Genomic DNA, 57,671 nt, shown 5'->3' with positions numbered 1-57,671 from the left:
CAGATGCTTGTCCGGGTTGGAGGCAAGGTCGAGCGGGACCGGCTTCACGGCGAGCTGCTCATAGCCTTCCGTGTTGCCATGGGCGGCGTTGCGGTGGTTGCGGATGACGCGCAGCATGTGCTTGGCGTTGCGCTCATAGCCGGCGAAGGGACCGAGTTCGCCGGCGATCTCGGCGGAGGTCGTGTAGGCCACGCCGGTCATGATCGCAGAGAGCGCGCCACAGAGAGCCCGCCCCTCGTCGCTGTCATAGCTGTAGCCCATATTCATCAGCAGCCCGCCGATATTGGCGTAGCCAAGGCCGAGCGTGCGGAAGTCATAGGAGAGCTGGGCGATTTCCTTGGAGGGGAACTGCGCCATGGTCACCGAGATTTCCAGCGTCAGCGTCCACAGACGTGTGGCGTGCATGTAATCCTCGGCCTGGAACACGCCGTCCGTGTGGAAGGTCAGCAGGTTCATCGACGCGAGGTTACAGGCCGTATCGTCGAGGAACATATATTCCGAGCACGGGTTGGAGCCGCGAATGGCGCCATCTTCCGGGCAGGTATGCCAGGCATTGACCGTGTCGTGGAACTGGATGCCGGGATCGGCACAGGCCCAGGCGGCGTGGCCGATCTGTTCCCAGAGGTCACGCGCCTTGATGGTCTTGGCGACCGAACCGTCGATGCGGCGCAGCAATTCCCAATCGGCATCGTTCTTGACGGCCTGCAGGAAGGCGTCGGTGACGCGCACGGAGTTGTTCGAATTCTGGCCGGACACGGAGCTATAGGCTTCGCTGTCCCAATCGGTGTCATAGGTCGGGAACTCGATGCTGGCATAGCCCTGGCGAGCGTATTGCAGCACGCGATTGACATAGGTCTCGGGGATCGCAACCTGCTTGGCCGACCGGATCGCCTTTTTCAGCGAGGGGTTCTTCTTGGGGTCGGTGGCGTCGGCTTCGTCGCCATCCCACTGGCCGATGGCGTCGAAGATCTCGTTGAGCTTGGCTTCATGCATCTTGGAGCCGGCCACGATGGAGGCAACCTTCTGCTCCTCCTTGACCTTCCAGTTGATGAATTCCTCGATATCGGGGTGATCGGCGTCGCAGATCACCATCTTGGCGGCGCGGCGGGTGGTGCCGCCGGACTTGATGGCGCCCGCGGCGCGGTCGCCGATCTTCAGGAAGCCCATGAGACCGGAGGACTTGCCACCGCCCGAGAGCGGCTCGCCTTCGGCGCGCAGCGAAGAGAAGTTGGTGCCGGTGCCGGAGCCATACTTGAACAGGCGCGCCTCGCGGACCCAGAGATCCATGATGCCGCCCTCGTTCACCAGGTCGTCGGAGACGGACTGGATGAAGCAGGCATGCGGCTGCGGATGCTCATAGGCGGAGTTGGACTTGGTCAGCTTGCCGGTCTTGTAGTCGACATAATGGTGGCCCTGGCTGGGTCCGTCGATGCCGTAGGCCCAGTGCAGGCCAGTGTTGAACCATTGCGGCGAGTTCGGCGCGGCGCGCTGCGTGGCCAGCATATGGCGCATCTCGTCGAAATAGGCGCGCGCATCGGACTCGGCGGTGAAATAGCCACCCTTCCAGCCCCAATAGGCCCAGGCGCCGGCCATGCGGTCGAAGACCTGGCAAGCCGAGATCTCGCCGGTGAAACGCTCGTTCTCGGGCAGCGCCTCCAGCGCCTTCTCATCGGGAACCGAGCGCCAGAGAAACTCCGGAACGCCCTTTTCCTTGACCTTGCGCAGCTTGGCGGCAACGCCGGCCTTGCGGAAATATTTCTGTGCGATCACGTCCGAGGCGACCTGGCTCCACTCGGCCGGCACCTTGATGCCGTCCAGCGCGAAGACGGTCGTGCCGTCAGGATTGCGGATCTCTGATTTCGTGGTGGTGAAGGCCAGCCCGGCGTAGGCATCTTCTCCGGTCTTGGTAAACTTGCGATCAATCTTCATAGGTCGAGCCCCGTGCGTGTTCTTGCCGTCCGCCCCTGCCAGGCGGCTTTGAAAATGGATGACGCGCTCGGGCTGTTCCCCTGCCTTCACGCGGCCATGCGATCCGTGTTTTCGAATGCAAAAGAGAGACACGCCCCTCGCCGGGCATGGAAGATCGGGCCGCTGGCCCGTCATATCGGAGTGTCCGTCCCTTGCGACCCGCTGCCACTATATGTTGTGGTCTTGTCGTTTCGCTCGCACAAATTGGCGTGGTCGTCCCTACAGGTCAACGGGAAAGTTTTATAGAAATTGCAAATCTTTTACTTGACCATCGAGCGGTCTGCGGAGTCGCCTGATTCAATCGGTTAACGTTGTTTTCGCATCAGATTTGGTGCTGCACTGCGGAAAGCCCCGCATAATATGGGGTTAGGCTGTGGATATCATCCGATACCTTAAGTAACGAAAGTTAATGTGCCGCGCGCATCCCCCGATCGGGGCCGCAACCGATTTGCCACAGCAGGCACCACTAGATCTTGTGCCCTCATATCAGTGTTGCGTGACACGCAGACCAGCGAACGCCCCGCCTTGACGGGCGGGGCGTTCTGGTGGGGGCAGGCTATTGCCCGCTCAACGTTGCGCGTTTTGCCAGTCGGGATGGCGCCAAGGCTCATGATTTTCAGGCGCAAGCGGCGTGCGGCCAAGGATATGGTCGGCCGCTTTCTCGCCGACCATGATCGAGGGCGCGTTGAGATTACCATTGGGGATTCGCGGGAAGATCGAGCTGTCGGCCAGTCGCAGCCCCTCCACACCGATGACCCGGCACTCCGAATCAACCACGGATCTCAGGTCGTCGGCCCGACCCATCCGGCAGGTGCCGCAGGGGTGATAGGCGCTCTCGGCGTGATCGCGGATGAAGCCGTCGATCTCGTCGTCACTCTGCAGGTCGGAACCGGGTTGAATCTCGTGCTTCACAAATGGCTTGAACGCCTCCTGCGCGAAGATCTCTCGCGTGAGGCGGATACAGGTCCGGAACTCTTCCCAGTCCTGCTCCTCCGACATGTAGTTGAAGAAGATTCGCGGGGCCTCTTTCGGATCGCCCGACCGCAGCGTGACCTCGCCGCGGGAGGGAGAGCGCATCGGGCCGACATGGGCCTGGAAGCCATGGCCTTCAGCGGCTGCCTTGCCGTCATAGCGCACGGCGATGGGCAGGAAGTGATACTGGATGTCGGGGTAGTCGATGCCAGCGCGGGAGCGGATGAAGGCGGCGCTTTCGAACTGGTTGGAGGCGCCAAGCCCCTTGCCGGTGAAGAGCCATTGCGCGCCAATCAGCGCCTTGCTGACCAGATTCCAGTGTTTGTAGAGCGTGATCGGCTGCAGCGAGGCCATCTGGAGATAGACCTCCAGGTGGTCCTGAAGATTCTGGCCAACCCCCGGGCGGTCCGCCACCACATCGATGCCATGCTCGGCCAGATGCGCAGCCGGGCCGATCCCGGAATGCATCAGCAGCTTGGGCGAGTTGATGGAGCTGGCGGCGATGATGACCTCGCGTTCAGCCCCGATCACCTCAACCGTGCCGCCACGCTCGACCTCGACACCAACCGCACGCCCCTCCTCGATGACCACCTTGCGCGCCAGCGCCCGAACCAGCTTGCAATTGCCGCTCTTCATCGCCGGCCTGAGATAGGCGTTGGAGGTCGACCAGCGCCGCCCCTTCCAGACATTCTGCTCCATGGCACCGAAGCCTTCCTGCTTCTTGCCATTATAGTCGTCGGTGAGCTCGTACCCGGCCTGCTGCCCCGCCTCGACAAAGGCGGCATGGAGCGGGTTGGAGCGCGGGCCGCGGATCACGTGGAGCGGGCCGTCGTTGCCGCGCCAGGCCGGGTCGCCCCCATGCCCGCCATCGTGCCAATGCTCCATACGCTTGAAGTAGGGCAGCACGTCGCTGAAGGCCCAGCCTTCGGCACCCTCTTCGGCCCAATGGTCGAAATCGCCGGCATGGCCGCGCACATAGACCATGCCATTGACCGAGGAAGAGCCGCCAACGACCTTGCCGCGCGGCGTGGCCAACCGCCGTCCGCCGAGGCCAGGCTCCGGCTCGGATTTAAAGCCCCAGTCATAGAGCCCCATATTCATCGGGTAACTCAGCGCGGCCGGCATCTGGATGAAAGGCCCCCAATCGGGAATGCCATGTTCGATGACCAGCACCTTCCGGCCCGCTTCCGCGAGCCGATAGGCGATGGCGCAGCCGGCGCTGCCCGCGCCGATGACGACGTAATCTGCTTGCATCAGAAGGGCGCCTCGACATCGTTCATTGCGACATAGACCGACTTTACCTCGGAGTAGCTCTTGATGGCTTCCTTGGAGTTCTCGCGCCCGACGCCGGACCCTTTCACACCACCGAACGGCGCTTCGACCGGGGCGAGATTATAGGTGTTGATATAGCAGGTGCCGGCATCGACGGCGGCGATGACGCGGTGAGCACGGGTGAGGTCCTGCGTGAAGACGCCGCCGGCAAGGCCGAATTCCGTGTCATTCGCGCGCGCAATGACCTCGTCTTCATCGTCGAAATCGAGCACCGCCATGACCGGCCCGAAGATCTCCTCGCGGGCGATGGTCATGTCGTCTGTCACATCCGAGAAGATGGTCGGCTCGATATAGTTTCCCGGGCCTTCGATGGCCGCCCCGCCATAGGCGAGCCTCGCGCCCTCGTCCTTGCCCTTGGCGATATAGCCCAGCACGATGTCGAGTTGCGTCTTCGAGACCATCGGGCCGAAGCTGGTCGCCTCGTCCAGCGGGTCGCCGATCACCGCCCCATCGAGCCGTTCGGCCATGCGCTTGAGGAAGGCGTCCTTGATGCCCGTATGGACAAAAACGCGGGTGCCGTTGGAACAGACCTGGCCCGTGGAATAGAAATTGCCGAGGATGGCGCCGGAGACGGCGTTTTCGAGATCGGCATCGTCGAAGATGATCAGGGGGGACTTGCCGCCAAGCTCCATGGTGACATGCTTCATCTGCGCGGCGGCGGCGGCATAGACCTTGCGCCCCGTCGACACGGACCCAGTGAGCGAGACCTTGGCCACGCGCGGATCGGTGGTCAGCGCGGCACCGACATCGCCGTAGCCCTGCACGACATTGTAGACGCCGGGAGGCGCGCCCGCCTCGGTCAGGATCTCGGCGACCTTGAGGGCACAGAGCGGCGTGGTCTCGGAGGGCTTGAAGATCATCGTGTTGCCGCAGACGAGCGCGGGCGCGCCTTTCCAGCAAGAGATCTGCGTGGGATAATTCCATGCGCCGAGCCCGACGCAGACGCCGAGCGCCTGGCGGATCGTGTAGACGAAATCGCCACCCGGCTGCGGGATGTATTCACCCGTCAGGCTGCCCGCCAACCCGCCGAAATACTCCAGCGCGTCGGCAGCCGAGGTGGCGTCCACGTAGAGCGTCTCCTGTAGCGGCTTGCCAGTGTCATAGGTCTCGAGAATGGACAGCTCGCGGTTGCGCGCACGCATGATATCGGCGGCGCGACGCAGGATGCGGCCGCGCTCGGTGCCGGTCATCGCGGCCCAGGCGGCCTGCGCCTCGCTCGCGGATTTCAGCGCCTGCTCGACGATGGCGGGCGTGGCCGAATGGAGCTGCGCGATCTTCTCGCCGGTGGCGGCGTAGATCACATCAATGGGCGTGCCGCCGGTGTCTTCGACATATTGCCCGCCAATGTAGTGGCTGGCCGTGGGCTGGACGTTGGGCATTTCGGTCTCTCCGGTCTGTGAGGGTCACTCGCCGCGGGGGAAGCGGGCGATGTCCTCGACGGTGTTCAGGTCCATGTGGTTGCGCATGAAGCGTTCGGACGCTCTCTGCAAAGGCTGGTAATCCCAGGAGGAATAGGTCCCGTTGCGCAGCGCCTCGTAGACGACCCAGCGGCGCGCCTGGCTCTGGCGCACCTCGGCGTCGAATCGGTCGAGATCCCAGCGGGCATCGGCCTCGGCCCGCAACGCGGCCAGCGGGCCGGCATAGGCGGGATCGTCCACGAGGTTGGTCAGCTCGTGGGGATCGGCGGCGAGATCGAAGAGCTGCTCGGGATCAAGTGCGCAACGGGTGTATTTCAGGCTGCCCCGGCGCAGCGAGACGAGGGGCGCATAGGAGGCCTCGGCGGCATATTCCATCGCGACGGGCGCTTCGCGCGCCTCTCCCTGCCCCAGCTTCACGAGGCTTTCGCCATCGGTCCAGGGCAGAGCCTGGTCCTTCGCGATCCCGGCCAACTCGCAGAGCGTGGGACAGATATCGATTGTCGAGACCGGCGCCTCGACACGTCCCGGCGCCATCTGCGGCGACGAGATCATCAGCGGCACCCGCGATGAGCCTTCGAAGAAGGACATCTTGAACCAGAGCCCGCGTTCGCCGAGCATGTCGCCATGGTCGGAGAGGAAGAGAATACTCGCCTCCTGCCGCGTATTCTCCAGCGTGTCGAGGATCTCGCCGATCTTGTCGTCCAGATAGGAGATATTGGCGAAATAGGCGCGGCGGGAGCGGCGGATATCCTCTTCGGTGATGTCGTAGTTGCGCCAGTCATTCGCATCGAGAATGCGTTGCGAATGCGGGTCCTGCACGTCGTAGTCGATAGCGGGAATCTCCGGCAGCAGGTGCTCGCACTCTTCGTAGAGATCCCAATATTTTTTCCGGGCGACGTAAGGGTCATGCGGATGGGTGAAGCTGACGGTCAGGCACCAGGGGCGCTCGTCCTTGCCGCGGGCGAGATCGCGGATCTTGCACGTTGCGTGATAGGCGACCTCGTCGTCATATTCCATCTGGTTGGAAGTCTCCGCGACCCCCGCCCCGGTGACCGAGCCCATATTGTGATACCACCAGTCGATCCGCTCACCGGGCTTGCGGTAATCCGGCGTCCAGCCGAAATCGGCGGGGTAGATATCGGTCGTCAGCCGCTCCTCGAACCCGTGCAGCTGGTCCGGGCCCGCGAAATGCATCTTGCCCGAGAGGCAGGTCTGGTATCCGGCTCGGCGCAGGTGATGGGCGTAGGTCGGGATGTCGGCGGCAAGCTCCGCGGCATTGTCGTAAACCCCGGTGCGCGAGGGCATCGCGCCGGTCATGTAGCTCGCCCGCGACGGCGCGCAGAGAGGCGAGGCGGCATAGCTGGTGGCAAAACGCGTCGAGCGCGCGGCAAGGCGCTTGAGATTGGGCGCGTGCAGCCAGTCCGCCGGGCCGTCGGGAAAGAGGGTCCCGTTGAGTTGGTCCACCATCAGGATCAGGATATTGGGTTGGCTCACGCGGCGTCTCCGATCAAAAGGTCGAGATATCCGGACACCTGGGCGCAGGCGGCTCCGGGGGTCGGCGGAGCCTCGTGCAGGGCTTCGTGCAGATAGATCCCGTCGATCATCGCCGCGACGCATTCGGCGCCCGTTTCGGCTCTCGTTCGCTCACCCAGCAACGGCTTCAATTCGTGCAACAGGTTCGAGCGCATACGATGGCGATAGATCCGCAGGAGCCGCATTGCCTCGTCGGAGCGCTGCGCGAGAACGTAGAGGTTGAGCCAGGTCGCGATCGTGTCGCGGCAGAAATTCATTTCGGAAAAGCTTGCGCCGACAATGGCTTCCAGCCGCGCGCGATGCCCCTCCGCCCTCGACAACCGAGCGCGCACCTCGGCGCCATAAGCGCTCAGCGCATGGCGCATCGCGGCCAGCAGAAGCGTTTCCTTGCCGCCGAAATAATGATGCGCAAGTGCGGCAGAGACCCCTGCCCGCTTGGCGATCTGGCCGACCGTTACGTCAAGCGAGCCAAGCCGGCCGATCTCGGCGATAGTGGCCTCGACCAGCGCTGCCCGCCGGATAGGCTCCATGCCCAATCTTGGCATCTTGCGAACTGTCCTTAGAAGTTTCAGGTTGCCAAGAGAGAGTATGTTGTTCTTAATTGACTCGTCAATCAACAAAAAATCGAACCAACAGGGAAATCGTTGAAATGAAGCGAATTGCATTGACCGCCGCCCTCTTGCTGGGAAGTTCCGCCACTGCCATGGCTGCCTGCGATGAGGTCACCTTCTCCGATGTCGGCTGGACCGACATCACCGCCACAACCGCCACGGCCAGCGTCGTGCTCGGGGCGCTTGGCTACGAGACCGACATCAAGGTGCTCTCGGTGCCAGTGACCTATACCTCGATGGCCGAGGGCGACATCGACATCTTCCTGGGCAACTGGATGCCCACCATGGAGGCCGATATCGCCCCCTATCGCGAAGCGGGCACGGTCGACACAGTGCGCGAAAACCTTTCGGGCGCGAAATACACTTTGGCCGTGAACAAAGTGGCGATGGATCTCGGGATCGCCGATTTCGCGGATATCGCCAAGTTCGAAGAAGAGCTGGATGGCGAGATCTACGGCATCGAACCGGGCAATGACGGCAACCGGTTGATCCAGTCGATGATCGACGGCGACGCGTTCGGGCTCAAGGAGTTCAAGGTCAAGGAAAGCTCCGAGCAGGGCATGCTGGCGCAAGTCGCGCGGGCCAGCAAGAAGGACGACCCGATCGTCTTTCTTGGCTGGGAGCCGCACCCGATGAACGCCAATTTCGAGATGGGCTACCTGACCGGCGGCGACGATTTCTTCGGACCGAATCTGGGTGGGGCCTCGGTCTACACCAACACGCGGGCCGGCTATGTCGCGGAATGTCCGAATGTCGGCAAACTGCTGGGCAACCTCGTCTTCTCGCTGGAGATGGAAAACGAGATCATGGGCGCAATCCTCGACGGGGGCGAAGAGCCGGAGAAGGCCGCATCGGCCTGGCTTGGTGCCAATCCGGATGTCTGGATGGGCTGGCTCGACGGTGTGACCACCAAGGATGGCGGCGACCCGGCGGCGGCCGTGAAGGCGGCCCTGGAGATGTGATCCTGCCGTTCCTCGCGTAAAGCGCTCGGAAGGCGCCGGGGGGCGACCCCCCCGGCGCCACCGGGATATTCCCCGACAGACGAACAGATTTGGGGGCGTTGGTTTCGACGCTTTCCCGTGGAGGCCCGATGGAGTGGTTGACTGAGAACAAGATCCCGGTGGGATCGGCGGCGGAAGCCGTGTTCGATTGGTTGCAGGATCAAGGCGAGTGGTTCTTCGACGGGCTTTCGGAGTTGCTGGAGGCGATGATCGACGGAATCCTTTTCGTCTTGCAGGCGCCGCATCCGCTACTGGTCGTTCTGGCCTTTGTCGGGCTGAGTTGGTTGTTGCAGCGCAGCTGGAAAGTCTGCCTGTTTGTCGGGCTCGGATTCCTCTTCATCATCAACCAGGGTTACTGGGAGGAGACGACCGAGAGCCTGACGCTTGTGTTGTCGGCCTGCGTCGTCTGCATGTCGATCGGCGTGCCCATTGGAATCGCGGCAGCGCATCGGCCACGCCTCTATGTCGCGATGCGTCCTGTTCTGGATCTGATGCAGACCCTGCCGACATTCGTCTACCTCATTCCGGCGATCGTGTTTTTTGGCATCGGCATGGTGCCCGGCCTGATCGCAACGGTTGTCTTCGTGGTTCCTGCCCCGATCCGGCTGACATATCTCGGCGTGTCGACGACACCGGAAGCCTTGCTGGAGGCCGCGCGGGCGTTCGGGGCGACGCCGCGACAGGTGCTGACAAAGGTCGAGCTGCCTTACGCCTTCCCGCAGATCATGGCGGGGCTGAACCAGACCATCATGCTGTCTCTGTCGATGGTGGTTATCGCGGCACTTGTGGGCGCGGACGGGCTAGGCGTGCCGGTTGTGCGCGCGCTGAACCAGGTGAACACGGCGCTTGGCTTTGAATCCGGCTTCGTGATCGTCGTCGTTGCGATCATGCTGGACCGAATACTGCATGTAGGAGCGAAAAAATGAGTGTGGCTGTTCGCTTCGACACCGTCTCCATCGTTTTCGGAAGCCATCCGGAGCGGGCTTTGCCCCTGATGGACCAAGGCCAGAGCCGCGCCGAAATTCAGGAGGCAACGCAGCAAATCCTCGGTGTGCATGACTGCTCGCTGGACGTGGAGCACGGCGAGATCCTCGTGCTGATGGGGCTTTCTGGCTCCGGCAAGTCGACTCTCCTGCGCGCAGTGAACGGGCTCAACCCGGTCGTGCGCGGGTCCGTGCATGTCTCCGACGGCGAGGAGATGGTCGACATCTCGCACGCGGATAAATCCACCCTCCGGCGGATGCGGCTGAGCCGGATCGCAATGGTGTTCCAGCAATTCGGGCTGCTGCCCTGGCGGACGGTGCGGGACAATGTGGCGCTCGGGCTGGAGCTTGGTGGGATGAGCAAGAAGGAGCGCAACGAAAAGGCGGATGCACAGCTTGCGCTGGTCGGTCTGCAGGATTGGGGCCATTGCCGCATGTCCGAGCTCTCCGGCGGGATGCAGCAGCGCGTCGGGTTGGCCCGCGCTTTTGCCACCGAAGCGCCGATCCTGCTGATGGACGAACCCTTCTCGGCGCTGGACCCGTTGATCCGGGCAAAGCTTCAGGACGAACTTCTGGAGCTGCAGACCCGGCTGAACCGAACGATCATCTTTGTCAGCCACGATCTCGACGAGGCCTTCAAGATCGGGAACCGCATTGCTATTCTCGAAGGCGGGCGGATTGTGCAATGCGGCACGCCGCAGGAGATATTCTCGCAACCGGCTGATGACTACGTCGCCGATTTCGTGGCGCATATGAACCCGCTGGGCGTGTTACGCGCATCGGACGTGATGGAACCCGTGTCGGGCCCAGCGCCAGAGCGGATGATCGGAGCGGATGTGCCGGTCGAGGACGTGATGCGCCTCCTGCTTGACGAGGAGATTGCCATCGGCGTGCATCGCGGCGGCGCATTGGTCGGGCGGGTCACAAAAGCAACGGTGATGCATCGCCTTCTTGACCCACGCGCGGATCTCTAGGATCCATATCGTTCAAGGAAACCCACCCTCGATCGCATGAATCGCGCCGGGTCTACCGGAGGTCATTTGAGGGTGTACGACATCTCGGGCATCCTTCGATGGGAAAGCAATTGCTCGAAAGAAACAGAGACGAACGGGATTTCCTGCGACCTGTACGCAGGCCAGCCGAAATGACGATCTGGCGACGGGCGCACTAAACCAACTCGGATTGCGCGCCCAAATCATCTCGCAAACTCCGCTCCCCCAACGTCAGAACAGTTCTACCTCGGACCCAGAGGACTTGGCGGCGATCGGCGGGGCCACTTCCGGGATGTCAGAAACGTTCCTCAGGAATTGCTGTCGGGCCTTACCCGTCACCGGCCAGAATTGGATGCGTCTCCCGGTGTCTCCTCTCAAACTCGACGCAACACAGGGGATGCTTTCGCGACGACAAAACTCTTCAACGAATACAGAATTTGCTTCGCCGATATCGCTCAAGCCGGCGATCATGCGCGCGCCGCCAAAGAGCTTGGCCCGCAGCCTTTCGCGCTCTGCGCCGCGGCGAAGGAGCGCGTTGATCAACAACTCCATGGCATTTGTTCCGTGCGACTTGGAAATCAGGTCGCTGCCTCGCCCATCAGGCAAGAGGATATGATTCATACCTCCCAATCCAGACACGGGATCCCAGAAACAGCACGCCACACAGGAACCAAGAACAGTCGTGATCAAGGTTTCAGGGCAATCTGAAACTGCATTCTCGCCTTGAGTGATATGTAACACCCGTCCTCTTTTCACGATCTCTGCTCTCCGGATGGATTGGTGTGCCGCGTGTCAGTTCCTCTCAGAACAGCGGCAGCGATTTTCTCCAGTGGAAGGACGTCCCGCACGCCTCCAAGTTCAGCGGCGACTCTCGGCATTCCGTAGACTACGGAACTGGACTCGTCCTGTGCGATCGTCGTTGCGCCCGCCGTTCTCAGTTCCAGCATTCCCTGCGCTCCGTCACGTCCCATCCCCGTAAGCTGAACCGCCACGCAATGCCGACCGAAACCGACCGCAGACCGAAACAGCATGTCAACAGATGGCCGGTGACCCGAAGCCTTCTCTCCAGGCGCGATTCGACACGAATATCGATCCCTTCTTCTAACCACGCCCAAATGACTTTCACCTCCGGGCGCAATCCGCACCATTCCTGGCGACAATTCTTCACTGTCCCGGGCGAGCGCAACATTTGGCGCAACGTTTTTGGACAGGCGATCAGAAAAGCTCTCAAGAAAAGTGGCGGGCATATGTTGCGTTATCAGAGTCGGAGGACAGTTTTCGGGATACCCGGACAACAATCGTTCCAAGGCGTCGACACCACCCGTCGAGGCTCCAATCAGGACGACCCGGCCATTCCAACGAAAATCCACCGGCGGCTTGGAAACTGCTGTACTCCGCCCCTGAACACGAGCATTCGAGGCGATGAAGACGCGTTCCGCCAGTGATAGAATCGTGTCCGGAGCCGTTGCATTGGGTTTGCCAATGCAGTCGATCGCGCCGATCGACAACGCCTCGATCGCGGCGACGCTACCTTTGTGAGTCTCGGTGGAAAACATCACGACTGGCAGCGGCCGCAGGCGCATGATCTTCTCCAGGAATGAGAGCCCGTCCATCCGGGGCATCTCGACATCAAGTGTCAGGACGTCCGGATTGGTTCGTTTAATGACATCGCGGGCTTCAAATGGATCTGCCGCTTCACCAACGACGTTGAAGCGGCCATCATCGAGCAGATGCTTCCGGACCAATGCCCTCATTACTGCCGAGTCGTCTACAATCACCACGTTTTTCTTTGTCATATTTCGAATACCCTTGCCGTACCAAGCCCGTTTCAGGTTCCAACCAACTGAGCGGCCTCAAAAGACCAACCAGTCATCTTCGATCTTCGATTCATCTTGAGCATAGAATGAAGACGTCGAATTTTCCTTTACAGCAACGACGGAACGTCTCCTTGACTCCCTCTCCGGATACACCGCAAATTCCAGACGCGCGCTCAGGCTCTCAATCTTTCTAACCATATGAAATCGTATCACCATTTTGACAGAATGACCGTTTCCCGAGACAACACATGCTTTGCAAGGGAGGTTTCTTCATACGTGCCCCCATTTTGTCGAGTAGCCGGATCGAGTTGATCCACCGTTGTGTATTTCCCGGCCAATCCGGTTGATCTTTCGTTCGGGGACAAGGAGATTCCGGATACGATCTAGACGATGTCGCCAATGATCAGAGTGTGTGACCTCGTTGAAAAGCTGAGCTGATCCGCAGTGAACACCGCGGCCAAGAGCTTTGGCATTGGCCTCGCGGCAGGTCCCGACACGGGAGACCATAGGCTCGGCCCCGGCCGCGTGACCGGTCGCCAAGGTGCTTGTCATCACCTTGCCCTGATCCGTTTCGGACGTTCGATTGTCGGTCTGATCAAGCGAATTTTCGGTTGGGTCTCGAGAGAAACCTCTGACGAAAGGTGTCGTCTCTGCAACCGAATGACGGATGGCAAGACCAGGGCGCAATTCAGGGTCCTGCCGCATGTCCCAGAGTTGATGCTTAAACTCCATGACGTGTGTTTCGGACACACGTTCCTGTCTGACCTCGGCGTCCATGACAGAGATTGTCCGCATTTCCGTCCCGGCCGGAAACGCCGCTCTCGCCAGCGAAACCACACCGACAAACACAAGAAAGAGTGGCAGCCTCACCGACCAACGAAGATTGTTGAACACACCCATGATCCATCGGCCTTCCAAACCCCAGCAGCCGGATCCGGAGCGGGACCGGCCTCGCGAACCCTAAAACCCGAAGTCGTTCGCAATTTCCGCTCACCATTGCGCCGAGGCATGAATTTTCGCTTAAGTCGCACCGGCATTTTGACGCCAGGTCGCCATCGGTTGACATGGATCATGCCCCTTGCGCCAAGCCCGTCGGTAGGATTGGGTGGATCCGCGCAACTGCCCGCAGCCTATCGCGAACGCGGCACGGATGACCGCCAGGACTCGGAGCTGACATGAACCGGATTGAAGAACTGCTCGCCGATCATCCCGATTTTTACGCTTTCGACGATTTGGAACGGATGAAACTGGCACAACATGCCCGCGTGGAGCGCTTTCCAGCAGGCAGCACGATCTTCCAGGAGGAGGATGAGGCGGAAGATCTTGTCCTGCTGCTGTCAGGCGAGGTCGCCGTACAGAACACCTTGCCCGGGCGGGAACCGATCCAGATCGAAACGCTGAGCGGCGGCGACATCCTCGGCTGGGCCTGGCTGATGCCGCCCTTCCGGCGCATGTCCGACGCGATCGCGCTGAACGATGTCGAGGCCGTTGCGCTGGACGCCGCCGGTGTGCGCACATTGTGCAATGCGCATCCGGAGCTCGGATACCGGCTCTACCAGCGCTGGCTGCCGCACCTGGCTGATCGGTTTCGAGCGCAAAGGCTGCAGCTGCTCAGTGCCTTGAGCGGCGCCTGAGCTCACGCCTTGAGTTCGTCAGGCAAGGATGCCGAGGATCTCGGCGGCCAGCTGCTCCGGCATCGAGAGCTGCGGAAAGTGCCCGCTCTCCAGCTCGACAACCCGCCGACATGGGGTTTCTGTGCTCATCAGACGTTGCAGTTCGGGCGTCACGGTCCGATCCGCGCGACAGAGGATATAGTCCCGCCCGATACGACCGAAACGGGCGGTGCTGAGCCGGACCGGCTCCGTCTGCGCGGCATTGGCCTGCGGCCCGATGAGCGCCAGCGCGGCCTCCTGCTGCGCGGGGCCGAGGTCCTGGAACAGGACCTGGCGTGCAAGTTCAGGGTCGAGCTCGGTCGTTCCACGTTCAGCGCCGCGTCGGACGGCCGGGCCGATCGTCTCCGGCTCCCGGCGTTTGAGCGAGAGAAGGCTGTCGCCATCACGCGGCAGGAAGGCCGCGACATAGACCAGGCGGGCGATACTTTCCGGCGCAAGCTCCGCTGCGGCCGAGATCGCCATCCCGCCCATGGAATGACCGACAAGAACCGCTTTGGGGCCCGAACGCAGGCGGGTGGCCAGCGCCTCGGCATAAAGACCGAGCGTGACCGCGCCGGGCGGGGTCGGGTCTGCGCCATGGCCGGGCAGATCCACCGCCTCGACCTCATGCCCGGCCGCCGACAGCAGCTCAGGCACCACGCCCCAACCGGCTGCCTGCCCCCAGGCGCCATGCACCAGGATAATCCGCATGTCTCCCCCACTCATCGTCCTGACAAACCCGGCCTTCTGCCGACCCTGCCATTCGTGCTAGGGCTTGGCGAGATGCAAGACAAGCGGTGGACCCCATGAAACTGGCCCATATCCGATCCGAGACGCCCGGCGAGATCAACGAGACCCTGCGTGCGCTGGCCCGGCATATGAACGAGCGCGGAGCGCGGGTGGTGGGCGGCGTGCAGGTCAACCGCGCGGCGACATCTGCGGACGCGCCCAGCGACATGGATCTCGAATTGCTGCCGGACGGGAAGGTCATCCGCATTTCCCAGCGGCTTGGTCCCGGGTCGAGCGGCTGCCGCCTCGATCCCGCACAGCTCGAAACCGCGGTCGGCATCTGCAGCGGCCGGCTCGCGAACGGCGCCGATCTCCTGATCGTCAACAAGTTCGGCGCCCATGAGGCCGAGGGACGCGGCTTTCGCGACCTGATCGGCCAGGCATTGGCCGAGGACGTCCCGGTCGTGGTCGGGGTCGCGTCCGCGAAACTACCCGCCTTCCGCGATTTCGTGGGGGATCTGTCGCAGGAACTGCCCTGCGAGTTGGACGCGCTCCGGGCGTGGTGCCTTGAGGAAACGAACTCCGCCCAATAGTCAGGCAACTGCGCCCAGAACTTAGGCAGCCTGCCAAGTCACATGTCGCAGGACCGGTCCCGACCCGAGGCTCCGGTTGAATCCGACCCCGCACTGGCGGAGCGACAGGGGTAGCCAGCCGGAACGCCATGCCAGATCGTCTCTCCATCGTCATCGTTGAACAGGATCGCGAACGCGCGCTCCTGATCGTGGATTCCCTGCGCGCCTCGGGGGATCACGAAATCCATGTCATCTCCGAGCGTCACGGGCTCGCCCGACTGATCTCGGAACGCAATCCTGATGTGGTGCTGGTCGATGTCGCCTCGCCGTCGCGCGACATGCTGGAAGAGCTGACCCTCGCCTCCTCGCCGCTTGACCGCCCCGTCGCGATGTTCGTCGATCAATCCTCCGACAGCCTCACCCGCGCCGCCATCGAGGCCGGCGTCTCGGCCTATGTGGTCGATGGAATGGCGCCGGGCCGCATCAAGCCGGTGCTCGACGCCGCCATCACCCGGTTCCACATGTTCCAGTCCATGCGCGCCGAGCTTGCCGCCACCAAGCGCGCGCTGGAGGAACGCAAGATCATCGACCGCGCCAAGGGCGTGCTGATGAAGGCGCGTGGTCTCTCCGAGGACGAGGCCTACGCACTGCTGCGCAAGACGGCGATGGACCAGGGCAAGAAGATGGTCGATGTCGCCGAAGCGCTGGTTACGGCCGCGGGGCTGCTTTCATGAGCCTGACACCGCTGACCCTCGGCTATATCCCGCTCGTCGACGCCGCCCCGCTGATCATCGCCCGCGAACTTGGCTTTGCAGAACAGGAAGGGCTGGCGCTCTCCCTACGCGCGGCGCCCTCCTGGTCGACCCTGCGCGACCTCGTGGCGCTCGGCCAGATCGAGGGCGCGCATATGCTGGCGCCCGTGCCCGTCGCCACGGCGCTCGGCCTCGGCGGGCTGCCAACACGGCTCGACGCGCTCTGCGTCCTCTCCGTGGGCGGCAACACGGTCGGCGTCTCGACCGCACTGGCCGACCAGATGCGCAAGGCAGGTCACGGCTTCGACTTCGCGGATGCCACCGCCGCCGGCACCTCCCTGATCGCCGCCGCCGGCCAGACCCTGCGGATCGGCGTCCCCTTCCCTTTCTCGATGCATGCCGAGCTGCTCTATTACTGGCTCGGCGCGCTCGGGCTCGAAGCCCCGCAGGCGCTCGACGTGCGCACCCTGCCGCCGCCGCTGATGGCCGAAGCGCTCGCCGCCGGCGATATCGACGCCTTCTGCGTTGGCGCGCCCTGGGGTTCCATCGCGGTCGAGAACGGCTCCGGTGAGCTGCTGTTGCCGACCTCCGCCATCTGGTCCTTCGCGCCGGAAAAGGTGCTCGCCACGCGGCATGACTGGGCTGAAAGCGAGCCCGATCTCGCCGCCCGGCTGATCCGCACCATGTGGCGCGCCTGCCGCTGGCTGGCCGAGCCCTTCAACCGGATGACCGCCTCCGAAATCCTCGCCCGACCGGACTATCTAAACCTGCCCGCCGAAATGCTCGAACGCTCTCTGTCCGGCGCGCTGGTGATCTCTCCGCGTGGTGACCAGCGCATGACACCGCGGTTCCTGCATTTCCACGAGGGTGCCGCGACCTTCCCCTGGCGCAGCCAGGCCGGCTGGATCGCCGCTCGCCTCGCCGCACGCACCGGGCTGGACCGCGACGCCGCCCAACGCGCCGCCAAGCAGGTCTTTCGCAGCGATCTCTACCGCGACGCACTTGCAAGCACCGCCGCGCCCCTGCCTGGCGCCTCGGAAAAGCTCGAAGGTGCACTCGACGCGCCCACCGAGGTCACGACCCAATCCGGCTCCCTGATCTTGCAGCCCGACCGCTTCTTCGACGGGCAGGTCTTCGACCCGGCTGAGAAGTAGCGCCAGATCTGGACACGCACAGGCCTCAAGAGTGATGTTTCACGACGTCCCGTCGTCTCTCGGCCCGGCAAACGGCATTGATGGAACTCGCCAGCACCTTCAGCACCTTCCCTCCAAATGGCCGCACAGCAGCCGAGATCGGCGCGGCACCGCAGCACGATGATCGCAAACCGGTCGTTGAGCCGGGTCGAGTTGCCCCAAATCTGAACCGTTCGTTCGCCGCGCTGTCAACGAACGCGAAAGACGCGGACATCCCGGTCGTTCCTGCTTCAGCGCGCGTAGTCGGCTTGCCGTGCATTGCTGCCGCTCAAGAGGCTTGAGCGCTTCGCCAGTGCGGTGCAACCCGACCAAAAGGTTCGACCGAAAGCCCGTCTAACTCGGCCCGGGGGAGCCTGTGGCGAGGCGGGAACGGTCGGCTGTTGCCTGTTTGATTGGCGACGGCCAGCAGAAAAACTTGGTGAATTCATCCACCTTGGATAGCCTGATGCTTCAAGAGATACGTACTGACAAGCCATTTTGGGGGAATATTATGTCGATTGTTATCACGGAAATCATGCAGAATCCGAACGCTGTAAGCGACGGCGACGGCGAATGGTTCGAAATCTACAATGACGGATTGAGCGCGGTCGATCTCGAAAACTGGGTGATCTCGGATGACGGCTCGGACTTTTTCGATGTCCTGGGGTCGCTTCTGATCCAGCCCGGCGAGTATCTTGTCTTCGGCAATAATGGCGATAGCAGCACCAATGGCGGCGTGACTGTGGACTACGAATACTCCGGCATGTTCCTGTCCAACAGCGCTGACGAGCTTGTCCTGACCGATGCCGATGGCGGCGAACAGGATCGCGTCGAGTGGGATGGCGGCCCGGCATTCCCCGACCCGAACGGTGCTTCGATGCAGCTTCTGGATGTGTCAGCGGACAACAATCTCGGTGCGAATTGGACCACGGCGACCGATCCCTATGGGGCGGGCGATCTTGGAACGCCGGGCAGCGGTAGCGTTGCGAGTCCGTCGATCGTGATCACGGAGATCATGCAGAATCCGAGCGCAGTAAGCGACGGCGTCGGCGAATGGTTTGAAATCTACAATGACGGCTCGAGCGCGGTCGATCTCGAAAACTGGGTGATCTCGGATAACGACTCGGACTCTTTCAGTGTCTCGGGGTCGCTTCTGATCCAGCCCGGCGAGTATCTTGTCTTCGGCAATAATGGCGATAGCAGCACCAATGGCGGTGTGACTGTGGACTACGAATACTCCAGCATGTTCCTGTCCAACAGCGCTGACGAGCTTGTCCTGACCGATGCCGATGGCGGCGAACAGGATCGCGTCGAGTGGGATGGCGGCCCGGCATTCCCCGACCCGAACGGTGCTTCGATGCAGCTTCTGGATGTGTCAGCGGACAACAATCTCGGTGCGAACTGGACCACGGCGACCGATCCCTATGGGGCGGGCGATCTTGGAACGCCGGGCAGCGGTAGCGTTGCGAGTCCGTCGATCGTGATCACGGAGATCATGCAAAATCCGAACGCAGTGAGCGACGGCGTCGGCGAATGGTTTGAGATCTACAATGACGGCTCGAGCGCGGTCGATCTCGAAAACTGGGTGATCTCGGATAACGACTCGGACTCTTTCAGTGTCTCGGGGTCGCTTCTGATCCAGCCCGGCGAGTATCTTGTCTTCGGCAATAATGGCGATAGCAGCACCAATGGCGGTGTGACTGTGGACTACGAATACTCCGGCATGTTCCTGTCCAACAGCGCTGACGAGCTTGTCCTGACCGATGCCGATGGCGGCGAACAGGATCGCGTCGAGTGGGATGGCGGCCCGGCATTCCCCGACCCGAACGGCGCCTCGATGCAGCTTCTGGATGTCTCGGCGGATAACAATCTCGGTGCGAACTGGACCACGGCGACCACTGCTTTCGGCTTCGGGGATTTCGGCACACCGGGCGCGGAAAACGACGATACGCCGCCCGAACCGTTCGAAACCGTCATCAGCGCGGTCCAGGGCAGCGGTTCGAGCGTTGCAATCCCGGGGCTGGTCCGCGTCAGCGCGGTCATCACGGGCGTCTACAGCGACCTCGGCGGGTTCTTTCTCCAGGAGGAAGATTCGGACGCCGATGGCGACGTGGATACCTCCGAAGGGATCTTCGTGTTCGTCGGCGGAGATCTCTCGGCCTATGCCGAAGGCCAGATTGTTACGGTTGAAGGCATCGCCGAAGAGTTCTTCGGCATGTCCCAGATCGACGCGGCGGGTGGAAGCGTTGTGATCGATGATGCCGGGAACAACCTGGACCTTGTCTCGGCCGCGATCATCGATCTGCCCTCCTTTGGAGCCAACGATGCCGAGGGCAGCTTTGAATCCGTTGAAGGCATGCTCGTTACCTATGCCGACCCACTCGTGGTCAGCGAGTATTTCCAACTCGCGCGCTTCGGCCAGATCGTCGCCTATGAAGGCACCGAGCGGCCGCTGCAATACACCCAAACCAACACGCCTGATGCAGACGGCTACGCGACTTATCAGGAAGAGCTCGCCACTCGGCGGGTCATCATCGACGACACGAACAACTTCCAGAATTTCGACCCGGTCTATCATCCGGCCCCTGACGGATTCTCGGTCGACAACGTCATCCGCGGTGGCGATATCGCCTATGACGTAACCGGTGTGCTGCACTGGAGCTGGGCTGGCTCGGGCGGTACCGATGCCTGGCGCCTACGCCCGACAGAAAGCAATCCAATCGAGTTCACCGAGGGCACTGCGCGCACCGATGCACCAGCGGATGTCGGCGGTTCGCTGACTGTCGCCACGTTCAATGTGCTGAACTACTTCACCACTCTGGACGAGGGCGACAATCTGACGGCAACCGGTTTGGACCCACGGGGTGCGCACAGCGCAGCCGAGCTTCAACGCCAGACCGACAAGATCGTCTCCGCGCTGGTCGCAATGGACTCCGATGTCGTCGGGTTGATCGAAATCGAGAATGACGACGACACCACGATCGCTTATCTCGTCGAGGCGCTGAACACGGCCCTCGGCGCCGACAACTACGATTATGTCCCGACCGGCGTGATCGGCGGCGACGCAATCAAGGTAGGCTTCATCTACGACACAACGGCAGTGAAGATCGCCGACGGCACCAGCGTTGCCATCCTCGACGATCCGACCTTCCTCGACCCGCTGGGCGCCGGGCGCGATCTGAACCGGCCCGCCGTGGCCGTGACCTTCGAGGATCTCGAGACGGGCGGCGTGTTCACGGCGGTGAACAACCACTTCAAATCGAAGGGATCACCGACCGGTGTCGAGGGCGATGACCGTCCGGAAACCGGCGAAGGCAGTGCTGCAGGAACGAGAGAAGCTGCCGCCGAGATCCTGGCCGACTGGCTGGAGACCGACCCGACCGGATCCGGCGATAGCGATGTCATGATCCTCGGGGACCTCAATTCCTATGCGATGGAAGGTCCGATCACCGGGCTCGAGGCGGATGGTTACACCAATCTTCTGCCGGCCTACGGGGACGACGGTGCCTATTCCTATCTGTTCGACGGACAACTTGGCACGCTCGACTATGCGCTGGCCAACGACTCGCTTATGGGGCAGGTCACCGGAGCCACGGCCTGGAACATCAATGCGGACGAGGTGAACCTGCTCGACTACAATGATACGATCCAGGACGAGAACGAGCGCTCCTTCGAGACGAAACCCGGCACGACGGAGCTTTATGCGCCGGATCCGTATCGTTCGTCGGACCATGATCCCATCATCGTTGGCCTGCAGTTGGAACCGGAATTCATCTTCTTGTCCGGCACCGACAAACGGGATTTCATCGTCGGGACGGACGCGAACGAGATCATCGATACCGGCAAGAAGACCGACACCGTCACCACCGGCGGTGGGCGCGATATCCTCGACTTCACTCTGGAGGCCGGAAACGGGCGAACGGATGTCACCTTCGTCACCGATTTTGATGTGATGCTGGACAGGATTGCCGGATATACGAGGGACGATATCAAGCGGGAAAACAATCCCGACGGCAATACGCAGTTGACGTTCAACGATGGTGACAAGCTGTTCCTCGACGGAGTCTTCAGCAGCGACGAAATCGTGTTTGCAGATTATTATTGGGCGTGATCGCAACCAAAAGGCCAACACTCCGCGACGACGCGAAGTGTTGGCCGCTTGGTCTGTAACACGAACCGGGGGCGATATTCCGAAAACGGAGGTGCATGCTGGTAGTCAGCCTGCCTTATCCTCGTGGACGATGCCCCACTGATCCTGCTGCAAAAACACGGCCGGTCGATTCAGCAAGTCGATCATTGGTTGGCGTTACATGAACGCCTGCTTCCTTCTCAGTGCCTTCACCTTTCCTCGCCCGATTATCCGTGAACCCGGTACTGAAACGGTTACGAACGACGGAAAGGTCAGCAGATTTCCAATTCGCCCTGCGCCGCTGGAAGGCCGTTCCGAGCCCGAAACCGTACAAGCTGATTCAGACGCCTACAGCCACGCCAATGTGGCGGCCGCAAGAAGAATATATCTTGTTCCCTTGGCTATCGTGACCAGACCGAGAAACGAAATGAGAGGCTCCCTCATAAGGCCCGCAACAACGGTCAGTGGATCGCCGACAATGGGGAGCCAACACCCCAGAAGTGACCACCGACCATACCGGCCATACCAGTTCTGAGCGCGCTCAAGTTGGTGATCCGAGCTCGGAAACCAACGTTTTCCCCTGAATCTCAACAAGTATCGTCCGATGTACCAGTTGATGGCGGCCCCGAGTACGTTCCCTGCTGTCGCTACGATGATCAGGACAGATGCCGGATGGGACGCAGCCATCAGAAGTCCGACCAAAACCGCTTCTGATTGCATTGGGAGGATCGTGGCCGCCACGAGGGCAGAGCTGAAAAGGCCAAGGTATGCAATCATGGATTGATCATGGCCCGGCGCTCAGCGGCAACCATACTGGCAATAGTTCAGGACAATTCCAATGAGGGTATTGATCATGCAGCGCTCCTACATCGGCTCTGAATGGCGGTAAAGCCTGCAACTCGGTGATGAGCCCTCCACGCTTCGCTGCGAGGACAACGAATGGACGGCTTCTCGGCTGAGTAGCAGCTTCGCCCACAGAGCGGCCAAGGCGAACCGCTTGCTACATTCGCGAGAGTCGCGATTTCGAGCCGACCGCTCTGGGCTCAGCACCGCCGTCTGCGCCTCAACGCCTCGCGGATCGGCCAGCTCTCCATTGGATCTCGCCACGCGACGATAGGTGGAAACCGGCTGTAACCTTCCCGACGATTCCCGCCGCCTCCGCCCTATCGATGGGCAGATTTTCAACCTGACCGCAAAATGGCGCCCGCAATTTGTGCAGCCGCAGAATCCCCGCCGAAATCATCCTGAAAACACTATCTAGCCGCAACGCAGCATTGACCCGCCCTGCCCCACCCGCTCCAATACACCTGTCTCCGGGGCAAGGGCGTCCCACCATAGACACCGCCCCGATGATCCGGGGCTTCCCGAGCAAAGCCGCTTGAGCTTCCCGTTGCGCCTCCTCCTCCCGCGCGACTCGAATCTCATGCGGCTTTTTGATTTTCCGGCGCCCTCTCCTCCCGAAACGCGCCACCGAACACTGAGGTAGACATGAAAAAGACACTTGCCCTCGCCCTCGCCACCTCCACGGCCCTGACCGCCCCGGCCTTCGCCGAAATGCTGGACGTGGAGAAGGACGAACTGACCTTCGGTTTCATCAAGCTGACCGACATGGCCCCGCTCGCGATTGCCTATGAGAAGGGCTATTTCGAGGATGAGGGCCTGTTCGTCACGCTCGAAGCCCAGGCCAACTGGAAAGTGCTGCTCGACGGCGTGATCGGCGGTCAGCTCGACGGCGCCCACATGCTCGCCGGCCAGCCCCTCGCCGCCACCATCGGCTTCGGCACCGAAGCCCACATCATCACCCCCTTCTCGATGGACCTCAACGGCAATGGCATTACCGTTTCCAACGAGATCTGGGCGCAGATGAAAGAGCATGTCGAGCATGATTCCGACGGCAAGCCGGTCCACCCGATCCCGGCCACCGCGCTGAAGCCGGTCGTCGAGGCCTATGCTGACGAAGGCAAGCCTTTCAACATGGGCATGGTCTTCCCGGTCTCCACCCACAACTACGAGCTGCGCTACTGGCTCGCCGCCGGCGGCATCAAGCCGGGCTACTACTCTCCCGAGGACGTGACCGGCCAGATCGACGCCGAAGTGCTGCTCTCCGTGACGCCTCCGCCGCAGATGCCCGCCACCATGGAAGCCGGCACGATCTACGGCTACTGCGTCGGCGAGCCGTGGAACCAGCAGGCCGTGTTCAAGGGCATCGGCGTTCCGGTCATCACCGATTACGAGCTCTGGAAGAACAACCCGGAGAAGGTCTTCGGCATCTCCGCCGCCTTCCAGGAAGAGAACCCGAACACCACCATCGCCGTGACCAAGGCGCTGATCCGCGCCGCCATGTGGCTCGACGAGAACGACAACGCCAACCGTCCGGAAGCCGTGGAGATCCTCTCCCGCTCCGAATATGTCGGCGCCGACTATGACGTGATCGCCAACTCCATGACCGGCACGTTTGAATACGAAAAAGGCGACAAGCGCGACGTCCCCGATTTCAACGTGTTCTTCCGCTACAACGCGACCTACCCCTACTATTCCGACGCCATCTGGTACCTGACCCAGATGCGCCGCTGGGGCCAGATCGCCGAAGCCAAGCCGGATAGCTGGTACGACGAGGTCGCCAAGTCGGTCTACAAGCCGGCGATCTACCTCGCCGCCGCCGAAAGCCTGATCGATGACGGCTATGCCACCAAGGACATGTTCGACTTCGACACCGATGGCTACAAGGCCCCGACCCCGGCCGAGGATGTCATCGACGGCATCGGTTATGACGGCAAGGCCCCGAACGCCTATCTCGACAGCCTGCCGATCGGCCTGAAAGGCGACCAGAAAGTCGTCGGCAACGCCGTCGAAGGCTGATCCCCACCAGACCATCCCCGGCCCCAAGACTCCCAGGGGCCGGATCCGGGATGGCGGGCGGGGCGATGTTCCGCAGGAACCAGCGACCGACCCGCCATCCAGACCGCAGACAGACCGACCAAAACCAAGCCATTCCCGAGCCCGCCCGTCGCCCTCCCGGCCAGACGCCGGCTCCCCGCCAGATCGAGGACCCGCAAGATGACCGCCATCGACCCAGATACCCTGAGCGCCGACGAGGCTCGCGAAGCCCGCAAGGCGAAGCTCTTCACACGCATCAACAAGGCCGATTCCTGGTTCAAGGTGCTCGGCCTCTCTTTCGTGACTCCGCTGCTGAAAGCCGCCGCCGGCGACAATCCCAAGGCGCAGGTCAAGGAAATCTGGCTGCTGCTCGGCGTCCCGCTGCTCTCCATCGCCTGCTTCCTGCTGCTCTGGGGCAATCTCGCACCGAAGGTCCAGACCTCGCTCGGCGCCGTCCCCGGCCCGGCCCAGGTCTGGGAGCAGGTCGGAAACCTGCATGAGGACGCCAAGCGCGAATGGCAGAAGGAAGAGGATTTCTACATCCGCCAGGACGAGCGCAACGCCAAGCTCGAAGCCGCCGGAAAATCAGACAAGGTCAAGCAGCGCGCCTATACCGGCAAGCCGACCTATTACGACCAGATCTGGACCTCGATCAAAACCGTGTTCTTCGGCTTCCTGCTCGCCTCCGCCGTCGCCATCCCGCTCGGCATCGTCGCCGGCCTCTCCCGTGCAGGCGAAGCGGCTCTCAACCCGGTCATCCAGATCTTCAAACCGGTCTCGCCGCTGGCCTGGCTGCCCATCGTGACCATGATCGTCTCGGCCACCTACACGACCAATGACGGCATGTTCACCAAGTCCTTCCTGATCTCGGCCATCACCGTGACGCTCTGCTCGCTTTGGCCGACGCTGATCAACACCTCGCTCGGCGTCGCCTCCATCGACAAGGATCTCGTCAACGTCTCCAAGGTGTTGAAGATGAACACCCGGACCAAGATCACCAAGCTGGTGCTGCCCTCCGCCCTGCCGCTGATCTTCACCGGCCTGCGCCTCTCGCTCGGTGTCGGCTGGATGGTGCTGATCGCCGCCGAAATGCTGGCCCAGAACCCGGGTCTCGGCAAATTCGTCTGGGACGAGTTCCAGAACGGCTCCAGCCAGTCGCTCGCCAAGATCATGGTCGCGGTCTTCACCATCGGCATTATCGGCTTCCTGCTCGATCGCCTGATGTTCGCGCTCCAGTCGCTCTTCACCTTCTCCAACAACCGGTGACCCAGATGAGCATCCTCAAGTTCGAAAATGTTTCCAAGAGCTTCGGTGAAGGCACCGCCAAGACCGATGTGCTCAAGAACATCAACCTCGAAGTGGAGGAAGGCGAGTTCCTCGTCCTCCTCGGCTTCTCCGGCACCGGCAAGACCACGCTGATCAACCTCATGGCCGGGCTCGAATTCCCGACCAAGGGCGCGGTCACCTTCAAGGGCGCCCCCATCACCGGCCCCGGCCGCGAGCGCGGCGTGATCTTCCAGAACTACTCGCTGATGCCCTGGCTCACGGTTGCCGGCAATGTGCGCCTCGCGGTGGACACGGTCTTCCCCAAGATGCACGGCACCGAGAAGGAAGAGTTGGTCGACAAATACGTCAAGATGGTCGGCCTCTCCCACGCTACCGCCCGCCGCCCCGCCGAGCTGTCCGGCGGCATGCGCCAGCGGGTGAACGTGGCCCGTGCACTGGCCATGTCCCCGGAGTTGCTGCTGCTCGACGAGCCGCTCTCCGCGCTGGACGCGCTGACCCGCGCCAATCTCGCCGACGAGATCGAGCATATCTGGGAAGCCGACAAGAAGACCTGCGTGCTCATCACCAATGATGTCGACGAGGCCATCATCCTCGCCGACCGCATCATCGCCCTGAACCCGGACGGGACGCTGGGCGAGGAGTTCCGCGTCAACATCCCCCGCCCGCGCGACCGTGGCGAGATGAACCATGACGAGGAGTTTAAGCGCCTGCGCGGTGTCGTCACCAAATACTTGATGGAAGCCGGCATCGAGGCCAAGGCGGAGGAAACCCGCGAGCTTCCCAATGTCACCGCCATCCATAACGAGCTGCCCCCTGCCGCGCTTAAAGCGGCCCAGGCCGGCGGCAGGATCGACAAATACCTGGAGTTCTCCCAGCTCCACAAGATCTACCCCACGCCGAAAGGCCCGCTCACCGTCGTCGAAGATTTCAACCTCAAGATGAACAAAGGCGAGTTCATCTCCCTGATCGGCCATTCCGGCTGCGGCAAGTCCACCGTCCTGACCATGGCCGCCGGGCTCAACGACATCTCCAAGGGCGTCATCAATCTCGACGGCCGTGGCGTTGTCGGCGCCGATCCGGAGCGCGCGGTGGTCTTCCAATCGCCCTCGCTCTTCCCCTGGCTCACCGCCAAGGAAAACGTCGCCGTCGGCGTGGAAAAGGTCTATCCCCGCGCCTCCCGTGCCGAGCGGCAGGACATCATCGAATATTACCTCGAACGCGTCGGCCTCGGCGACAGCATGGACAAGGCGGCCGTGGATCTCTCCAACGGCATGAAACAGCGCGTCGGCATCGCCCGCGCCTTCGCCCTCTCGCCGAAACTGCTGCTGCTCGACGAGCCCTTCGGTATGCTCGACAGCCTCACCCGCTGGGAACTGCAGGAAGTCCTGATGGAAGTCTGGTCCCGCACCAAAGTCACCGCGATCTGCGTCACCCATGACGTGGACGAGGCGATCCTGCTGGCCGACCGCGTCGTCATGATGACCAACGGCCCGCAGGCCACGATCGGCCGCATCGTCGATGTCGACCTGCCCCGCCCCCGCACCCGCAAGGCGCTGCTGGAGCATCCCGATTACTATCTCTACCGCGAGCAGGTTCTCTCCTTCCTCGAGGAATACGAGCACGGCGCCACCCCCAAACCCGCACCTGCGGTTGAAACCGCCAAACCGAAAACCGAGGAGGCCGCCTGATGGATCTCACACTCGACGCCCCGACCCGCACCTTCATCGAAGTCGCCGAGGTCTGGATCCCCGAAAACGGCAATCTGGTGCTGGCCGCCGGAAACTATGGCAGCCTCGAAAACTTTGCCTCGATCTCCGGCAATGAAAGCTTCGCCAAGGGCGAGGGCCTGCCCGGCAAGGCATGGGCCGAGGCTCGCCCGGTCGTTCTCAAGGAATTCAAGGGCTCCTATTTCAAGCGGACCGAGGCTGCGCATGAAGCCGGACTGACCAGCGCCGTGGCGATCCCGGTCTTCAATGGCGAGACGCTCAATGCCGTTCTGGTCGTGCTCTGCGCCGATGACAGCGAGCGCACCGGTGCCATCGAGGTCTGGCACGACAAGGACGACGCATTGATGCTGGAGGATGGCTATTACGGCGCCGCCAAACATTTCGAATGGGTGTCCAAGCACACGCATTTCCCGCGCGGCCAGGGCCTGCCGGGTGCGGTCTGGGCCTCCAGCACACCGATCCTGATGCGCGACCTCGGCTCGGGCTACAAGTTCATCCGCTCCGAGAGCGCCGGCAAGGCGGGGCTGACCACCGGCCTCGGCCTGCCCGTCCCGACACCGGGCGATGCGGATTACGTGCTGACCCTGCTATCGGCCCGTGGCACGCCCATCGCGCGCCGCTTCGAGATCTGGGACGCCCGCGCCGCCAAGGTCGGCAAGGCGAATGAAGCGGTGCTGATCGATGGCATCTGCGCCCGCGAAGGTGCGCTCTGGAGCGAGGAGACCGAGCGCCGCGCCACCGCGTGGCAGGGCCTGATCGGTCGCGTTCTGGGCAGCGGCATTCCGGTTGTCGAGAGCAAGGTTCCGGGCCTGACCGCCGGATACGAGTCCATGGTCGCCTTGCCGATCCACCAGAACGGCGAGTTGTCCCATATCGTCGCCTGGTACGTGTGAGAGGTCTGATCCCATGAACGAACCCCAGATCACCCTGATCCAGGAAAGCTTCGCGAAGGTCGTGCCGATCAAGCAGCAGGCCGGCGAGATCTTCTACAGCAAACTCTTCGAGATCGCCCCGGAGGTCCGCCCGCTCTTCAAGGAAGACGTGACCGAGCAGGCCGGCAAGCTGATGACCATGCTGGGCACGGTCGTGAACGGATTGCGCGAACTCGACAAGATCGTGCCCGTCGCCCGGAAGATGGCCGTAGAACATGCCGATTTTGGCGTGAAACCCTCCCACTACCAGCCCGTCGGCACCGCACTTATCGCCACTCTGGAAGCCGGTCTGGGCGAAGATTTCACCCTCGAGACCCGCGAAGCCTGGGTCGAAGCCTACACTGTGCTCTCCACTGTAATGATCGACGCCGCCGAAGGCCAAGGAGCCCTCCAATGAGCAAGAAAAAACTCGTCGTCATCGGCGCAGGCATGGCCTCCGGCCGGGCGCTGGAACAGCTCTTCGACGCAGATCCCGACGGTTGGGACGTGACCCTCTTCAACGCCGAACCGCGCGGCAACTACAACCGCATCATGCTGTCGCCGGTTCTGTCGGGCGAAAAAACCTACGAGGAAATCGTCACCCATGACGATGCATGGTATGAAGAACATGGCGTAACATGCCGTTTTGGAGAGAAAATTACCAAGATCGACCGGGACGCCAAGACCGTGACCGGCGAGGATGGCACCCCGCTTGCCTATGACAAGCTGCTCGTCGCCACCGGCTCCAACCCCTTCATCATCCCGCTGCCGGGCCATGATCTCGACGGCGTCATCGCCTATCGCGATCTCGAAGACACCAACGCGATGATCGACATCGCCGGAACGCCGGGCGCACGGGCTGTGGTCATCGGTGGCGGCCTGCTCGGTCTGGAAGCCGCAGCTGGCTTGCGGATGCGCGGCATGGACGTGACCGTTGTCCACATCATGGGCCATCTAATGGAGCGCCAGCTCGACGAGGCCGCTGGCTATCTGCTGCGCAAGGCGCTGGTGGATCGGGGCATCAATGTCATGTGTTCTGCAAATTCCAAAGAAATCATGGGCGTAGACGGCAAAGTTAAAGCTCTTATGCTCGATGATGGCACCGAGCTGCCCTGCGACATCCTTGTCATGGCCGTCGGCATCCGCCCCAATACCGGCCTCGGCGCCGAGGCTGGCCTTGCCACCGGTCGCGGCATCCATGTTGACGATCACATGCTCACCTCGGACGAGAATGTCCTCGCCGTCGGCGAATGCGTCGAGCATAACGGCGCCGTTTTTGGCCTCGTTGCCCCGCTCTACGATCAGGCCAAGGTCGTGGCGAAAACGCTGGTCGGAGAAGCCGCGTATTTTGTGCCCAAGGAGGTCTCGACCAAGCTCAAGGTCACTGGCTGCGACCTCTTCTCGGCGGGCGATTTCGCCGATGGCGACGACCGCGAGGACATCGTTTTCCGCGATCCGGGCCGCGGCGTCTACAAACGCCTTGTAATCAAGGAAAACAAGATCATCGGCGCCGTCATGTATGGCGACACCGCTGACAGTAGCTGGTTCTTCGGCCTGATGAAGGACGAGGAGGACATCTCGGAGATGCGCGAGACGCTCATCTTCGGCCCCGCCTATCAGGGGGGTGACCCGCTGGACCCTATGGCGGCCGTTGCAGCCTTGCCGGCTGACGCAGAAATCTGTGGTTGCAACGGCGTTTCCAAGGGCGACATCGTCGCTGCCATCGAAGGGGGGGCTATCGACCTCGCCGCCGTGCGCGCCACGACCAAGGCGTCCGGCTCCTGCGGCACTTGCACCGGGCTTGTCGAACAGGTTCTCGGCGTGACTCTGGGCGATGATTTCGTCATTCCCGCCGCGCAAAGCATCTGTGGCTGCACCGAGCACAGCCATGAAGATGTGCGCCGCCTGATCAAGAGCCAGGAACTCAAGAGCCAGGCCGCTGTCTGGCAGGAACTTGGCTGGAAATCGAAAGACGGCTGCCATGTCTGCCGCCCGGCAGTGAACTACTACCTTCTCGCCGACTGGCCGGTCGAATATCAGGACGACCCGCAAAGCCGCTTCATCAACGAGCGCAAGCACGCGAATATCCAGAAGGACGGGACCTTCTCCGTCGTCCCGCGCATGTTCGGCGGCATGACCACGCCGGACGAACTGCGCGCCATCGCCGATGCGGCGGACAAATACGATGTCCCCACCGTGCATGTAACGGGTGGCCAGCGCATCGACCTTCTCGGCGTGAAAGGCGAGGACCTGCCGGCGATCTGGGCCGACCTGAACAAGGCCGGAATGGTCTCGGGCCACGCCTATTCCAAGGGCCTGCGCACGGTGAAGACCTGTGTCGGCACCAATCACTGCCGCTTCGGCACGCAGGACAGCACCGGCCTCGGGATCAAGCTGGAACAGAAGCTCTGGGGCGCCTGGTCGCCGCACAAGTTCAAGCTCGCCGTCTCCGGCTGCCCGCGCAACTGCGCCGAAGCCACCTGCAAGGATCTGGGCGTGATTTGTGTCGATAGCGGCTACCAGGTCGGCGTCGGTGGCGCGGCGGGCATGGATCTGCGCGAGACCGACCCGCTGGCGCAGGTTCCCACCGAACAGGAGGCCATCGACGTCACGGTCGCCTTCTACCAGCTCTATCGCGAACACGCCAAATACCTCGATCGGCCCTATAAATGGATCGCCAAGGTCGGGCTGGACTGGGTCAAGGAACGCGTCATCGACGATCTGGACAACCGCAAGGCCCTGATCGAGCGCTTCGAGCTGTCGCAGTCCATCTACCAGAAGGACCCCTGGGCCGAGCATATCGAGGAACGCGCCGAGACCTACCAGCCACTCGCCGATCTCTTCCAGCAGGCCGCCGAATAGGCTCTTTTTATCCGGAAATATCTCGGGGAGGTCGCGGCCAGCCGCGACGGGGGCCGCGGCCCCACCCCCGCCTCAACACAGGAACCGAACCATGACCACCTGGATCGACATCGGCGCCCTCGAAGACATCCCCACCCGCGGTGCCCGCGTGGTGAAGACCGCCCTTGGCTGCGTCGCCATCTTCCGCACCGGCGAAGAAGAGGTCTTCGCCCTCGAAGATCGTTGCCCCCACAAGGGCGGCCCGCTCTCCGAAGGCATCGTGCACGGCGCCTCGGTGACCTGCCCTTTGCATAACTGGGTGTTCAGCCTCGAAACAGGCGAAGCCACGGGCGCTGACGAGGGAATGGTCCCGACCTATCCCGCCCGCGTCGAAGCTGGCCGCATCCTGCTCGATGCCACGCGCCTCGAGAACCGGAGCGCTGCCTGATGATGGATGGCGCCACCCGCCCCGCAAAGCTGCTGCAGGTCGAGGGCCGACTGGCCACCTGCACGACCTGCCCCTATTGCGGCGTCGGCTGTGGCGTCAATGCCGTCCCGGACGGCCTTGGCGGGCTGACCATCTCTGCCGACAAGACCCACCCGGCAAATGAAGGCCGGCTCTGCTCCAAGGGGACGGCGCTTGGCGAGACAACCTCGCTCGACGACCGCCTGCTTGCGCCGCAGATCAAGGGCCGCGAGGCCAACTGGTCCGATGCGCTCGATCTCGTGGCAACGAAATTCCGCAAGGCCATCGAACTGCATGGCCCCGACAGCGTCGCCTTCTACGTCTCCGGCCAGCTCCTGACCGAAGACTACTACGTCGCCAACAAGCTGATGAAAGGCTTTATCGGCTCGGCCAATATCGACACCAATTCCCGCCTCTGCATGGCCTCCTCGGTCGCCGGCCACCGCCGCGCCTTCGGGACGGACACCGTGCCCGGCCTCTACGAGGATTTCGATCAGGCCGAGTTGGTCGTACTCACCGGGTCCAACCTCGCCTGGTGCCACCCGGTCCTGTTCCAGCGCCTCGTGGCCGCCAAGAAGGCCAATCCGAAGCTCAAGGTGGTCAATATCGACCCCCGCCGGACTGCGACCTCCGATCTCGCCGACCTCCATCTGGCCATCGCCCCGGGCGGCGATGTGGCGCTCTACAACGCGCTGCTGGCCTATCTCGCGGACGCGAATCGGCTCGACACCGATTATATCAGCGCCAATGTGAACGGCTTCGAAGAGGCGCTCACCGCCGCCCGCGCCGACGACCCCGCAGCCACCGGCCTGACAGACGAGGAGATCGCGGGGTTCCTCGCCCTCTGGGCCGGCAGCGAAAAGGTCGTCACGATCTATTCGCAAGGCGTCAACCAGTCCACCGCCGGGACGGACAAAGTCAACGCGATCCTCAATTGCCATCTGGCCACGGGCCGCATCGGCAAACCCGGCATGGGCCCATTCTCGGTCACCGGCCAGCCCAACGCCATGGGCGGGCGCGAGGTTGGCGGTCTGGCCAATATGCTCGCCTGCCATCTCGATATCGAGAATGCCGAACACCGCGCCGCGGTGAAGGAGTTCTGGGACGCCCCGCGGATGCCGGACGGCCCTGGCCTCAAGGCGGTGGACATGTTCCGCGCCGTCGAGCGCGGCGAGATCAAGGCGCTCTGGATCATGTGCACCAACCCGGCCGTCTCCATGCCGGATGCAGACCGCGTCGCCGCCGCGATCGAAGCCTGCGACTTCACAGTCGTCTCCGATCTCACCGCCGAGACCGACACCGCGCGCCTCGCCGATGTGCTCCTGCCCGCCACGGGCTGGGCGGAGAAGGACGGCACGGTCACCAATTCGGAGCGCTGCATCTCGCGCCAGCGCACTATCCTGCCGCCGCCCGGATCTGCCCGCCATGACTGGCAGATCATCTGCGATGTCGCCGAGCGCATGGGACACGGCGCGGCATTTGACTTCGCCTCCCCCGCCGAGATCTTCCGGGAATACGCAGCGCTGTCCGGCCTCGCCGGCAAGCTTGGTCGTGATTTCGACATCTCCGACCTCGCCGATCTCTCCGACCGCGATTTCGACGCATTGGAACCCTTCCACTGGCCTTGCGCCGGCGCCCGCCAAGGCGGCCGCTTCTTTGCCGAGGGTGGCTTCTACCATGCCGATGGCAAGGCGAAGATGCTGGCCGTCACGCACCGCGCCCCGGCTTCCGTCCCGAGCGCGGCCTACCCGTTCCGCTTCAATACCGGCCGCGTCCGCGACCACTGGCACACGATGACACGCACGGCAAAATCCGCGCGCCTGAGCCAGCACATCGCCGAGCCCTTCCTCGAAATCCATCCGCAAGACGCCGCATCGCTCGGCCTCGCCCCGGCCTCCCTTGCCGAGGTGACGAGCCCGCAGGGCCGCGCTCTGCTCCGCGTGCTGATCTCGGATCGTATCCAGACAGGACAGGTCTTCGCCCCCATGCACTGGACCGGCGAGACCGCGCCCGCAGGCCGCATCGACGCGCTTGTCGCGGCCAATACGGACCCCTTCTCTGGCCAGCCCGAGAGCAAGGCCAGCGTGGTGGCCATCCGCCCCTTCGCCGCCGCTTGGTACGGCTTCGCGCTGTCCACCAAGGAATTCCGCCCCGACACCGACTACTGGGCGCGCGCGCGGACCCGCGACGGCTGGCGCGCTGAACTCGCCTGCTCCCGCGACCCGTCCGACTGGGAGGACGAGGCCCGCGCCCTCTTCGGCCTCGGCGCGGAGGCGCAGGCACTGACCATGATCGACCCCATGCGCGGCGCGGCCCGCCTCGCCTTCCTCGAAGAGGGCCGCCTCGTAGCCGCGCTCTATGCCGGCCCCGAGCCGGTTGGTGTGTCGCGCAGTTTTCTCGCCGGGCAGATCGGCGCGGAGACGGATGGGGCCATCCTTTCCGGCCGCCCCGGCGCCGAGCGCCCCGATCCCGGCGCGACTGTCTGCGCCTGTTTCGATGTCGGGCAGAACACGATCCTCGAGGCGATCCGCTCCCAAAGCCTCCTCTCTGTCGAGCAGATCGGAACAGCACTTCAGGCCGGGTCCAATTGCGGCTCCTGCAAGCCGGAGCTTCAGGCGCTTCTCGACGCGGCAACCACGCCTGTGGCCGCGGAATGACGAGATCTGCGGGCCTCGCGCAACAATGCCGGGCACGGCCCTCCTGGGCGGGCTCCGTTGCGCTGCCCGGCGTGCCACCCTGCGGGAAAACTGAACAATTCCCTCCCCGAGCAACCGTTCCACATATCGCGCGCGTATCGGCTATGCTTGCTGTCACCCAGACCGACAGCCCCAAGCCGGAGACCGCACGATGAGCCTGAAAGACTATGTCCGAGCCATGGGCCGTGGCCCTTCCCGCGGCCGCTCCCTGACCGAGGCGGAAGCGCTGGATGCGATGACGCAGATCCTCGCCGGCACAGCTGCGCCGGAAGCCGTCGGCGCACTCCTCATGCTCATGCGCTATCGCGGCGAGACCCCGGAGGAGCTGGCCGGTTTCACCAGGGCTCTGCAGGCGTCCTTGCCCGCCTGGAACGGCCCTGCCCCGGCGCTCGACTGGCCCAGCTTCGCCGCTGGGCGCACACGCGGCCTGCCCTGGTTCCTGCTCTCCGCCCGCCTTCTGGCCGAGGCTGGATACCCTGTCCTGCTCCATGGTTGGAACTCACATCAGGGCGTCACCGCCTCGGTCACCGCCGCCCTGCCCCATGCCGGCATCGCCCAGGCCCGCAGCATGGAAGAGGCCGCGACCCGGATCGCCGGGACCGGCATCGCCTATATCTCGCTCGCAGACTACGCCCCGCGCGCTCTGGAGTTGCTGCAATTGCGTGACATCCTCGGCCTGCGTTCGGCCATCAACACCGTGCTGCGCCTGACCAATCCCGCCGGGGCCTCCGCCGCCGTGCAGGGGGTCTTCCACCCGCCATATCTGGCGTTGCAATCCGAGGCTGCACTGCTGCTGGATCTCGAAGCTTCCTGCGTCATCAAGGGTGGCGGCGGCGAGTTCGAACGCAACCCGGCCAAGGCGGCCCCGCTCTCTGGCATCGAGGCTGGCGCCCTGCGCGAGGGCACCGCCCCTGCACTGCTGCCCGAAACCCATGCCCGCCTCGCCGACGGCCCCGAGACCGCTGACAGTCCTGAAGCCCTGACCTCCCTCTGGACAGGCGCGTCGCAAGATCCCTTCGCCACCGCCATCGTCACCGGCACTTCCGCGCTGGCCCTTCTCACCATGGGAAAGGCCGAAACCCCAGAGGCCGCCGACCGCCTCGCGCAAACTCTCTGGGTCAATCGTGATCCCGCCCCCCTCCAAAACGACCGCTCTCCGCAAAGGAAGACCGCATGAAGACCTTCCCGATGTTCCTCAAGATGAAAAACCGCCGTGTTGTGATTGCAGGCGGAGGAGAACAGGCCGCACAAAAAGCGCGCCTGGTCCTGAAGACCGAGGCCGAGATTGTTTTTCTCGCCCCCGAGCTGGACGAGGAACTGACAGATATGGTCGCCGCCGGCCAGGCTCGGCAGGACAGAACTGCTCCCTCCGTCGAGAGCTTCGCCGGCGCCGCACTGGTCTTCATCGCCACAGGCTGCGTCGGGCTCGACACCGCCCTGCAGATACTCGCCAAGGAGGCCGGCGCCGTGGTCAACGTGGTTGACCAGCCCGAGCTCTGCGATGCCTACACACCCTCCATCGTCGATCGCGACCCGGTTGTCGTCGCCATCGGCACCGAGGGCAACGCGCCGGTGCTCGGGCGGATGATCAAGACCCAGGTCGAAGAGATGCTGGAGCCGCGCCTGGGTGATTTCGCCCGCCTTGCCGGGCGTCTGCGCGACTCGGTGGCCGCCCATGTTCCTGCCGAGGCCCGGCGCGGATTCTGGCGCTGGATGTTCGGCGCCGAGCCTCGCCAGCTCCATGCGCGTGGCTCGGATCATCGCGCCGCGCGGCTGCTCAAATCCGCCATCGCCGCAGGCGGCGCGCCCGACGCACGCGACGGAGGCGCAATCTCCCTGATCGGAGCCGGGCCCGGCGCGGCTGACCTGCTCACCCTGCGCGCCGTGCAGCGCCTTCAGGAAGCGGATGTGATTTTCTCCGCGCCCGGGGTCGATCCGGCCGTGCTGGAACTGGCCCGCCGCGATGCCGAACGGGTCACGGAAAACACGCCAGCGTCCGCACTTGCATGGCCCTCTGTCGGGCTCGACAGCCGTATCACCGCCGAAGCCCGCCGCGGCCGCAGCGTTGTGCGCCTTCTGCCCGGTTCGGTCACAAGGGCCGAGGGCGCCGCATTCGAAGCGTTGTCCCGCGAGGGCATAGAGATCGAAATCGTTCCCGGCGTCGCCGACATGGAGGCGAAACAGTCGATCCCCTGCAAGGACCGCGCGGCGTTTTGACCCGCGCCCTTTCCGTGCTACCGTTACGTCACGCACGAACAGGGAGACACTCCATGCGACCAACTGCCATTGCAGCCGCCCTCATGCTCACCCTCTTGCCTGCCGCCGCACTGGCGGAAGGCTGTTCCTGGGAGCATCGCAACCAGAGCGTGAGCCAATGCCCGGACGGGCATGTTCAGGACGCCACGACCGGGGCCTGTGTAAAACAGACGACGAGCTGATCCGAACAGGACGCCGGTAACGCTGCCTTAAGCCAGATGCGTCTAACCTGCCGTCGAGACAGACGTGCAGGAGATGGATGTGGCCAACGACCTGACCCCGATTCCCGTAGCGATTCCCATGGCCACGCCGATGGCCATGGGTTCACTCGCGGAGCCTTCCCCGGACCGTGCGCCTGCAAAGGCGCGCATGCATCTGACACGGCAGCAGAAGGCGGCCGTGATCGTGCATCTTCTTGCCTCCGAGGGTGCCGAACTGCCCCTGGCAGAGCTGCCAGAGGAGTGTCAGGCCGATATCACGACAATCCTCGGACAGATGCGCACGATCGACCGGGACACATTGCAGGCCGTGGTTGAAGAATTCGTCAGCGAGATGGACGGGATCGGCCTGACCTTTCCAGGCGGGATTGAAGGCGCGCTCGGACTTCTTGAAAACCATATGAGCCCGTCGACCTCTGCCCGGCTGAGGCGCGAGGCAGGCGTTGCGGCTCGCGGGGACCCCTGGGACAGGATCTCCGGCCTTGCGCCGGAGCGTCTGGTTGCGGTGCTCGCGGAAGAGAGCACGGAAGTTGGCGCTGTCATGCTGTCGAAGCTTTCGGTGGCGCAGTCGGCAACGCTCCTGAGCATGCTGCCGGGCCAGCGGGCGCGCGAGCTCTCCTACGCTATCTCCCGGACGGGCCATGTCCAACCCGAGACGGTGCAGCGAATCGGCCTCTCCCTTGCCGCGCAGCTTGATGCCGAGCCGGTCAGCGCCTTCGCGGATGGCCCCGTGCAGCGCGTTGGCGCAATTCTCAACTACAGCCGGGCAGCCACCAGGGACGACGTACTCGAAGGGCTCGACGAGACGGATGCAGAATTCGCCGCGGAGGTCCGTCGCGCAATTTTCACCTTCGCCAATATCCCCGGCCGCATTACGGAACGCGACATTCCCCGCGTCGTGCGCGGGATCGATCAGGCTGTTCTGGTCAAGGCGCTCGGCTTTTGCGAAGGCGATGCCGCCATGGAGGCGGCCCGGGATTACATCCTCGAGAACATGTCCAAGCGCATGGCCGAAGCGCTACGCGAAGAGATGGCAGATTCCGGCAAGGTCCCCGATGCCGATGGCGAAGAGGCGATGAATTCTGTCGTCGGCGAGATCCGCCGGCTCGTCGAGGAAGGCGAATTGCTGCTTGTCGCGGAGGATGGCTGACCCCAAAGCGCAGGACCCTCGTGGTCCAAACCGAACATGTTAGTGCTCATGTTCGGAGCCAGAAAGCGGGTCTGTGCGCGATCAGCGCGGCCAAAGCGTCAAGCAAAGCTCATGCCGTCGGAGAGCTTGAGGCTCATCGGATCATGCGGGGACCAGATCATGCCATTGACAGGACGGGCGCGCGCCACCTTCAACGTCCCCTGATAGACGCAGGTTTTCCGGCGGTGACGGCAGTCCGGGCTTCGCACCACGCCACTGACCAAACAGGCCAGTCCAAAGCGACCTCCGGTGCAGCTGACCTGCCGGACGCAATGGTGGGCTTGAGATCGGGCGCAGGCTTGCCTATGTCTGCTCGTCGCGAGAGGATCCAATGGCATCGACTTCCAAATCCAATTCGGACCTGACCGGAACGCGGTCGCAATGGCTCCAGGACCGTGCACTCCGGTCCGCGCTCTGGGTCGCGCGACGCTTGCCTTATGAACAGCGCGTGCCCTTGTTCGGCGCTCTGGCACGGGCTGCAGCCGGCCCGGGTTCCGTTTTTCGCAAACGCATGCTGGACAATCTCGACCACGTCTGGCCCGACCGTCCGATCGAAGACCGGCAAGCCATTGCCCGCGCGGCGGCGGACAATGCCGGCCGCACGCTGATCGAGCATTACTCGATGCAGGAACTCGCCGAACGGTCCGCCAGCATCACGCCGGAAGGCCCCGGCTGGGATGTCCTTCAGGCAGCACAGGCGGCCGGCCGACCGACCATTCTCATCACCGGCCATTATGGCAATCACGAGATGGCTTTCATCTGCCTCTCCGGGCGCGGCATGTCTGCGGGCGGGCTCTACCGGCCGATGCAGAACCCTTACGTGAACCAGCATTACGTCGACGCCGTGGACTCGCTCGGACGCGGCCCGCTCTTCGAGCAGGGGCGCGCCGGGATGGGGCGTCTCCTTCGCCATCTTCGCGGCGGCGGCACGGCGATCATTCTCAACGATCTCTATGTGGGCGGCGGAGTCGAGATGGATTTTCTCGGCAGGCCGGCCCGCACCGCACTTTCCAGCGCCGAATTCGCGCTGAAGCTGAACGCGCCGCTGATCCCCTTTTACGGTATCCGCCAGGCCGACGGTCTCAACTTTCGCTTCGTCCTCGAGGAACCGATTCCGTCCGGAACGCCCGAGGAGATGACCGCCGGTTTCAACCGCTCTCTGGAAGCCCGGATCCTGGAAGATCCCGGGCAATGGTTCTGGCTGCACCGTCGCTGGAAACGAAAATGGCAGGGCGGCGCGGGCATGGTCCCCGGGCTGCATCCGGCGGAGCTTCCGCGGCAGAAATCACGCTGAGGTCAGGGCAGTTGCACGGCACCGACGATCGGGCCGAACCCATCTTCCTGAACTATCACCACCGCCTGCTCCGGGCCCGAGAGGACCAGGTCAAGCGCGAGCGGCGCAGCGCCGGTCCAGGCGCTCAGGGTTTCCCAATCCGTGACGATATTTGTGTAACGCAACGTCTTTCCGGCGTTCTCTCCGCGCGTGATCTTGACCTTTCGCTCCTTGACGAAGCGCACGAGATCGACCCTGTAGCGCCCGGCATCCGCAAGCGCTGGCGCGGTCACAATGATCGTTTCGTTTGCGCGCTGCGCTGTGAGCCGAACCGGCTGTCCAGCACTCTGGTGGCGCATCAAGGCATCGGCCAGTTCCATCGGCCGCGTGCCGACGATCTGCTCGGTGCCCGCGACCACCATCTGCGGCGTGTAGATCGTGCGCGAGCCGGCAACATGCGCATAGGCTTTCTGCCGCGCGGTGTGTTCGGGGCGGGCAAAATCATCGGCCCAGCCGATGTAATCCCAGTAATCGACATGCAGCGCGAGTGGCAGGATGTCATGGCGTTCGGTCAACTCGTTCAGGAGCGCATCCGCCGGCGGACAGGAGGAACAGCCCTGCGACGTGAACAGCTCGACCACGATCAGCCCGGCCCCCTCGGCCCGCGCTGACAGCGCCTGGCCCAGAAGCAGCCCTGCTGCGACAAATCCTGCTAGAACGCTCTTCACTCTCATCCGCGCCTCTTTTCGTCTCGCTGACGGAACTCTTAACCGTCGCCGCTTTCAACAGCCAATCAAGAACCCGTGGGCGCTCCGTAACAGAGGCGCCGGATCAGTCCTGTTCGGGATGGTAGATGTGGCGATAGGGATCGGGGATGCCGCCAACGCCGTATTTGTCGTTCCAGTCCTTCGGAATCCCCCCCGAGGCGCGCAGGTAGCTCTCGGGCGGGATCGCCTCCATCAGCGGTGCCACGAGCTTGCGAATCTCGGACCTGCGTCCCGCCCTCAGCTTGGCAATGACCGAATCGACCCATTCCGCCACACGCGGCTCCTCGACATCGAGGCAGACCGAGATCTCGTGATTGGAGCGGTTGTCCAACAACATCTGAAGCGCGACATGCTCGGCCGACGACATGGTGTGCAGCGCCGCCACAAGCCGCGGCGGCAAGCCGGCCGCGATATCGCCCAATGCATCATACAGGCCGAGCATCCGGTCCACCTTCTGCTCGATCCGGTCCAGCTGTTCCTTCAGCGAAGTCTCTTCCGCCGCGTCGCGATCCGACATGTCTCTCTCCCGTCAAGCCCAGCGACTCACCCGCACGCCCCTGCGTACCGGCACGCCCTGCCTGCCCGTCTTTTTGTGACAGAGCGTGCGGGCGTGCAATCCCCCGCCGTGGATCTGCGTGAATCGGTCCTCCCCGTCGCACGAAAACGGCCGCCGACCAGACGCCGGCGGCCGCAAGCCATGTCTTGTGTCACCCGTCAGAAGTGAGCGGATTTGGTCGTCGTCGGGATCTCCAGCGGCGGAGCGAACTTGGTGAGGTCGATCCCGTCCACGGCGGTCTTGTACTCTTCGACGCTCGGCGTACGGCCGAGAATTGCGGAGAGAACGACGACCGGGGTCGAGGCGAGCAGCGATTCACCCTTCTTTTCGGTCGAGTCGGCCACGACGCGGCCCTGGAAGAGACGGGTCGAGGTGGCCAGCACCGTGTCGCCCTTGGCGGCTTTCTCCTGGTTGCCCATGCAGAGGTTACAGCCCGGGCGCTCGAGATAGAGAATGTTCTCGTATTCGGTCCGCGCCTCGGTCTTGGGCATGAAATCGTCGAACTCGAAGCCCGAGTATTTCTGCAGGATCTCCCAGTCGCCTTCTTCCTTCAGCTCGTCGATGATGTTGTAGGTCGGCGCGGCAACCACGAGCGGCGCCTTGAACTCGACCTTACCGGTCTCCTTTTCGAGATTCTTGAGCATCTGGGCCACGATCTTCACGTCGCCCTTATGCACCATGCAGGAGCCGACAAAGCCCAGGTCGACCTTCTTCTCGGCGCCGTAATAGGAGACCGGACGGATGGTGTCGTGGGTGTAGCGCTTGGAGACATCGGCGTTGTTGACATCCGGGTCGGCGATCATCGGCTCGACGATCTGGTCCAGATCGACCACGACCTCGGCGAAGTATTTCGCGTTCTCGTCCGGGGTCAGCGCCGGCGTCTTGCCGGAGCGGATCTCGGCGATGCGCGCATCCGCCTTGTCGATCAGGCCCTGCAGCATGCCGACGCCGTTATCCATGCCCTTCCCGATCATGATGCCGATGCGGTGCTTGGCCAGTTCCAGCGAGCCAATCAGCGTCTCGTCATTGGAGATACAGATCGAGGCCTTTGCCTTCATCTCCGCGGTCCAGTCGGTGAAGGTGAAGGCCTGGTCGGCCAGAAGCGTGCCGATATGCACCTCGATGACGCGACCCTGGAAGACGTTGTCGCCACATTGCTGGAGCATCTGCTGCTGGGTGGCATGCACCACGTCGCGGAAGTCCATGTGATCGGCCATCTTGCCCTTGAAAGTCACCTTGACGGATTCCGGAACCGGCATGGACGCCTCACCGGTTGCCAGCGCCAGCGCAACGGTGCCGGAATCGGCCCCGAAGGCCACGCCCTTGGACATCCGGGTGTGGCTGTCGCCGCCGATGATGATGTCCCAGTCCGATACGGTGACATCGTTCAGGACCTTGTGGATCACGTCGGTCATGGCGTGATATTCGCCTTTCGGATCCCGACCGGTGATCAGGCCGAAATTGCTCATGAACTTCATGAGCTTGGGCGTGTTTGCCTGCGCCTTCAAATCCCAGACGGAGGCGGTGTGGCAGCCGGACTGATAGGCGCCGTCCACCTTCGGCGAGATCACCGTGGCGGCCATAGCTTCCAGCTCCTGGCTGGTCATCAGGCCGGTCGTGTCCTGGGACCCGACGATATTGACCGTCACCCGCGCATCGGATCCGGCATGCATGACCTTGCCGGCGGGCACGCCCACGGCATTGCGGTTGAAGATCTTCTCCACGGCGGTCAGGCCCTGGCCGTCATTGGTCACGATCTTGGACGGCGCGAAGACCGGCGTCGGCTCGACACCGAGCGCCTCGGCGGCGAATGTCTGCAACTTCTTGCCGAAGACGATGGCATAAGAGCCGCCAGCCTTCATGAATTCGAGCTTCTGGGGCGTGAAGGAGCCGGCCATGTCGACAAGTTCCTCGGAACCGGCGTCGTTGTAGAGCTTCTTCTTCTTGGTGTTGATGGTCAGAACGGTGCCGGTCTCAACGGAGTATTTCTGCTCCAGCACCGGGTTGCCGTCATTGTTGAGGATCGGCTTGCCGTCCGCGTCCACCTTCTTGACCCAGTTCTTCAGGTTGAGGCCGATACCGCCGGTAACGTCGACGGTGGTCAGGAAGATCGGCGAAATCCCGTTGGTGCCGGCGACAACCGGGGCGAAATTCACAAACGGCACGTAAGGCGAGGCCTGCTTGCCGGTCCAGAGCGCCACGTTGTTGACGCCGGACATGCGCGAGGAGCCAACCCCCATCGTGCCCTTCTCGGCGATCAGCATCACCTGCTTGCCGGGATGCTGGATCTTCAGCGCCTCGATTTCCTTTTGCGCCGCCTCCGAGATCATGCACTTGCCGTGCAGCTCGCGGTCGGAGCGCGAATGGGCCTGGTTGCCGGGCGAGAGCAGATCGGTGGAGATATCGCCCTCGGCGGCGATATAGGTGACGACCTTCACCTCCTCGTCGATATCGGGAAGCTTGGTGAAGAATTCCGCCTTCGCGTAGCTTTCGAGAATACCCTCGGCGATCTTGTTTCCGGCCTTGTAGGCGGCGTCGAGCCGTTCGGTATCCGCGTCATAGAGGAAGACCTGCGTCTTGAGCACGTCGGCGGCCTGCTGCGCTATTGCCGCGTCTTCGCCCAGCGCCAGATCGAGAAGAACCTCGACCGAGGGGCCGCCCTTCATGTGGGACAGCAGCTCGAAAGCGAATTCAGGCGTGATTTCCTCGACGACGGCCTCACCGAGGATGATTTCCTTGAGGAACTTCGCCTTCACGCCCGCCGCGCTCGTGGTGCCCGGCAGGGTGTTGTAGATGAAGTATTTCAGGGAGTCGGCGCGATGTGCGTTCCCGGTATCCTTGATCTGTTCGATCAGCTCGCTGACAAGTGCGCTGTCATCGATGGGTTTGGGGTGCAGACCCTGTGCCTTGCGGGTGCTGATTTCGTCCAGGTAGTCAGTATACAAGCTCATGTCTTTTCTCGCCGTTCTGATCTCAGGTTGCAGCTTGAACGCCGGCGTTCAGAATCATCTGGCGGTGCCGACACAAGCTTGTTGTATGCAACGGTATACTAAAACGATGGGATCTTCAACAGGAACGACGCGACAGGTTGTCACAAACCTTTCGCAGCGCCCTCCTCCCGCGTTGGAATGCCGCTTGAACACGCTCTTACATCCAAAACACGACGGCCTCAAAGCGCGAAGACTTCGAAAGCGGTTCGACGGGGTCCAGACGCCCGGGAGATTGCAAGAGCACGCGGATCGGGCGGGGCCGTGCGCAAATCGAGCGATCGCGGCCGGCAAGGGGTGGCTTGAAACTGCCCCTTCCTAGGCCCAATCTTGATTGGAGCGCGCAACTCAGACAGATCCATGTTCAGCGACCCCATGGACCGCATCAGGGAGGCCAACACATGCCGATCAAGACAGGCACCGATACCGTCAGGACCCGCAAGGATCTTTCCGTTGGCGGCAAGACCTACTCCTACTACTCCATTCCCGCCGCTCAGGAGGCCGGCCTTGGCGATTTTTCCAGGTTGCCAGCCGTGCTCAAGGTGGTGTTGGAAAACATGCTGCGCTTCGAAGACGGCGGTTTCACCGTCTCCGTCGACGACATCAAGGCCTTCGCCGGATGGGGCGCGAATGGCGGTCAGAACCCGCGCGAAATCGCCTATCGCCCGGCCCGCGTGTTGATGCAGGATTTCACCGGCGTCCCGGCCGTTGTCGACCTTGCCGCCATGCGGGACGGCATCGTTGCACTCGGCGGCAATGCCCAGCAGATCAACCCGCTGAACCCGGTCGATCTCGTGATCGACCACTCGGTCATGATTGACGAATTCGGCAACCCGCGCGCGTTCCAGATGAACGTGGACCGCGAATACGAGCGGAACCTGGAGCGCTACACCTTCCTCAAATGGGGCCAGAACGCGTTCAACAATTTCCGCGTCGTGCCGCCGGGGACCGGCATCTGCCATCAGGTCAACCTGGAATACCTGTCCCAAACCGTTTGGACCGACACTGACCAGACCGGCAAGGAAGTGGCCTATCCCGACACGCTTGTCGGCACCGACAGCCACACCACCATGGTCAACGGCGCCGCCGTGCTTGGCTGGGGCGTGGGCGGCATCGAGGCAGAGGCCGCGATGCTCGGCCAACCGATCTCGATGCTGATCCCCGAGGTTATTGGCTTCAAACTGACCGGTGCAATGGTCGAGGGCACCACGGGCACCGACCTCGTGCTGAAGGTCGTCGAAATGCTGCGCGCCAAGGGCGTGGTCGGCAAGTTCGTGGAATTCTACGGCGAGGGGCTCGACACCCTGCCACTGGCCGACCGCGCGACCATTGCCAACATGGCACCCGAGTACGGCGCCACCTGCGGCTTCTTCCCCGTGGACGGCGAAACCCTGCGCTACCTGCGCCAGACGGGCCGCGACGAGGACCGCATCGCACTGGTCGAGGCGTATGCCAGGAAGAACGGCTTCTGGCGCGGCGCCGATTACGCACCGATCTACACCGACACGCTGGAACTCGACATGGGCACGATCATCCCGGCGATTTCCGGCCCGAAACGCCCGCAAGACTATGTACCGCTGTCCAATGCCAAGGCCGCCTTTGGCAAGGAGATGGCCGAGACCTTCAAGCGTCCGGTGGACAAGGACGTGGCGGTCGAGGGCGAAGACTATACCCTCTCCTCGGGCAAGGTCGTGATCGCCTCGATCACCTCCTGCACCAACACCTCGAACCCATACGTGATGATCGGCGCCGGGCTCGTTGCCCGCAAGGCGCGTGCGCTTGGCCTGAACCGCAAGCCCTGGGTGAAAACCTCCCTCGCGCCGGGGTCACAGGTGGTGACCGAGTATCTGGAGGCCGCCGGCTTGCAGGAAGATCTCGACGCGGTTGGCTTCAACCTGGTCGGCTATGGCTGCACCACCTGCATCGGCAATTCGGGTCCGCTCCAGCCGGAGATCTCGAAGGCGATCAGCGAGGGCGACCTCGTGGCCACCGCCGTGCTCTCGGGCAACCGGAACTTCGAGGGCCGCATCAGCCCGGATGTGCGCGCCAACTACCTGGCCTCGCCGCCGCTGGTTGTCGCCTATGCGCTGGCCGGTGACATGAATATCGACCTGGCAACCGAGCCGCTCGGCCAGGACACGGACGGCAATGACGTGTTCCTCAAGGATATCTGGCCGACCAACAAGGAGATCGCCGATCTGGTCCACAAGACCGTCACCCGCGAGGCCTTCCTCAAGAAATACTCGGACGTGTTCAAGGGCGACGAGAAGTGGCGGGGTGTGGAAATCACCGACGCCGAAACCTATGACTGGCCGTCCAACTCGACCTATATCCAGAAACCGCCCTATTTCCGCGGAATGGGCATGGAGCCGGGCGTGATCACGAATATCGAGAATGCCAGGGTGCTGGCAGTTCTCGGCGACATGATCACCACCGACCACATCTCGCCCGCTGGCTCCTTCAAGCAGGACACGCCCGCCGGCCGGTATCTCACCGAGCGTCAGGTCGCCCCGCGGGAGTTCAACTCCTACGGCTCGCGCCGCGGCAATCACGAAATCATGATGCGCGGCACTTTCGCCAATATCCGCATCCGGAACGAGATGCTGGACGGGATCGAAGGTGGCTACACCAAGGGCCCCGATGGCGAGACCACGTCGATCTATGACGCGTCCATGGCCTATCAGGAGGCCGGGACGCCGCTGGTGATCTTCGGCGGCGAGCAATATGGTGCCGGGTCCTCGCGGGACTGGGCGGCCAAAGGCACCAACCTGCTGGGGGTCAAGGCGGTCATCGCCGAGAGCTTCGAGCGCATCCACCGTTCGAACCTTGTCGGCATGGGCGTCATCCCCTTCGAGTTCACCGGCGCCGACACCCGCAAGACGCTCGGTCTGACTGGCGACGAGACGGTCTCTATCTCTGGCCTGGACAGCATCCAGCCCTTGCAGGACGTGCCCTGCACCATCACTTCACCGGATGGCTCGGTGAAGCAAATCACGCTGAAATGCCGGATCGATACCGCGGTGGAGATCGAATACGTCGAGAACGGCGGCGTGCTCCATTACGTGCTGCGCAACCTTGCCAAGGCCGCAGGCTGATCCGCGACCGGACCAGTGCGGGGCGGGCTTTCCGTCCCCGCTCTATTTCGAAGTAAAAGACGCCGCGCCAATACCTTGGCGCGGCGTCTTCATGTGGTGTTGTCGTATTCTTCTCAGCAGACGCCGATCGGGTCAGCCGGTACGCGACAGGAACCCGTCCATCCGCTCGAGCGCGCGGGAGATATTCTCGGCCGAATTGGCATAGCTCAGCCGGATATAGCCTTCGCCGAGGATGCCGAAATCAGGCCCGCCGATTGTCGCCACGCCCATCTCCTCCAGCAGCGCCGAGGCGAGCGGTTTTGCCTTCCAGCCAGTCTCGCTGACATTGGGGAAGGCATAGAACGCGCCCTTGGGGGTGATGCAGCTCACGCCGGGAAGCGCGTTCAGCCCATCGACCACGAGACGGCGGCGGATGTCGAACTCGGCCAGCATCTCGCCCACTGCGTCCTGCGGACCGGTCAGCGCTTCGAGAGCGGCGAATTGCGCCGGCGCGTTGACGCAGGACCAGGCATTGACCGCCAGCTTGCGCACCTTGTCATAGAGCCCGTCCGGCCAGACCGAATAGCCCAGCCGCCAGCCGGTCATGGCATAGGTCTTGGACCAGCCATTGAGCAGGATCAGCCGGTCGCGGATCTCCGGATAGTCCAGCAGGGTGACATGTTTCTCGCCGTCATAGAGCATCTGGTCATAGATCTCGTCCGACAGGATGGCGACATGCGGGTGCGCGGCGAGGCCGGCAACGAGCTTGTCTACCTCTGCCTTCGGCGTGACACCGCCACAGGGATTGGCCGGCGAGTTGACGATCAGCAGGCGGGTTTCCGGCGTGATCAGCGAGAGGGTCTCCTCTGCCGAGAAACCGAACCCGTTCTCCTCGCGGATCGGCACCGGGACGGGCCGCGCGCCGGTGAACTCGATCATCGAGCGATAGATCGGGAAGCCGGGATCGGGATAGAGGATATCCGCGCCGGGTTCACCGAACATGAGGATGGCGGAGAACATCGTCACCTTGCCGCCCGGCACGACGATCACATTGTCCGGATTGACCTCCGCATTGAAACGACGGTGCAGGTCGGCGGCGACAGCCTCGCGCAGAGGCAGGATACCGGTGGCCGGCGTGTAGCCGTGTTGGCCGTCGCGCAGCGCCTTGATCGCGGCCTCGACGATATTGGGTGGGGTCGGGAAATCCGGCTGACCAATGCCGAGATTGATGATGTCCTTGCCAGTGGCGGCAAGTTCCCCGGCACGGGCGAGCACGGCGAAGGCGTTTTCTTCGCCGATACGGTCGAAGCCTGCGATTGTCTTCATAAGCTTGTCCTTTCGGCGGGGTTCAGGCGCCCCAGGCTTTCACCTGCTGGCGTTGCTCGCCGAGCCCGGCAATGCCGAGATGCATCTCGTCGCCGTCGCGGAGGAATTTCTGCGGTTTCATGCCCATGCCGACGCCCGGGGGCGTGCCGGTGGAGATCACGTCGCCCGGTTGCAGGGTGATGAATTCGCTCAGATGGCTGATGATCTCGGCGACCGTGAAGATCATCTTCGACGTGTTGCCGGTCTGGCAGCGCGCGCCATTCACATCGAGGAACATGTCGAGATCCTGCGGATCCGGCACCTCGTTGGCTGTGACGAGCCAGGGACCGACCGGGCCGAAACCGTCGCTGGACTTGCCCTTGACCCACTGCCCGCCACGCTCGATCTGGAAAGCACGCTCGGACAGGTCATTGACGACGCAATAGCCGGCGACGCTGTCCAACGCCTCTTCAACCGAGACATGCTGCGTCCTCTTGCCGATCACCACGCCAAGCTCGACCTCCCAGTCGGATTTCTCCGAACCCTTGGGCAGGGTGACGGGGTCGTTGGCGCCGGTGGGCGGGCAGACCTTCATGAAGAGGATCGGCTGCTCCGGCGCGTCGAGCCCGGCCTCGGCGGCGTGGTCGGAATAGTTCAACCCGATACAGAAGATGCGGCCGATATCGCCGAGGATCGGGGCGTAATCCGGGCTCTCCAGCGCGGGCAGTGTGGACGGGTCCAGCGCGGCGAGCGCGTCGAGTTCGGCGAGGCTGGCGGCGGTCAGGTCCTCGAGCTTGCCGTCGAGGCTGCGCGGGTTGCCTTCAGCGTCGATCATGGCCGGGATCGTGCCCGACGCGGTGCGGATGCGACAGAGTTTCATGCGTTTCTCCTCCCGGGCGGATCAGCCGCCCTTGCGTATGCGGAATTCCAGATGCGCCCCGTTCTCCGACTGGTCCAGCAGCGTGTGGCCGGCCTCGGTGCAGAAATGCGGGACATCGATCACGGCGGCCGGGTCGTCGGCCAAAACCAGCAGCTCGGCCCCCTCCGGCAAGGGTTTCAACGCCTTGCGGGCCTTGAGAACGGGCAGCGGGCAGAGCAGGCCACGCGCGTCGAGCTGGGTCGGATCGGTCATATCCCGATCTCTAGGCGTAGATTTGCGCGGCGTCCACAGGACATCTCGGCAACGGCCACGCCAATGTGACCCCGTTCCCCCGTGACGCGCGCGCGTCAAGCCGATAGAGCAGATCGGAGAGGAGATCCAATGTTCGGATTTGAAATCATCGACGCCGCGCTTCTGCCGGCCATGGCCATCGCGCTTGTCGCGGGGTTGATCTCGTTTCTGAGCCCCTGCGTGCTGCCCATCGTGCCGCCCTATCTGGCCTATATGGGCGGGATCTCGATGACGGATATGTCGGAAGGGCGCACGGGCCGGCAGCGGGTCATCCTGACAGCGCTGTTCTTCGTGATGGGCCTGTCGACGGTGTTCCTGTTCCTCGGGTTCACAGCTTCCGCCTTTGGCGCCTTCTTTCTACAAAACCAACAGGTTTTCAACAGCCTGGCCGGCGTTCTTGTCATGGTTTTCGGGCTGCATTTCCTTGGCATCATTCGCATCCCCTTCCTCGAACGCGAGGCCCGGCTCGATGCTGGCGACCGCGGCGGCTCGGCCTTTGGCGCCTATATTCTCGGGCTGGCTTTCGCCTTCGGCTGGACGCCCTGTATCGGCCCGCAGCTCGGCGCCATCCTGTCGCTGGCCGCCTCCGAGGCCAGCATCGCCCGCGGCACGCTGCTGCTGGCGGTCTATGCCGCCGGACTTGGCATTCCCTTCCTGTTGGTCGCTGCGTTTTTCCCCTCTTTGAGTGGGCTGATGGGCTGGATGAAGCGGCATATGGCGCAGATCGAACGGGTGATGGGGCTGCTCCTCTGGACCATCGGCCTGCTGATGCTCACCGGCGGCTTCAGCCAGTTCTCCTATTGGTTGCTGGAGACCTTCCCAGCGCTCGCCATGCTCGGCTGAGGCCCTCGGGTGGGACAACCCGCCCATTGCCTCTCTCCCTGCCCTCGCCTAGCTCTCACACCGTCTGGTGCCCGGGACCCTTCCGGGAGAATCGGGAAGGCGGTGCGATTCCGCCACGTGCCCAACGCTGTGAGGTGGACGGGGCGGCAATGGCCACTGGCGCGCGCCGGGAAGGCGCCGCTCCGGGAGAAACCAAGTCAGAAGACCGGCCAGACGAGATGGACCCTTTCCGCGCGGACGGCGGACGGGTCGCCAATTTGCCGCGACAGGGGATTTGTCATGCAGCAAGAGTCCACGCTCGGGCCCGCCGGGCCCTTTTCCGACGAAGAACGCGCCGCCGTCTATCGGGCGATCTATTCGCGTCGCGACGTGCGCAGCCAGTTCACGCCGGCGCCGATCGACGATGCCGTGCTGGAACGACTGTTGACGGCCGCGCATCACGCGCCGTCGGTCGGCTTCATGCAACCATGGAATTTCCTCGTGATCCGCTCCGAGACGGTCAAGGCGCGCATCAGCGCCGGTTTCGAGCGGGCCAATGCGGAGGCGCGGGAAATGTTCCCGGAGGAGAAGCGCAACCTCTACTCAGCGCTCAAGTTGCAGGGGATCGTCGAGGCGCCGGTCAATCTCTGCATCACCTGCGACCGCTCGCGCGGTGGTCGGGTCGTGCTCGGGCGCACGCATGACCTGAACATGGATCTCTATTCCTCCGTCTGCGCGGTGCAGAATCTCTGGCTGGCGGCACGGGCCGAGGGGATCGGAGTCGGCTGGGTGAGCATCATCGAGACGGACGAACTGCGCGAGATCCTCGGACTTCCGGAGAGCGTCGTACCGGTGGCCTATCTCTGCCTCGGGCATGTGACGGAGCTGCATGAGCGCCCGGAGCTGGAGAGCATCGGCTGGCAGAAGCGGCTGCCGCTTGAGGAGCTTGTCTTCGCGGATCGCTGGGGCAACCGGGCCTGACGCCGCCGCACGTGCTGCGCCCCTTCCCGACCCAGCACCCGTGACAATGTCGGTCCCGGAGCACCGCAGACGCGGCCTCCGGGTTCGGCTCTACCGGATGTCCACGGTCACGCTTTCCACAGTGCCGGTGAAGCGCGAAACTTCTTCCGCGCCGATCTCCTCGACCACCGGCGTGGCCAGGTCGATGCCGACATCAGCGGTTTCCTCAGCGGAGAAAATCATCGGCTGGGTGCGCTCGATCCGGCCAGTGGCGACCGTCTCACCGTTCACGATAAGCGTGGCGTCCCCACCCTTGCCCAGACCGCCCCCGTCATAGTCGAACTCGAAGCGGATCTCATGTGTCCCTCCGGGCAGCGGGTCCGTCGCGGCAACCGTATAGGTCGTCAGGCCAAGGAAATTGTACGTGTAGGCCGGCACCCCGTCCTTCACGTAGAGCGACCACCCGCCGAAACGACCGGCCTGGGCGATGATCGTGCCATGACCTCCATCCGCGGGCACCTCGACCGAGGCGGTGATCGTCTTGGACCGGTTCTTGACGTTCAGGAAGACATTCTCGGTCATCCCGGTCATGCCCTCGGCCAGCGTGAGCGAGGTTCGCCCCGCCATCAGGTCCGGCCGTCCGGCAATGGCCGGGTTCATGCGCTCAAGGACACGATCGTCGATCGGCAGCACGTGGTTGCGTCCGGCTTCGATCATGAAGATGGTCTTGAGCTCCGCGAGCTTCTCGGGATGCGCCTCGGACAGGTCCTGCGAGAGGCTGAAATCACTCTTCGTATCGAAGAGTTCCCAAGCGTCGTCCGTCAGCGCGGCGCGCGGTTTTGCCTCCCAAGGCGCCTTGTGGATCGTGCGGGCCAGCCAGCCATCGCGATAGATCGCGCGGTTGGCGAACATCTCGAAATACTGCGTGGTGTGGCGCTCCGGCACGTCGGCATCGTCAAAGGCATAGATCATGCTGGTGCCCTGGATCGGAACTTGCGGCACACCGTTCACCATGCGCGGCTCCGGAAGGCCAATCGCTTCGAGGACGGTCGGAACCACGTCGATCACATGGGTGAACTGATCACGCAGCTCGCCCCGCGCCGCGAAGCCCTCGGGCCAGTGGACAGCCATCCCGACCTTGGTTCCGCCGAAATCCGAGCCGACCTGCTTGACCCATTTGTAAGGTGTGTCGAAAGCCACGGCCCAACCGGCGGCCATGTGGTTGAAGGTCTCCGGACCGCCCCAGACGTCGTGATATTCCAGCATGTCCTGGACACTCAGCTCGGCGCCGTTGAAATAGGTCATCTCGTTGAAAAGACCGTTGCGCCCGCCTTCGGCGCTCGTGCCATTGTCGCCAAAGACGAAGAATATCAGCGTATTGTCGAGTTGACCCGTTTCCTCGACCGCATCGATCACCCGGCCGATCTCACGATCCGTCATCTCGATAAAGGCCGCGAATACCTCCACCTGCCGCGTGAAGAGCGTCTTCTCATCCTCGCTCAGGCTGTCCCAGTCGGGGATGGCCTCGGGCTTTGGCGGAAGCACGGTGCCTTCGGGGGCAATCCCCGTGGCAACCTGACGGGAGAGGATCTCCTCGCGCAACGTGTCCCAGCCCTGGTCGAACCGCCCCTTCCATTGCGCGCTCAGATCCTGCGGTACGTGATGCGGTGCATGGGTCGCGCCGGGCGCGAAATAGACGAAGAAGGGCTTGTCCGGGGTCAGCGCTTTCTGGAACTTGATCCAGTCAACCGCCTTGTCGGTCATGTCGGGAAGGAAATGATAGTCCGGGTCGGCGGGCAACGTGACCGGGCTCACCCCGTCATAGATCGACGGCGCCCATTGGTTGGTCTGTCCACCGATGAAACCATAGAACTTGTCGAAACCCTGCCGGGTTGGCCAGCGGTCATGCGGCCCCGCGACGCTGACCTCCCAGGCCGCTGTTTCATGCCATTTGCCAAAGGCGGCTGTGCTGTAGCCGTTGAGGCGGAGGATCTCGGCCAGTGGCGCCACCGTGTCCGGGATCATCCCGGTATCGCCGGGAAAGGAGGTCGCGCTCTCGGTCACACCGGCCATGTTGTTGACGTGATGGTTTCGCCCGCTTTTCAGAGCGGCGCGGGTCGGAGAGCAGACGGAGGTGGTGTGGAAATTGGTGAAGGCCACCCCCTCGGCGGCAAGCGCGTCGAATTCCGGCGTCGGGACGGGCCCGCCAAACGCGGACGTGCCGGCAAAGCCGAGATCATCCACCAGGACAATGACCACATTGGGGGCGTTTTCCGGCGCGGAGACGCGAAAGAGCGGCGGCGCCTCGACATTTCGCGCATCAAGCGCATCGAAGGACTGCACCGGCGGCGCTGCGATCGGAAGAACCGAGCGATCTATTTCCGGCTCCGCAGCCGCGGTCATGGCGCAGAGGCACGCCGCCGCCGTGGCTATCGACATCCCGCGAAATACTGGCGAAATCATTTCTTTCTCCCTTTTCCGGTCAGAACCGGCGTTTTCAGAGCAGGGCCTGTCCTCTGCCTGCGCAGGTCACGTGTTCTTAACCCATTGGAAGCTTTCATGTTTGCCTTTTGGTGCCAGATCCTGTTTCGTGGATGAACACGACGTCGCACCATCGGAAGGTTGAGTGGCACGCAATGGGAGGGACGATTCCACTTATCCGCGCTTCGGCGTTGATACCGATGCTGAAATGGATGTCCAGGCGCGGACGGGACACCGACGCCGCGCTGGCCGCTGTCGATCTGGCCTGGTACCCTTGGACAGACCCGATGGTGCCGATCCCACTCCTGAATACGGTGGAATTCCTGCGCAATCTCGGGCGCAGCGAGGGTCCGGACATCCCGTTTCGCGTCGTTGGCGATACCGGCCTGTTCGACCTCGCGATGCTGGCACGTGTGGCGCTTGGCACCAGAACGCCGCGATCGGCGCTCGACCGGATCGCCGCAGCGATGCCCTATCACTGCTCGCATGAGGTGTTCCGGATCGTGGAGGATCAGGGCGATTGTGTCATTTCCGACGCGTGGCCGATCCGTTTCGATGCCGAAGCGCGCCACCTGATCGATCAATACCTAACCGCGATGCTGGGCGTGATGTTCGGCCTGACCCGGGCTGGCCCCGCGATCCGCGCGAAAGTCTCGATGGTTCCGCATCCGCAGCACGGTTTCAGGCATCTCGCGCCCTATGAAGACCGTTTCGTCTTCCGCGAGACAGCGGGCCCCGTGGAGATTCGGATCGCGCTCCGCGACGCCAATGCCGGGTTTCGCGCCGTCGCCCGGGACCGGATGCGCGGCATCGATGTCACCAACTGGGCACCGCTGGCGGGTGATGGCAGCCTGTCCCACTCGGTCCAGGTCGTGCTGCCGGGACTGCTTGCCCATGGAGCGCCCGGCATCGACCGGATCGCTGGATATGCCGGGATGAGCCGCCGCAGTTTCCAACGTCGCCTGGTTGGGGAGGGCGCCCGGTATTCCGATCTGCTCGATGCGCTGCGCATGGAGATGTTGCAACGCCTCTCGGAGGAGCCGGACCTGTCACTTGGCGAAATATCCGCAAGGCTGGGCTATGCGCGCCAATCCACGCTCTCACGGGCGGCGCGGCGATGCATCGGGCAAACCCCGAGCGAAGCCCGTTTGCGCTCAAAGCCGGTTTCTGGACCCTCCGCGCGGTGACTCGCGGGTTCGAGTGTCGGGACACGCGCTGTCCGGTCCACTGTCCCGCAAGCCTGTCTCGATGGAGCAATCCCCTCCCGCGTCCTTGGCTCGCCTCACCGCGCCAGCACAAGCTCCACCTTCAGCCCGCCCATCTCCGCGCTTTCGCCGAGCCGCAAGTTGCCGCCATGGCGCCGCGCAATGTCATGCGCAATCGCCAACCCCAACCCGACCCCTGAACCGCGATCCTGATTGCGCGCCGGGTCGAGCCGCGAAAACGGTTTCATCGCCTCGTCCCGGAGGTCCTCCGGGATGCCCGGCCCGTCATCCTCGACACAGAAGATCACCTGCCGCTCCCGCATCTCGACCGAAACCAGCGCCCGGTCCGCATAGCGCTGCGCGTTGCCCACCAGATTGCCGAGCGCACGCTCTATCGCCGCCCGGCGCAGGATCACCGTCTCCTCCGCCGCGGGCGTCTGCCACAAGGTGACATCGCCCCCATGGCGCGCCGCCTTCTCCACCACCTCCCGCGCAAGGGCCACGGGCTCAACCGGTTCGGGATCCTCCAACTGGTCCGACCGCGCGAAATCAAGGAAGGCACCGATCAACTGTTCCATTTCCTCGACATCGCGGCGCAGTTCATCGGCTTCCGCCTCGTCCGAGAGCATCGACAGGGTCAGTTTCATCCGCGTCAGCGGCGTGCGCAGATCGTGGCTCACCCCAGACAGCATCAGGGTGCGCTGCTCGATCTGCCGCAGGATACGCCCGCGCATATCCAGAAAGGCCCGCCCCGCGGAGCGAACCTCCAGAGCGCCGGACGGCTTGTAGTGAACCACCCTGCCCTTGCCGAAAGCTTCCGCCGCATCTGCCATCCGGGTGATCGGCCGCAGCTGGTTGCGCAAGTAAAGGAAGGCGATTCCGGTCATGAACATGCCGATCGTCGCCATCAGAACAATGAATTGATGCGGGTTCGAGGCCGAAGCCCTTTGACGTCGGAAGCTCACATCGATCGGTCCGCGCTCGGTTCCGATCTGGACCCGGACATGCCGGCTCGAGCTGCGCAGGTCGACCGCGCGCACGCCGTCCAGCCCGTCGCGCAGCGTGTCGATCACCTCGCGCCCAGAGACATCGTAAAACACCCGGCGATCGCCACTCAACGGTTCTGCGGCCGTGTGCACCGTCATCCCGAGTGTGTCAGTCAGCGACCTGCTGGCTGCGAGTCCGGCATCCAGATCCGGCTGGGCTTCGATCAGTTCGATCACCTCGCGCAGCTCGAGTACAACACCATGGGTGAGCTGCCGGGTGACATCTTCGAAATGCCGCTGGATGAAGATCAGCGAAACCACCAGAACAAGCACGGCAACAGGAACAATGAGGATAAGCGCCGCTCGCCCGTAAAGGCCCCGCGGCATGTAACGTTTGAGCCAATCAAGATTCATGACACAAAGCTAGCGTCGCAGCCGAAGGAGAGGAATGGAAAAATGCGTGATCCCGCGGGCAGCACCGTGACCCGACCCGAACCCGGTCTGCGCCGTGTTCTGGCACCGAACCCTTCGCCGATGACCTATCACGGCACCAACACCTATATCCTTGGCGAAGGCGCGGTTGCCGTGATCGATCCCGGCCCGGCCCTGCCGCGCCATCTCGACGCGATCCTGTCGGTACTCGAGCCCGGCGAGCGGGTCAGCCATATCCTCATCACCCATTCCCATCTCGACCATTCGCCGCTCTCACGCCCACTCTCCGAGGCCACAGGCGCGCCGATCCTCGGCTTCGGCACGCATGAGGACGGACGCTCGGATGTGATGAAGCAGCTGGCTGCGCGCCGGGAGATCGGCGGTGGCGAAGGCATCGACACGGCCTTCCAGCCGGACCAGAAGATCACCGACGGCGCCACCATCGAGGGCGACGGATGGCGTCTGGATGCTCTCTGGACACCTGGACATATTGCGAACCATCTTTGCTTTGCCTGGGGAAACGCGGTGTTTACCGGCGACCATGTGATGGGCTGGGCGTCTTCGCTGATCTCGCCTCCCGATGGCGATCTCGCTGCCTTCATGCGCTCCTGCGATCGCCTGTCGAAACGGTCAGACCGGATTTACTATCCCGGACATGGCGACCCTGTCCCGGACCCCGGTAACCGGCTGTCCTGGCTGGTTGCTCACCGCCGCGAACGTGAGGCCCAGATCCTGACACTGCTCTCGGAAGGCCCGACAACACTGCGCGACCTAACCGCCCAGATCTACACCGGCACGCATGCTGCACTGCTACCGGCGGCAGAACGCAACATGCTCGCCCATATCATTGATCTTTCAGAGAAAAGAATCGTTTCCCATACTGGCCTTCCCGGTGGTCTGCTTTCGCTGAGGCCATCAGGGACAGCGCCTTCAAAGAAATTGACAAAACAATAGAATCCCTCTGGACGCCCCCTACCCCTCTTGCTATATCGCCCCCCGTGTTCCGGCGTAGCTCAGCGGTAGAGCAGTTGACTGTTAATCAATTGGTCGTAGGTTCGATCCCTACCGCCGGAGCCAATTAAGACAAAAGAAACAGAAGGTTGAAGGGGATCGGCGACGATTGACTTTCCTGCAACCCATTCTGTCCAAACAACCGTCCAAACAAGTAACCAAGAGCAGACGCCATCCAAGCAACGGCCTCAGGTGCTACTAGCGGGAATGAACCACGCGAAGAGCATCCCACGATCCGCCGCAGATAGCTTTCGAGGTTGGATCTCGGCTCGTCTTTCGGGTCGTTGACGAACCCAAACACCTTTCTCGGGCTCCCTATGGAAGACGCCCAACAGAAAGGAGTACCCATGAAATGGTTGCGGAGCTGGCTACAGCGCTCCGACCCGGACCTGAACCGGCTTCTGACCCGCGAAGATGCTGTCATCACCGTGGAGCGCGCCAACGGCGATCGCATCGAGATCACCCCGTTGGCCGCTGCCCGGCAGAGGCAGAACAACAGTGGTAACCAGAAGCCCCATCACAGGGAGAACGGGAACGGAA

General features: G+C 63.1%; 46 protein-coding genes, 1 tRNA gene and 1 riboswitch (1 of these 48 running past the window's edge). Of the genes, 29 read left to right on the top strand and 18 right to left on the bottom strand.

The features are described 5' to 3' along the window. The 5 genes from R3X27_RS17215 to betI all read right to left on the bottom strand — a co-directional run. A protein-coding gene (locus R3X27_RS17215) for a vitamin B12-dependent ribonucleotide reductase (RefSeq protein WP_317710112.1) crosses the window boundary here: on the bottom strand, positions 1-1,929 show its 5' portion. Its footprint begins 1,761 nt before the window's first position; 1,929 of the gene's 3,690 nt are visible here — the first part of the coding sequence; it begins with the start codon at positions 1,927-1,929; the stop codon falls past the left edge of the window. A gap of 606 nt (positions 1,930-2,535) precedes the next feature. Next, the gene (gene betA / locus R3X27_RS17210) at positions 2,536-4,194 is read right to left on the bottom strand and encodes a choline dehydrogenase (RefSeq protein ID WP_317710111.1); all 1,659 of its coding nucleotides are present in this window, start codon (positions 4,192-4,194) and stop codon (positions 2,536-2,538) included. Further along, positions 4,194-5,651 (bottom strand): betaine-aldehyde dehydrogenase, encoded by a 1,458-nt coding sequence (gene betB, locus R3X27_RS17205; RefSeq protein WP_317710110.1) that lies wholly within the window; start codon positions 5,649-5,651, stop codon positions 4,194-4,196. The genes betA and betB overlap by 1 nt, the downstream gene beginning before the upstream one ends. A 24-nt stretch (positions 5,652-5,675) precedes the next feature. After that, complete coding sequence (gene betC, locus R3X27_RS17200) at positions 5,676-7,184, bottom strand: choline-sulfatase (protein WP_317710109.1); 1,509 nt, start codon at positions 7,182-7,184, stop codon at positions 5,676-5,678. After that, positions 7,181-7,768: a choline-responsive transcriptional repressor BetI gene (gene betI / locus R3X27_RS17195; RefSeq protein WP_317710108.1), complete on the bottom strand. Its 588-nt coding sequence runs from the start codon at positions 7,766-7,768 to the stop codon at positions 7,181-7,183. The genes betC and betI overlap by 4 nt, the downstream gene beginning before the upstream one ends. 104 nt (positions 7,769-7,872) lie before the next feature. Here betI and R3X27_RS17190 point away from each other — a divergent pair, with 104 nt between their 5' ends. The 3 genes from R3X27_RS17190 to choV all read left to right on the top strand — a co-directional run bounded on the left by R3X27_RS17190 (position 7,873) and on the right by choV (position 10,792). Beyond that, positions 7,873-8,796, top strand: coding sequence for a choline ABC transporter substrate-binding protein (locus tag R3X27_RS17190; RefSeq protein ID WP_317710107.1), 924 nt, complete (start codon positions 7,873-7,875; stop codon positions 8,794-8,796). A 128-nt stretch (positions 8,797-8,924) separates the two neighbouring features. Beyond that, positions 8,925-9,761 (top strand): choline ABC transporter permease subunit, encoded by an 837-nt coding sequence (gene choW / locus R3X27_RS17185; RefSeq protein WP_317710106.1) that lies wholly within the window; start codon positions 8,925-8,927, stop codon positions 9,759-9,761. After that, positions 9,758-10,792, top strand: a complete 1,035-nt coding sequence (gene choV / locus R3X27_RS17180; RefSeq protein WP_317710105.1) for a choline ABC transporter ATP-binding protein — start codon at positions 9,758-9,760, stop codon at positions 10,790-10,792. The genes choW and choV overlap by 4 nt, the downstream gene beginning before the upstream one ends. Positions 10,793-11,041: 249 nt before the next feature. Here choV and R3X27_RS17175 read toward each other — a convergent pair whose 3' ends face one another. The 3 genes from R3X27_RS17175 to R3X27_RS17165 all read right to left on the bottom strand — a co-directional run bounded on the left by R3X27_RS17175 (position 11,042) and on the right by R3X27_RS17165 (position 13,527). Further along, positions 11,042-11,431, bottom strand: a complete 390-nt coding sequence (locus R3X27_RS17175) for a chemotaxis protein CheD (protein ID WP_317710104.1) — start codon at positions 11,429-11,431, stop codon at positions 11,042-11,044. A 131-nt stretch (positions 11,432-11,562) separates the two neighbouring features. Continuing rightward, positions 11,563-12,606 carry a chemotaxis response regulator protein-glutamate methylesterase gene (locus R3X27_RS17170; protein ID WP_317710103.1) on the bottom strand — a complete coding sequence of 348 codons (1,044 nt, stop codon included), beginning with the start codon at positions 12,604-12,606 and terminating at the stop codon, positions 11,563-11,565. Positions 12,607-12,897: 291 nt separating this feature from the next. After that, a complete protein-coding gene (locus tag R3X27_RS17165) occupies positions 12,898-13,527 on the bottom strand; it encodes a hypothetical protein (protein ID WP_317710102.1) in 630 nt (209 codons plus the stop codon). A 275-nt stretch (positions 13,528-13,802) separates the two neighbouring features. Between R3X27_RS17165 and R3X27_RS17160 the strand changes: the two genes are divergently transcribed. Further along, positions 13,803-14,261 (top strand): cyclic nucleotide-binding domain-containing protein, encoded by a 459-nt coding sequence (locus tag R3X27_RS17160; protein WP_317710101.1) that lies wholly within the window; start codon positions 13,803-13,805, stop codon positions 14,259-14,261. Between the two features lie 18 nt (positions 14,262-14,279). Here the strand turns inward: R3X27_RS17160 and R3X27_RS17155 are convergent, their stop codons facing one another. Continuing rightward, positions 14,280-14,990 carry an alpha/beta hydrolase gene (locus R3X27_RS17155; RefSeq protein WP_317710100.1) on the bottom strand — a complete coding sequence of 237 codons (711 nt, stop codon included), beginning with the start codon at positions 14,988-14,990 and terminating at the stop codon, positions 14,280-14,282. 95 nt (positions 14,991-15,085) lie between these two features. Between R3X27_RS17155 and R3X27_RS17150 the strand changes: the two genes are divergently transcribed. The 5 genes from R3X27_RS17150 (at position 15,086) to R3X27_RS17130 (ending at position 21,615) form a co-directional block, all read left to right on the top strand. Next, on the top strand, positions 15,086-15,601 hold the full coding sequence (locus tag R3X27_RS17150) for a DUF2478 domain-containing protein (protein WP_317710099.1): 516 nt from the start codon (positions 15,086-15,088) through the stop codon (positions 15,599-15,601). A 128-nt stretch (positions 15,602-15,729) separates the two neighbouring features. After that, positions 15,730-16,314 (top strand): ANTAR domain-containing response regulator, encoded by a 585-nt coding sequence (locus R3X27_RS17145; protein ID WP_317710098.1) that lies wholly within the window; start codon positions 15,730-15,732, stop codon positions 16,312-16,314. Continuing rightward, positions 16,311-17,486 carry a CmpA/NrtA family ABC transporter substrate-binding protein gene (locus R3X27_RS17140; RefSeq protein WP_317710097.1) on the top strand — a complete coding sequence of 392 codons (1,176 nt, stop codon included), beginning with the start codon at positions 16,311-16,313 and terminating at the stop codon, positions 17,484-17,486. Before R3X27_RS17145 ends, R3X27_RS17140 begins: the two co-directional genes overlap by 4 nt. A gap of 80 nt (positions 17,487-17,566) precedes the next feature. Then, entirely contained in the window at positions 17,567-17,806 is a 240-nt protein-coding gene (locus tag R3X27_RS17135) for a hypothetical protein (RefSeq protein ID WP_317710096.1), read from the top strand. A gap of 209 nt (positions 17,807-18,015) precedes the next feature. Next, on the top strand, positions 18,016-21,615 hold the full coding sequence (locus R3X27_RS17130) for an ExeM/NucH family extracellular endonuclease (RefSeq protein WP_317710095.1): 3,600 nt from the start codon (positions 18,016-18,018) through the stop codon (positions 21,613-21,615). A gap of 366 nt (positions 21,616-21,981) precedes the next feature. Here the strand turns inward: R3X27_RS17130 and R3X27_RS17125 are convergent, their stop codons facing one another. Beyond that, positions 21,982-22,353, bottom strand: coding sequence for a YqaA family protein (locus R3X27_RS17125; protein ID WP_317710151.1), 372 nt, complete (start codon positions 22,351-22,353; stop codon positions 21,982-21,984). A 768-nt stretch (positions 22,354-23,121) separates the two neighbouring features. Between R3X27_RS17125 and R3X27_RS17120 the strand changes: the two genes are divergently transcribed. The 13 genes from R3X27_RS17120 to R3X27_RS17060 all read left to right on the top strand — a co-directional run bounded on the left by R3X27_RS17120 (position 23,122) and on the right by R3X27_RS17060 (position 39,395). Beyond that, a complete protein-coding gene (locus R3X27_RS17120; RefSeq protein WP_317710094.1) occupies positions 23,122-24,492 on the top strand; it encodes a CmpA/NrtA family ABC transporter substrate-binding protein in 1,371 nt (456 codons plus the stop codon). Between the two features lie 198 nt (positions 24,493-24,690). Then, positions 24,691-25,776 carry an ABC transporter permease gene (locus R3X27_RS17115; protein ID WP_317710093.1) on the top strand — a complete coding sequence of 362 codons (1,086 nt, stop codon included), beginning with the start codon at positions 24,691-24,693 and terminating at the stop codon, positions 25,774-25,776. Between the two features lie 5 nt (positions 25,777-25,781). Further along, positions 25,782-27,485, top strand: a complete 1,704-nt coding sequence (locus R3X27_RS17110) for an ABC transporter ATP-binding protein (protein ID WP_317710092.1) — start codon at positions 25,782-25,784, stop codon at positions 27,483-27,485. Further along, positions 27,485-28,417: a GAF domain-containing protein gene (locus tag R3X27_RS17105; RefSeq protein WP_317710091.1), complete on the top strand. Its 933-nt coding sequence runs from the start codon at positions 27,485-27,487 to the stop codon at positions 28,415-28,417. Before R3X27_RS17110 ends, R3X27_RS17105 begins: the two co-directional genes overlap by 1 nt. A 13-nt stretch (positions 28,418-28,430) precedes the next feature. Beyond that, complete coding sequence (locus R3X27_RS17100; protein WP_317710090.1) at positions 28,431-28,853, top strand: globin family protein; 423 nt, start codon at positions 28,431-28,433, stop codon at positions 28,851-28,853. Beyond that, positions 28,850-31,297 carry a nitrite reductase large subunit NirB gene (nirB, locus tag R3X27_RS17095; RefSeq protein ID WP_317710089.1) on the top strand — a complete coding sequence of 816 codons (2,448 nt, stop codon included), beginning with the start codon at positions 28,850-28,852 and terminating at the stop codon, positions 31,295-31,297. Before R3X27_RS17100 ends, nirB begins: the two co-directional genes overlap by 4 nt. A 91-nt stretch (positions 31,298-31,388) precedes the next feature. Beyond that, complete coding sequence (gene nirD / locus R3X27_RS17090; RefSeq protein WP_317710088.1) at positions 31,389-31,724, top strand: nitrite reductase small subunit NirD; 336 nt, start codon at positions 31,389-31,391, stop codon at positions 31,722-31,724. Positions 31,725-31,726: 2 nt separating this feature from the next. Next, positions 31,727-34,399, top strand: a complete 2,673-nt coding sequence (locus R3X27_RS17085; RefSeq protein ID WP_317710150.1) for a molybdopterin-dependent oxidoreductase — start codon at positions 31,727-31,729, stop codon at positions 34,397-34,399. A gap of 190 nt (positions 34,400-34,589) precedes the next feature. Next, positions 34,590-35,615 (top strand): glycosyl transferase family protein, encoded by a 1,026-nt coding sequence (locus tag R3X27_RS17080; protein WP_317710087.1) that lies wholly within the window; start codon positions 34,590-34,592, stop codon positions 35,613-35,615. Beyond that, positions 35,612-36,655, top strand: coding sequence for an NAD(P)-dependent oxidoreductase (locus R3X27_RS17075; protein ID WP_317710086.1), 1,044 nt, complete (start codon positions 35,612-35,614; stop codon positions 36,653-36,655). The genes R3X27_RS17080 and R3X27_RS17075 overlap by 4 nt, the downstream gene beginning before the upstream one ends. Before the next feature lie 53 nt (positions 36,656-36,708). Next, entirely contained in the window at positions 36,709-36,876 is a 168-nt protein-coding gene (locus tag R3X27_RS17070) for a hypothetical protein (protein ID WP_317710085.1), read from the top strand. A 79-nt stretch (positions 36,877-36,955) separates the two neighbouring features. Then, entirely contained in the window at positions 36,956-38,062 is a 1,107-nt protein-coding gene (locus tag R3X27_RS17065; RefSeq protein ID WP_317710084.1) for a flagellar motor switch protein FliG, read from the top strand. A gap of 370 nt (positions 38,063-38,432) precedes the next feature. After that, entirely contained in the window at positions 38,433-39,395 is a 963-nt protein-coding gene (locus tag R3X27_RS17060) for a lysophospholipid acyltransferase family protein (RefSeq protein ID WP_317710083.1), read from the top strand. A 2-nt stretch (positions 39,396-39,397) separates the two neighbouring features. Here R3X27_RS17060 and R3X27_RS17055 read toward each other — a convergent pair whose 3' ends face one another. The 3 genes from R3X27_RS17055 to R3X27_RS17045 form a co-directional block, all read right to left on the bottom strand. After that, entirely contained in the window at positions 39,398-40,108 is a 711-nt protein-coding gene (locus R3X27_RS17055) for a DUF1223 domain-containing protein (protein ID WP_317710082.1), read from the bottom strand. A gap of 97 nt (positions 40,109-40,205) precedes the next feature. After that, positions 40,206-40,658: a hypothetical protein gene (locus R3X27_RS17050; protein ID WP_317710081.1), complete on the bottom strand. Its 453-nt coding sequence runs from the start codon at positions 40,656-40,658 to the stop codon at positions 40,206-40,208. A 197-nt stretch (positions 40,659-40,855) separates the two neighbouring features. Beyond that, a complete protein-coding gene (locus R3X27_RS17045; protein ID WP_317710080.1) occupies positions 40,856-43,648 on the bottom strand; it encodes a bifunctional aconitate hydratase 2/2-methylisocitrate dehydratase in 2,793 nt (930 codons plus the stop codon). Between the two features lie 437 nt (positions 43,649-44,085). Between R3X27_RS17045 and acnA the strand changes: the two genes are divergently transcribed. Beyond that, on the top strand, positions 44,086-46,779 hold the full coding sequence (gene acnA / locus R3X27_RS17040) for an aconitate hydratase AcnA (RefSeq protein ID WP_317710079.1): 2,694 nt from the start codon (positions 44,086-44,088) through the stop codon (positions 46,777-46,779). A gap of 132 nt (positions 46,780-46,911) precedes the next feature. Here the strand turns inward: acnA and R3X27_RS17035 are convergent, their stop codons facing one another. From R3X27_RS17035 to R3X27_RS17025, 3 genes are read right to left on the bottom strand one after another with little or no spacing between them, the layout of a single operon-like run. Further along, on the bottom strand, positions 46,912-48,084 hold the full coding sequence (locus R3X27_RS17035; protein WP_317710078.1) for a pyridoxal phosphate-dependent aminotransferase: 1,173 nt from the start codon (positions 48,082-48,084) through the stop codon (positions 46,912-46,914). 22 nt (positions 48,085-48,106) lie between these two features. Then, a complete protein-coding gene (locus tag R3X27_RS17030) occupies positions 48,107-48,943 on the bottom strand; it encodes a fumarylacetoacetate hydrolase family protein (RefSeq protein ID WP_317710077.1) in 837 nt (278 codons plus the stop codon). Between the two features lie 21 nt (positions 48,944-48,964). Further along, positions 48,965-49,195: a sulfurtransferase TusA family protein gene (locus tag R3X27_RS17025; RefSeq protein ID WP_317710076.1), complete on the bottom strand. Its 231-nt coding sequence runs from the start codon at positions 49,193-49,195 to the stop codon at positions 48,965-48,967. Positions 49,196-49,324: 129 nt separating this feature from the next. Between R3X27_RS17025 and R3X27_RS17020 the strand changes: the two genes are divergently transcribed. Then, positions 49,325-50,077: a cytochrome c biogenesis CcdA family protein gene (locus R3X27_RS17020; RefSeq protein WP_317710075.1), complete on the top strand. Its 753-nt coding sequence runs from the start codon at positions 49,325-49,327 to the stop codon at positions 50,075-50,077. A 48-nt stretch (positions 50,078-50,125) separates the two neighbouring features. Beyond that, a riboswitch (cobalamin riboswitch) is annotated at positions 50,126-50,306 on the top strand. Between the two features lie 50 nt (positions 50,307-50,356). After that, the gene (bluB, locus tag R3X27_RS17015; protein ID WP_317710074.1) at positions 50,357-51,037 is read left to right on the top strand and encodes a 5,6-dimethylbenzimidazole synthase; all 681 of its coding nucleotides are present in this window, start codon (positions 50,357-50,359) and stop codon (positions 51,035-51,037) included. A gap of 90 nt (positions 51,038-51,127) precedes the next feature. Here bluB and R3X27_RS17010 read toward each other — a convergent pair whose 3' ends face one another. After that, entirely contained in the window at positions 51,128-53,479 is a 2,352-nt protein-coding gene (locus R3X27_RS17010; protein ID WP_317710073.1) for an arylsulfatase, read from the bottom strand. A 173-nt stretch (positions 53,480-53,652) separates the two neighbouring features. Here R3X27_RS17010 and R3X27_RS17005 point away from each other — a divergent pair, with 173 nt between their 5' ends. Then, complete coding sequence (locus tag R3X27_RS17005; RefSeq protein WP_317710072.1) at positions 53,653-54,684, top strand: helix-turn-helix transcriptional regulator; 1,032 nt, start codon at positions 53,653-53,655, stop codon at positions 54,682-54,684. A 95-nt stretch (positions 54,685-54,779) separates the two neighbouring features. Here the strand turns inward: R3X27_RS17005 and R3X27_RS17000 are convergent, their stop codons facing one another. After that, positions 54,780-56,102: an ATP-binding protein gene (locus R3X27_RS17000; RefSeq protein ID WP_317710071.1), complete on the bottom strand. Its 1,323-nt coding sequence runs from the start codon at positions 56,100-56,102 to the stop codon at positions 54,780-54,782. A 42-nt stretch (positions 56,103-56,144) separates the two neighbouring features. Here R3X27_RS17000 and R3X27_RS16995 point away from each other — a divergent pair, with 42 nt between their 5' ends. The 3 genes from R3X27_RS16995 to R3X27_RS16985 form a co-directional block, all read left to right on the top strand. Beyond that, positions 56,145-57,074, top strand: a complete 930-nt coding sequence (locus tag R3X27_RS16995; protein WP_317710070.1) for an MBL fold metallo-hydrolase — start codon at positions 56,145-56,147, stop codon at positions 57,072-57,074. A 48-nt stretch (positions 57,075-57,122) separates the two neighbouring features. Further along, positions 57,123-57,197: transfer RNA gene (locus R3X27_RS16990), tRNA-Asn, on the top strand. 281 nt (positions 57,198-57,478) lie between these two features. Beyond that, a partial coding sequence (locus R3X27_RS16985) for a hypothetical protein (protein WP_317710069.1) occupies positions 57,479-57,671 on the top strand: 193 nt, incomplete at its 3' end.

The organism is Tropicimonas sp. TH_r6 (assembly GCF_033101155.1).
Lineage (GTDB): Bacteria > Pseudomonadota > Alphaproteobacteria > Rhodobacterales > Rhodobacteraceae > Tropicimonas.
This window is presented reverse-complemented; position numbering and strand designations above follow the sequence as displayed.

Coding starts and splice junctions, on each gene's coding strand:
- nirB (WP_317710089.1), top strand. CDS start 28,850: ATGAGCAAGAAAAAACTCGTCGTCATCGGCGCAGGCATGGCCTCCGGC.
- R3X27_RS17005 (WP_317710072.1), top strand. CDS start 53,653: ATGGGAGGGACGATTCCACTTATCCGCGCTTCGGCGTTGATACCGATG.
- choW (WP_317710106.1), top strand. CDS start 8,925: ATGGAGTGGTTGACTGAGAACAAGATCCCGGTGGGATCGGCGGCGGAA.
- R3X27_RS17135 (WP_317710096.1), top strand. CDS start 17,567: ATGGAACTCGCCAGCACCTTCAGCACCTTCCCTCCAAATGGCCGCACA.
- R3X27_RS17025 (WP_317710076.1), bottom strand. CDS start 49,195: ATGACCGATCCGACCCAGCTCGACGCGCGTGGCCTGCTCTGCCCGCTG.
- R3X27_RS17150 (WP_317710099.1), top strand. CDS start 15,086: ATGAAACTGGCCCATATCCGATCCGAGACGCCCGGCGAGATCAACGAG.
- R3X27_RS17115 (WP_317710093.1), top strand. CDS start 24,691: ATGACCGCCATCGACCCAGATACCCTGAGCGCCGACGAGGCTCGCGAA.
- R3X27_RS17085 (WP_317710150.1), top strand. CDS start 31,727: ATGGATGGCGCCACCCGCCCCGCAAAGCTGCTGCAGGTCGAGGGCCGA.
- R3X27_RS17045 (WP_317710080.1), bottom strand. CDS start 43,648: ATGAGCTTGTATACTGACTACCTGGACGAAATCAGCACCCGCAAGGCA.
- R3X27_RS17050 (WP_317710081.1), bottom strand. CDS start 40,658: ATGTCGGATCGCGACGCGGCGGAAGAGACTTCGCTGAAGGAACAGCTG.
- R3X27_RS17035 (WP_317710078.1), bottom strand. CDS start 48,084: ATGAAGACAATCGCAGGCTTCGACCGTATCGGCGAAGAAAACGCCTTC.
- R3X27_RS17020 (WP_317710075.1), top strand. CDS start 49,325: ATGTTCGGATTTGAAATCATCGACGCCGCGCTTCTGCCGGCCATGGCC.
- R3X27_RS17130 (WP_317710095.1), top strand. CDS start 18,016: ATGTCGATTGTTATCACGGAAATCATGCAGAATCCGAACGCTGTAAGC.
- betA (WP_317710111.1), bottom strand. CDS start 4,194: ATGCAAGCAGATTACGTCGTCATCGGCGCGGGCAGCGCCGGCTGCGCC.
- R3X27_RS17055 (WP_317710082.1), bottom strand. CDS start 40,108: ATGAGAGTGAAGAGCGTTCTAGCAGGATTTGTCGCAGCAGGGCTGCTT.
- betB (WP_317710110.1), bottom strand. CDS start 5,651: ATGCCCAACGTCCAGCCCACGGCCAGCCACTACATTGGCGGGCAATAT.
- R3X27_RS17170 (WP_317710103.1), bottom strand. CDS start 12,606: ATGACAAAGAAAAACGTGGTGATTGTAGACGACTCGGCAGTAATGAGG.
- R3X27_RS17175 (WP_317710104.1), bottom strand. CDS start 11,431: ATGAATCATATCCTCTTGCCTGATGGGCGAGGCAGCGACCTGATTTCC.
- betI (WP_317710108.1), bottom strand. CDS start 7,768: ATGCCAAGATTGGGCATGGAGCCTATCCGGCGGGCAGCGCTGGTCGAG.
- nirD (WP_317710088.1), top strand. CDS start 31,389: ATGACCACCTGGATCGACATCGGCGCCCTCGAAGACATCCCCACCCGC.
- R3X27_RS17070 (WP_317710085.1), top strand. CDS start 36,709: ATGCGACCAACTGCCATTGCAGCCGCCCTCATGCTCACCCTCTTGCCT.
- R3X27_RS17145 (WP_317710098.1), top strand. CDS start 15,730: ATGCCAGATCGTCTCTCCATCGTCATCGTTGAACAGGATCGCGAACGC.
- R3X27_RS17155 (WP_317710100.1), bottom strand. CDS start 14,990: ATGCGGATTATCCTGGTGCATGGCGCCTGGGGGCAGGCAGCCGGTTGG.
- R3X27_RS17190 (WP_317710107.1), top strand. CDS start 7,873: ATGAAGCGAATTGCATTGACCGCCGCCCTCTTGCTGGGAAGTTCCGCC.
- R3X27_RS17105 (WP_317710091.1), top strand. CDS start 27,485: ATGGATCTCACACTCGACGCCCCGACCCGCACCTTCATCGAAGTCGCC.
- R3X27_RS17000 (WP_317710071.1), bottom strand. CDS start 56,102: ATGAATCTTGATTGGCTCAAACGTTACATGCCGCGGGGCCTTTACGGG.
- bluB (WP_317710074.1), top strand. CDS start 50,357: ATGCAGCAAGAGTCCACGCTCGGGCCCGCCGGGCCCTTTTCCGACGAA.
- R3X27_RS16995 (WP_317710070.1), top strand. CDS start 56,145: ATGCGTGATCCCGCGGGCAGCACCGTGACCCGACCCGAACCCGGTCTG.
- R3X27_RS17080 (WP_317710087.1), top strand. CDS start 34,590: ATGAGCCTGAAAGACTATGTCCGAGCCATGGGCCGTGGCCCTTCCCGC.
- R3X27_RS17060 (WP_317710083.1), top strand. CDS start 38,433: ATGGCATCGACTTCCAAATCCAATTCGGACCTGACCGGAACGCGGTCG.
- R3X27_RS17010 (WP_317710073.1), bottom strand. CDS start 53,479: ATGATTTCGCCAGTATTTCGCGGGATGTCGATAGCCACGGCGGCGGCG.
- R3X27_RS17030 (WP_317710077.1), bottom strand. CDS start 48,943: ATGAAACTCTGTCGCATCCGCACCGCGTCGGGCACGATCCCGGCCATG.
- R3X27_RS17140 (WP_317710097.1), top strand. CDS start 16,311: ATGAGCCTGACACCGCTGACCCTCGGCTATATCCCGCTCGTCGACGCC.
- choV (WP_317710105.1), top strand. CDS start 9,758: ATGAGTGTGGCTGTTCGCTTCGACACCGTCTCCATCGTTTTCGGAAGC.
- R3X27_RS17110 (WP_317710092.1), top strand. CDS start 25,782: ATGAGCATCCTCAAGTTCGAAAATGTTTCCAAGAGCTTCGGTGAAGGC.
- acnA (WP_317710079.1), top strand. CDS start 44,086: ATGCCGATCAAGACAGGCACCGATACCGTCAGGACCCGCAAGGATCTT.
- R3X27_RS17120 (WP_317710094.1), top strand. CDS start 23,122: ATGAAAAAGACACTTGCCCTCGCCCTCGCCACCTCCACGGCCCTGACC.
- R3X27_RS17165 (WP_317710102.1), bottom strand. CDS start 13,527: ATGGGTGTGTTCAACAATCTTCGTTGGTCGGTGAGGCTGCCACTCTTT.
- R3X27_RS17125 (WP_317710151.1), bottom strand. CDS start 22,353: ATGCAATCAGAAGCGGTTTTGGTCGGACTTCTGATGGCTGCGTCCCAT.
- R3X27_RS17100 (WP_317710090.1), top strand. CDS start 28,431: ATGAACGAACCCCAGATCACCCTGATCCAGGAAAGCTTCGCGAAGGTC.
- R3X27_RS17075 (WP_317710086.1), top strand. CDS start 35,612: ATGAAGACCTTCCCGATGTTCCTCAAGATGAAAAACCGCCGTGTTGTG.
- R3X27_RS17160 (WP_317710101.1), top strand. CDS start 13,803: ATGAACCGGATTGAAGAACTGCTCGCCGATCATCCCGATTTTTACGCT.